The following is a 57,671-nucleotide window of genomic DNA, read 5'->3' as shown; positions in this document are numbered from 1 at the left end:
TCGGTCTGGCAGACAATGTTCAGATTTTGCTTCTCGGTTTGTTTATCACTGGCTTCAATGTCGCATTTATGGACATTGCAATTAACGGTCAAGCAGTTGAAATTGAGAAACACACTAAGGGCCGCTGGATGTCTAGCTTTCATGGGTTGTGGAGTATCGGCGCATTTGCAGCAACCTTAGTTGGGGGATTGGTAGCAAACTTTGTTTCCCCTCGCGATAACTTAATTGCCATCGCAATCTTTGGATTATTTGTCTATCAATTTATTGCGCATTACCTCTTGCCAGCCGAACATGATGGGCATCTGGGTGAACCCGGTGAAGATGATGCGGGCAAAGTTTCACTCTTCGGAAAAGAGTCTTTGATTCTGTGGGCACTTGGCATTGGCTTGATGTGTTCATTAATTCCAGAAGGCGGGGCATATGAATGGTCCGGAATCCTTTTGCAGGACCATATGGGCATTGGCAAAGGTTTAAATGCAGCGGCTGCGACAACTTTTTCCCTAGCAATGATCGCAAGTCGCTTATTGGGTGATCGTGCTTTTGAAAAGTGGGGCCATGTGAACACTGTGAAATATGGTGGATATTTCGGTGGTGGACTCTGGGGAATTGGTTTATTCGTTGGAATGTCAATCTCTGACTCTCATCCAACAGCAGGGTTAATTATTGTCTGCCTAGGTTTTGCCGCAGCTGGCTTTGGAATGGGGCCTTTTTTCCCGGCATTTAACCTAGCAGCGGCATCTATTCCAGGCATTGCGCCATCTGTTGGCTTAGCTCGTGTTGGGCTAATTGCTATTGCTGCCTACTTCGGTGGACCAACAATAATTGGATTAATTGCCGAAGTTACATCGCTACCGGTGGCATTTGCCTTCCCGGTACTTCTCTATATGGTGGTTGGTCTTCAATCAAAATACATCAAGGTGAGAGCGCTTAAGCAATAAACCAAGTTTCTACAAGCGTGAAGATTGAAATTGCAAAGAGCAAGAATGCAAATGATTTACGTAGTATCACTGGATTCATCTGACCACTCTTGATTGACGCTATACGAGCAACCACAACCGCTGAGATCGCCATAGCAATTGGCACAGTCCATGTGACCTCTGACCAACTTTGGTAATGTCCAAAAAATGCTGTGATTGAGTTGATGGCAATGATTGCAAGTGATGTTCCAGCAGCTTTTCCTTGCGGCACTTTAAAGAAGAGAACAAGAATGGGAATTGCAAGAAAGCCGCCACCGATTCCAAATAACCCAGTCATCGTTCCGATAACCAGTGAGATTAGGATCAGCCATAAGAAAGGAACCTTCTTTTCAGTGCCAGCTATTGGCTTAATCAACATAGATGTTCCTGCAATTAGTAACACCATGGAAAAACCTGTTGTTATAACTGAATCACTTAAACGATGGGCAATGATTGAAAAACCAATATTGGTGACAAGACCCAAAGCCCAGATAATGCCAGCTTCTCTAAACAAAACTTCCTTGCTTTTTATCTTTGGAAGCAATCCCGAGATAGCAGCGCTTAAGACAACAGCAATGGCAGCAGTTGTTGCAGCCTGCGGCGAGAAGTTGAAGATGTAGAGAAGGATCGGGACTGAGAGCATGGCCCCGCCCGCCCCGATAAATCCAAGGACCGCGCCGATGACGGCTCCGGCTAGCAACCCGCCAATGATCTCCATGGGGTAAGTGTGGGGCACGGAGCCGCCTAGGCTGCCTAGGCTCAACACGCTCACGGGCTTGCTATTTGTCGGTGGCAAGGGCTATTTTTCGAACATCTGTTCGAATACCCACAGCCTTGAAAGGTAGCCTCACACATGTCAGCCAGCCAGGTTAACTCCGCCCTCGATGTCACTATCGATGGGGCAACAACTCCTATTGAGTTCACCTACAAAGGAAAACGTTTTCGCATTCACGCGGTCTTATCTAGATGGTGTGAAGCAGGTGGCTGGTGGAATCGCATTAGCGATGGCAAGTATCGCCCTGATGATCAGGCACGTGCGCTGTGGCGGGTAGAGGCGGCTCCCATTGGTGCGCTCACAACCTTTGAACTAGAACGTGATGAAGTAACAGGTCAGTGGATTATTCGTAACGTATGAGTTTTATTCACCTCAATGTTGCCAGTGGCTATTCATTGAAATACGGCACAACCCAACCTAGCGATTTAGTACAGCGCGCAGCAGAGTTTGAAATGCCCGCGCTAGCGCTAACAGATCGCGATGGGTTAGCTGGCGCTATCCGTTTTACGCAAAGCTGTGTTGATTACGGCATCGCACCAATCATCGGAGTCAATTGTGCAATCGACCTGGGCGATAGTAAGGGTCGCATCACGTTGCTGGCACATAGTGATGGGGGATGGCGCTCGCTATGTAGGTTGATGACATCGCTGACAATGACAAGTGATACCCGTGTTCCAGTTTTAACTTTAGATTTTTTGCAACAGTTCAGTCAGTACAGCACCAATGTCTATGCGATGCATGGGCCTGAAGCGCCCATGAGTAGCGCTATTCAAAACCATCGCTTTGATCAAGCGCTAGCTATCTTTAATCAAACCCGTGATCTATTTGCAGGCAATGCCATTGAATGTGTTTCACACTTGGTAGCAGGGCGTGGTCCGCGATCTACCGAACACGCAGCTCGCTCTTTAATCTTTGCTAGGGACAATGATTTAGAGGCGGTTATTACTAACGCTGTGCGCATGAAAGATCGCACCGATGGGCCAGTTGCAGATGTTTTAGATTGTGTGCGACAGCTAGTTCCGCTGCATGATCGCCATATAGAACGCCGCAACGCTGAAGGCTTTTTAAAATCTAGTGATGAGATGATTTCATTGGCAGCCGAGATTGCACGAGCTGCAGGGGAGCGCACACCACGCGCATTGCTAAAGACAACTCGGGAATGGGCAGAGCGCTGCTTGTTATCACCCCAGCGAGACATCGGATTAGGAGCAGCCCACCTGCCAGAACCCCATGTTGTAGGGGTAAATACCGCGCAAGAAATGCGCACTTTGCTGCGCAGCCGTAGCGAAGCTGGCATTAACTGGCGATATACCAGCAGTGATCAAATCAACAAAGCACGCGCACGTTTAGATGATGAACTTGCAACAGTTGCAACACTTGGATTTGAATCATATTTTTTAACAGTTGCAGATATTGCAGACATGGCAAGAAATGCGGGTATTCGAGTTGCAGCCCGTGGCAGCGGTGCGGGTTCGTTGATCTGTCATCTGCTGGGTATTTCAGGGGTTGAACCCATGCAACATGGTTTGTTAATGGAGCGTTTCTGCTCTCCTTTGCGCAGAGCGCTACCTGATATTGATATAGATGTGGAATCTGCAAGACGTTTAGAAATCTATGACATGGTCTTTAAGCGATACGGCGATAGCAATTGGGCTGCACCCGGTAATCAATCACGATGCGCAGTTGTTTCAATGGTTGATACCTACCGTGCACGCCATGCAATCCGTGATGCTGGCGCAGCACTTGGCCTGCCTGGCATGGAGATAGATATGTTGGCAAAATCAATGCCACATGTTCGTGCTCGCAATATTGCAAAGACTCTTGAATCATTACCAGAGCTTCGCCGACTTAATACCTCCGCTCCATTAATGGCGGCAACTATTGAGATGGCACAACGCCTAGATGGTTTGCCTAGACACCTTGCTATGCATCCATGTGCCATCGTTTTATCTGATGGAGGTTTTCTAGATCGCGCGCCATTAATGACAAGTGCCGGGGGATATCCCATGGTTGCCTTTGATAAGGATGATGTTGAAGCAGTCGGGCTGTTAAAGCTAGATGTGTTGGGTGTGCGCATGCAGTCAACGATTGCGTACTCGCTCAAAGAGATTGAACGAGTCCACAAAGATGTTGTGGATATAGATACGGTGCCATTAGATGACACAGCCACATACGAGCTCATTCAATCAACACGCACCCTTGGAATCTTTCAGGTCGAAAGTCCAGGACAGCGCGAACTAGTAGGAAAGCTTGCACCTAACAACTTCACCGATTTAATTATTGATATTTCCTTGTTTAGGCCAGGGCCAGTTAAAAGCGACATGATCACGCCATTTTTAAAGGCACGTCATGGGTGGAGTGCGGCACAGATAATGCACCCTGATTTGTACGAAACCTTGGCCCATACCGAAGGCGTTGTTGTCTTCCACGAACAAGTTATTCAGATCATCGCCACGATGACTGGGGTTTCTTTGGCAACGGCTGATGAAAAGCGCAGATCGTTGGGGGACCGGGCAGGCCAACAAGAGGTGTGCGATTGGTTCTTTCCGGCAGCAACTGCCAAGGGGTATGAACTGCCGATCATCAATGAGATCTGGGATGTGCTGCGCGCTTTTGCATCCTTTGGTTTTTGCAAAGCACATGCTGCCGCCTTTGCTATGCCTACATATCAATCTGCTTGGCTCAAAACGCATTACCCCGCAGCATTTCTTGCCGGGGTACTTACCCATGATCCTGGCATGTATCCCAAGCGTTTAATTGTTGATGAGGCTAGACAAATGGGGATTGCAATTGCACCCCTTGATGTCAACGCATCTGACTCTGTCTATCGAGTAGAAGATCATGGAAATGCTATTCGTATTGCGTTATCTACTGTTGCTGGCATGAGCGATGGGGAGGTGCAATCAATTATTGCTGGCCGTCCCTATATTGATTTAAACGATTTTGTGCGCAGGTCAGGAGCTAGCGCCCCAGTTACAGAGAGCATGATCTTGACCGGTGCCTTTGATGCGTTGCACGCCGATGTTAATCGCAGAGATCTACTGCTCCACTTTTCTGATCTACAAAAATCACCAAGTGCGCCCGTATCTGGCGCACAGATGAACTTAGGCTTTGATCCACCAGCATTAATTAGCAGCGGCCTACCTGCAATGACAGCTGCTGAAAGTGTTAAGTACGAAGTCGATCGTTTAGGTATTGATATGTCCCGTCACATGATTGAGTTCTATGGCGACTTTCTCAATGCAATTGGGGCGGTTAGATCTAGTGATTTACTAAAGCAGCGATCTCAATCATCAGTGCTAGTTGCTGGCATCAAGGTTGCGATGCAGACACCACCGGTGCGCTCTGGTAAACGTGTCATCTTTGTAACCTTAGATGATGGATATGGGCTGAGTGATTCCACATTTTTCACTGATGTTCAAAGCGAATACGCCAATGTTTTGTACTCCACATCGCTGCTACTTGTGCGGGGCGTAACCCGCAGAACTGGGGCCAGGGGAATCTCCATAAGAGCCACTGGGGCGTGGGATTTACGTGCTGCCTACGAAAGTTGGAGCACCAAACAAAGTACGCTCGCAATATGACAATGGATGAGAAGCCAACACAGGCAACGATTCTCCATGTCGATATGGATGCATTCTTTGCATCAGTTGCTGAGAAAGATAACCCAGAGTTAAAAGGCAAGGCTGTTGTCATCGGAATGGGTGCCCGCGGAGTTGTCTCTGCGGCCAACTATGAAGCACGCAAATTTGGAATTCACTCTGCAATGCCGGTGGGACAAGCCAGGCGGTTAGCACCCCATGCAATCTTTTTACCTGTTGATATGGCGCGCTACCAAGAGGTCTCGGGTCACATCATGCATATCTTTGAAAGCTTCACACCCTATGTTGAGCCAGTCTCTGTTGATGAAGCATTTCTAGATGTGACAGGTGCCAAGAAGTTACTGGGCACAGGTCGTGAGATCGCAGCAGCAATACGGGCAAAGGTTGAAGCACAAGAGGGCATTACTTGCTCTGTTGGCATCGCACCATCAAAGTTCATTGCAAAGCTTGCATCAACTCATTGCAAACCCAATGGAATGCTAGAGATTACTAGTGATCGAATTTTGGAGTTTTTACATCCACTGCCAATTTCTGCGATGTGGGGAGTAGGGCCAAAGACTGCCGAAGTGCTGGAACGCTTAGGACTTCGCACAATTGAAGATATTGCGCATTTGCCTCGGACAACTTTAATTCGCGCAGTTGGCGAAGCAGCTGGTATGACATTGCACGAACTCTCCTGGGGTCGTGATTACCGTGATGTGGCACCACAAGATGCGGAAAAAAGCATTAGTGCGGCAGAGACATTTCCAACTGATCTAGATAATCCAGAAGAAATTCTGCGCGAGTATTTGCGGTTGTGTGAGCGCGCCACATCACGACTACGCGATAAAAAACTGTTTGCAAAGACAATTAGCATCAAGGTGAGATTTGGAGATTTCTCAACGATTAATCGTTCCAAGACTTTGCCTTTGCCAATCGACAGCACCCATGATGTGTATGAAGTTGTTAAGGGTCTCTACGAAGCTCTACGCATCGAAAGGGCCCGCCTGCGATTAGTGGGAGTTTCCTTAGAGAACTTAAGCCAGGCAGCACCAGTGCAATTGCTGCTGGGGGAGCGCGAAAAAGGCTGGCGCGAGGCAGAAGGGGCAATGGACAGAGCCCGTGAGCGGTTTGGAGATGGTTCTGTTAGACCTGCTCGATTGATTAGACCGGCTATAGAAGAAAACGAGTAGCGGGTATAGAGAATTTGTTCTATTGTGGGCCTGTGCCACTATCAGATCGCGAAAAGCGCCTACTAGATGAGATGGAGGCTGCCCTCTTAACTGAGGATCCACGCCTAGTTTCTGCGCTCTCTGCTAATCCTGGTCTGCCTTCACGCAAGCGCATCATGATGGGTGCCGGTCTTGTTCTTCTAGGCCTTGTCACCTTGTTTGGTGGCCTAATTTCAAAGGTAACCCCCATTGGAATTCTCGGATTTCTGATTGCACTTAGCGGCGTAATCAGTGCGATCTCTAGCTTTACCCCTGGTATCGGCAAAAAGGCAGCCAAAAAGCCACGCACACGCTCTTCAATGAGTGAGCGGATGGAAAAGCGCTGGGACAACAGAGGTCAAGAGCAGTAATCCGTACCTAAGTAACGCTCAAGCCCCTCCATGTGAGGGGCTTTTTCATGCCCCCAGGGTGGGGAGAGGTGGGGCGCGAATGGGTAAATAGTGGCAAAAAGTGGTGTAAAAAGGAGAGAAATGGAGTAAAGTGGTGAATTAAGCGGGCACGAAGGTCCGCGGCGAACCTGGGGAAGGGGGCGCTGAAAATGTTTCTAGGCACCCACGAGCCACGTCTTGATGACAAAGGTCGCTTAATACTTCCCGCAAAATTCCGCGATGAGTTAGCTGCAGGTTTAGTAATTACTAAAGGACAAGAACGTTGTCTTTATGTTTTTCCATCGAATGAATTTTTAGTTATCACAGAGACGCTAAAACAAGCGCCAGTCACTGCAAAATCAGCACGTGATTACAGCCGTGTGATGTTTGCTGGCGCGCACGATGAAATTCCTGATCGTCAAGGTCGCGTAACAATTCCACAATCACTTCGCACATATGCAGGATTAGAAAAAGAGTGCGTTGTTATTGGTGCAAACACTCGCGTTGAAATTTGGGACGCAACTGCATGGAATGAATATTTAACAGATCGTGAAAAGAGCTTCGCAGATGTTTCAGAGGAGGTCTTTCCAGGTTTGTTCTAACTCTCATTTGTGGCCACTGCCGACCCTTCGAACGCAGCGACACCCCTTCCCCGGTGCCGTTGCTACACAAAGATCCGTCGGCCGGCAGTGACCAGAGGTGAGAGCCGCACAGCAAGAAAGATGTAGTACAAGAAATAAGCAAGAGCAACAATGAAAAGTAAGGGGGAAAGATGACAAGTGCAACTGAGCACATATCTGTAATGCGCGATCGCTGCGTTGATCTCTTGACCCCTGCAATCATGGCTTCAACTAATCCTGTTGTCGTTGATGCCACCTTAGGCCTTGGCGGTCACACAGAAGCCTTGCTTCAGAAGTTCCCTCATTTAACTGTCATCGGCATAGATCGCGATCTTGATGCAATTGCAAAGGCAACCGATCGCCTTGCACCATATGCCGATCGCCTAAAAACTGCGCATTCAACATTTGATGGAATCGCCGAAATTGTTGCTGGATTTGGCTATTCACACATTGACGGCGCTCTCTTTGATTTAGGTGTCTCTTCAATGCAACTTGATCAAGTTGAACGTGGTTTTTCTTATTCTCAAGACGCACCTCTTGATATGCGTATGGATCGCACACAATCACTCACGGCGGGGGAGATTGTTAATACCTATGAGCCAGGTCAACTAGTTCGGATCTTGCGCACATATGGCGAAGAAAAGTTTGCAACTCGTATCGTGGAATCAATTGTTAAGCAGCGCGCAATCGCTCCCTTGAATTCAACTGCCCAGCTGGCCGAAATGGTCAAGGAGGCTATTCCAGCTGCCACCCGCCGCACTGGCGGAAACCCAGCAAAGAGAACCTTCCAAGCACTACGCATCGAAACAAATGATGAGCTGGGCACGATTACACGCGCATTGCCTGCAGCTCTTGAACTTCTTAACGTTGGGGCTCGTCTAGTAGTTATGTCCTTCCAGTCTCTGGAAGACCGCATCGTCAAGCAATTGTTTGTCGCATCAACAACATCTGGAACTCCACGCGATCTTCCATTTGAACTACCTGAATTTGCTGCCAAGTTTTCAATGATCACTCGCGGAAGCGAAACTCCAACCGATGCCGAACTAGAAGAGAACTCACGTTCTCAATCAGTGCGTCTTCGCGCAATCGAAAGGGTGGCCGCGTAATGGCTATGACTGCACTAGCTCCGGCAATCACTCGCTCAAAAGAAATTCTTGCTGAGAAGTCTTCACAAGTTGTTCTTAAACTTGTGCCTGATCTTTCCAGTGGGCAGCAAGCTGATCGAAAGTACTTTGCAAAATTTGTAACGATAGTGGGAGTTATTGGTCTCTTATTTCTTCTCCTGATCAATACCTTGCTCAATCAAGATGCAATCGCACTTGCTGAATTAAAGTATGAGGCAAAGTTAGTCAGCGATGAGCGCGAAGCAATAGCACGTCAGATAGATGCGTTGTCCTCTCCAGAAGCGCTTGCAAAAGCAGCTACCGATCTTGGTATGAAGCCTTCAGAGTCTCCAACATTTCTAATTCTAGATAAGCCTGGAGCAGGGACAGAGGCAAACAATGGGTAACTTTTCCTTAGCGCACAACAGAATTCGGGCCCTCATAGTAATGACGGCCGTAGTTATGTTTTTGTTTGGTTTGCGCCTCGTGCAAGTGCAGGCTGTGCAGGCAAATGATTATCGCTCGCTGGCGATCAATGAAATGGAAAGGGTAAAGACCCTTCAAGCACCTCGCGGTGAGATTACAGACATTAATGGCGTGGCCTTTGCTCGCAGTGTTGCTGCGACAAGCATTGTGGTGGACCAAACACAGATCCTGAACCCAGCCAAAGTCGCAGCTTTTGTGGCCCCAATACTTAACATGAGTGTTTCTGATGTGGAAACAGCCCTGACTGGTAAGCGTAAATGGAACATGGTTGCAGAAAATGCCAAGCCTGCAACATGGTTGAAGCTGACAAAGGCTATTGATCTCTATAACTCAAAGTTGCCCGGAATGAGCCCAGAGCGAATTATTGGTTTCTTCCCAGAGCGCAGTTATGTTCGGGAGTATCCATCAGGTTCTTTAATTGCTTCCCTGATTGGTTTTGTTAATAAAGAGGGTGTTGGTGCAACAGGACTTGAATCCAGCATGAATTCGATTATCGCTGGAACCGATGGCAAGTACTCCTATGCAAATGGTTATAAGGCTGAGATCCCAGGTTCACAGTCTGAAATAGTTTCAACAGAAGCAGGCACTTCAATTCGCTTGACTATAGATCGCGATATCCAGTGGGTTGCAGCCAAGGCGATTGCAGATGCTGTTAAGTCATCAAATGCAATTAGTGGCACTGTAATTGTCATGGACCCAAGGACAGGTCATATTTTGGCGCATGCAACTGCTCCTACATTTGATCCAAACAACACATCAAAAGTTTCATTGGTGGCAATGCGCAATCCCTCAGTGCAGGATGTTTATGAACCTGGCTCTACTGGCAAGGTAATGACTCTTGCAGCTGCGCTAGAAGAGGGAGCAATTCTTCCTGAAACAGTATTTACAGTCCCATATGCACTCAAGCGCTCAGATAAGACCTTCCGTGATCACGAGCCACACCCAACTCAACGATTAACTTCATCTGGAATTCTCGCAGTATCAAGTAACACCGGTTCAATTTTGATTGGCGAATTAATGCCAAATGATGTTTTACACAAATATCTATCTAAGTTCGGCATTGGAGAGAAAACTGGCTCCGGATTGCCTGGAGAATCAAGAGGCATTTTGCCTAAAGTTGCTGATTGGTCTGGAACAACAGCGCCAACAGTAGCTTTTGGGCAGGGTTACTCACTCACCGCAATGCAGGCGACAAGCGTGTTTGCAACTATCGCAAATGATGGAGTTCGAGTTTCACCAACAGTAATCGCGGGAACAAGTGATGCAAATGGCAACTACACACCTTCACCAACTCGTGAAAGTGTGCGTGTAATTAGTGCCAATACGGCGCGACAAATGCGCATCATGATGGAGAGCGTTGTATCTGGGAACGGAACTGCACCAAGTGCTGCCATCGAAGGTTACCGAGTGGCAGGTAAGACTGGTACAGCACAACGTATTGATGACACCTGTGGTTGCTACCGCGGCTATACCGCCTCCTTTATTGGTTTTGCACCTGCGGATAATCCGGCGTATGTCATCTCAGTTACTATTCAAGATCCAAAGGGAATCCACTGGGGCGGCGCACTAGGTGGCCCAGTATTTAAAGATGTTATGTCCTTCGTTCTCAAGTCAAAGGGAATCGCACCGACAGGCACCAAAGTTATTCCAGTTTCTTTGACAGAAAAGCAGTTGATCGAAGAAAAGAAATTAGCGGCAAAGAAGGCTGCAAGTGCCAAGACCGATTGAAGAGTTCAAGAGAACCGTTGAGGCGGTTGCCTTAATTGCTAATGCAACTTTATCGGGGAATGCAACAACGGTAATTACTGGTTTGACGCAATCAAGCAATAGCGTTGAAGCAGGAGATTTGTTTATAGCACTTCCTGGCGAAAAAGTTCATGGAGCAGAGTTTGCTCATGATGCTATAGCTCGTGGGGCAGTGGCTGTCTTGACCGACCAAGAGGGCGCTTCAAAAGTTCAAGGCGTCCCAGTAATCATCAGCGCTAATCCACGACGTGCTGCAGGAGTTATCAGTGCTTGGTTTTATAGCGAGCCCATGCGTGATTTGTATAGCGTCGGCGTAACTGGCACAAATGGTAAAACAACGGTTACAACGCTACTTCACCAGATCATGTCTGCTGCCGGTCGGGACAGTGGGTTGATTGGCACTGTTGAGACACGTATTGGCAGTGAAATCCTTACCAGCAAGCGGACAACCCCTGAAAGCAGCGATTTACAGGCTCTTTCAGCGGTCATGCGTGAGCGTCATATGCGCAATTTAGTTATGGAAGTTTCAAGCCATGCGATAACACTGGAGCGGATCCGTGGCAGTCACTTTGCGGTGGTTGCTTTTACAAATCTCTCGCAAGATCACTTAGATTTTCACAAGACGATGGAGGAGTACTTCGCTGCAAAGGCCAAGCTATTTAGCTTTGAGTTTGCTGATTTAGCGGTGATCAACATTGATGATGCATATGGAATTAAGTTAGCTGCTCAAACCGAACTTCCCGTAATGAGCGTGTCTCGACATGATCCAAGTGCTACATGGCACTTTGTCTCCATCACACAGGATTACATGGGAGCACATGTTGCTATTCGGGGTAGCGGTGGGATTTTGATTGAAGGAAAAGTTCAGCTGCACGGTGGCTATAACTACGACAACCTTTTGATGGCTGTTGCTATTGCAAATGAAAGCGGCATTGATCCAATTGATATTGCAGCTATATTGCCTCACTTGTCTGGCGCAGCTGGGCGCTTAGAGTCTGTGCGCCTTGGTCAAAACTTCACAGCTTTAGTTGATTACGCCCACTCACCAGATGCGGTGACAAGAGTATTAGAAACTGCACATGAGATCACTGATGGGCGAGTAATTGCCGTTCTTGGCTGCGGCGGCGATAGAGATAGTTCAAAGCGTCCATTAATGGGTAAGGCGCTTCTAGATGGGGCCGATATTGCAATTTTTACAAGCGATAACCCACGCTCTGAAAAGCCAGAACAAATACTGGTGCAAATGACTTTGGGTCTAGATATTCAAGAACCAAGTGCAGTTATTGAAGATCGCGCACTTGCCATCAAAACAGCTGTCAACCATGCACAAGAAGGCGACCTTGTTGTGATTTTGGGTAAAGGACATGAAAAAGGACAAGAGGTCGATGGTGTGGTTCATCCCTTTGATGATCGCGTGGAGCTTGCGCGAGCAATCGAGGACAAAAAATGATTACTTTAACGGCAGGTGAGATCGCCCTATTAGTTGGCGGGCAATTACATTGCGATAAAGATTTATTGGTGTCAAAAGCACCTGTTTTTGATTCACGCTTAGCTACTCCTGGCTGTATTTTCTTGGCCCTTAAGGGTGAAAAAGTTGATGGACATGAATTTGCAGCTGATGCTTACCGAGCAGGTGCCATGTTTTCCCTTACGACCCATCGCATTGATGGTCCATGCATAGTTGTAGATGATGTCATTGAAGCGTTATCAGCACTTGCCTCATTTGTGCGAAAGAAGTTAACTGGATTAACTGTTATTGGTATTACTGGTTCACAAGGAAAGACAAGTACGAAAGATTTATTAGCTCATATGCTCAGCGTTGCCGGACCTACGGTTGCACCTGCCGGATCCTTTAACAACGATTTAGGTTTACCAATTACTTTGCTTCAGTGCGATGAGCGCACAAAGTTTTGCATTCTAGAAATGGGTGCTCGCCATAAGGGAGATATTGCACGCCTGTGTGAAATCGCACAACCAAATATAGGAGTCGTGCTAGTTGTTGGCACCGCCCATCTTGGTGAATTCGGATCCGTCGAGGCAATTGCAGAAACTAAATCAGAGCTAATCCAGTCCTTAGGACCAGATGCTGTTGCCGTACTTGGCAGTTATGACAAGTACACACCCACCATGGCTTCATTGCATAAAGGTCGCACAATACTTTTTGGCAATTCCCAAGAAGTTCGGGCCGCAGATGTTGAAATTAGAGAAGGTTGTCCGCACTTTGATCTTGTGACACCTGCAGGTCGTGACGCAGTTGGTATGAGAATTGTGGGAGAGCATCAGATTTCAAATGCTTTGGCTGTGGCAGCTGTTGGAACGGCGCTGGAACTTCCTATCGAGTTAATTGCAAGTTCTTTATCGACAGCAGAAAATGCGAGCAAGTGGCGCATGGAGCTACATGATGTGTTCGGCCTTTTGATTATCAATGATTCTTACAACGCCAACCCCGATTCAATGGCTGCTGCGATGCGATCCTTGGTGCTCTTTGCCCAAGAACGCGGGGGAGAATCGTGGGCATTTGTGGGAAAAATGCATGAACTCGGCGAGTCAAGCCCTGCTCAGCATGAGGCAATTGGCACGCTTGCCCAAGAGATAGGCATCGATCATTTGGTGGCTATTGGGGCACCTGAATACGGCAACCATAAAGGTCAGATGCTTATTCATCACTACGCAAGTATTGATGAGTGCCTAGCAATGACAGATTATTTCTCAGCAGGGGATGTGGTTTTAGTCAAAGCATCCCGTTCTGAAAGATTTGAAGTACTAGCCCAAAAATTAGAAGAGTTATGGCTAAACAAGAGCGGAGTTGAAAATTGAGACAAATTCTCATCGCTGGTGCATTTGCTCTGGTATTTGCACTCTTTGGAACCCGGGTCTTAATTCGCATTCTTGCACGCAAAGGATATGGACAGATTATTCGTGATGACGGTCCAAGTAGTCACCACACAAAGCGTGGCACACCAACCATGGGTGGCATCATCTTTATTCTTGCAGCGGTCTTTGGATATTTAATTGCCCACTTGATTACAGGTAACTCTGTAACCGCATCTGCCTTATTAGTTATGGGCTTAGTTGTTTCTTTAGGCTTTATTGGTTTCCTAGATGACTGGCTGAAAGTTTCACGACAAAACTCTCGCGGATTACCAGGTCGTTATAAATTGCTGGGCCAAGCAATTGTTGCTGCAGTTTTTGGTTATATGGGGTTGCAGTTTGTTGATTCTGACTCCCTAGCGCCGATCTCTCAGTATTTGTCTGGTGTGCGAGAAACTTCAATTTATTTGGGATCCGGGCTTGCCATTGTGTGGATTGTGATCATGGTGATGTCTGCAAGTAACGGAGTTAACTTGGCCGATGGTCTTGATGGATTAGCAACTGGTGCATCCATTATGACCTTCTTAGCTTTTGTATTAATTGGCGTGTGGGAGTTTGGACAAAGCTGTGCGATTAATGCTGCCGCGGGATGTTACGCGGTCCGAGATCCTTTGGACTTAGCTGTTCTTGCAGCAGCATTTGCTGGCGGTTGCACGGGATTTCTTTGGTGGAATACAGCTCCCGCGAAGATTTTTATGGGTGACACCGGATCCTTGGCGTTAGGTGGGGCTATTGCAGGTTTAGCAGCAACTTTACGTGTGGAATTGCTGTTAATCCCACTAGGCGGCCTCTTTGTCATCATCACTTTGTCTGTGCTGATTCAGACTATTTACTTCAAAATTAGTGGCGGCAAGCGAGTCTTTAAAATGGCACCTTTGCACCATCACTTCGAGTTAGTGGGCTGGGAACAGATAACAATCGTAATTAGATTTTGGATTATTGCTGGACTCTCCGTAGCTATTGGCCTTGGTTTGTTCTATGCGCAGTGGGTAGCTAAGTAAGAAATGCCAAGTAACTTTGATAAGCAACGGTTCCTGATTTTAGGAGCTGGCGTTACGGGATCTGCAGTAGCACGATCACTGCAAAGTCGTGGCGGCTTAGTAACGATTGCAGATGACAACGCACCTGATGCCATCAAATCTGACCAGGTCAATTTTTCTGATTTCGATGCTGTGGTTATTTCTCCAGGGTGGCGACAGGATCATCCGCTGGTTGTTAAAGCACTTGCAAGTGATCTGCCTATCCTTAATGAGATAGATCTTGCCTGGCAGTTGCACAGCGATTTAGCACCACATCAAAAATGGTTGGCCCTCACAGGAACAAATGGAAAGACAACAACTGTTGAGATGACAGCAAAAATTTTGCAAACAGCAGGATTAAATGCGGTCGCCTGTGGCAACGTGGGGGACACAGTAATTGAGGCAGTTGACCGCAAAGACCCATATGATTTTTTGATTCTAGAGCTTTCAAGTTTTCAGCTTCATTGGGCTAAAGATGCCCAATTTGTTGCTGCAGCAATTCTTAATATTGCAGATGATCATCTTGACTGGCACGGCACCTTTGATGCCTACTCAGATGCTAAATTTTCGATTTTAGACAGAGCAGATGTTGCGATACTAAACGCCGATGATGGAGAGGTCGTTCAGCGGGCAAATCGCTTCACTGGGCGCAAGGTATTTTTCTCACTTGATACCCCAGCACCCGGTGAAATAGGTGTGGTTGAAGAGTTATTAGTCGATCGCGCATTCGTTGCCGATCCACAAGAGGCTGCGATGATCTGCGAACTCAAAGACATCACGCCAACTGTGCCCCACAACGTTTCTAATGCTCTGGCAGCTGCTGCACTTGCTCGCACAATTGGCGTTTCACATGAGCACATCCAAGAGGCGTTGCAGGTTTTTAAGCCTGGACGACACCGTATTGAGACAGTTTTTGAAAGTGATTCGATTTCTTGGGTTGATGATTCCAAGGCGACAAACCCACATGCTGCATCAGCTTCATTGATGTCTCACCTATCTGTTGTGTGGATTGCTGGGGGATTAGCTAAGGGTGCAGATATGAGCTCACTTGTTCAGCGCTGTAAGGGGCGAATTAAAGCGGCAATACTTATTGGCGCAGATCGTCAGTTGATTGCAGAAGCGTTAAAGGAACACGCACCCAATATCCCTTTCGTGCTAGTTGATGCACCAGCTGATTACACGCGTGGTGGGGATTCAAACTCTTTGATGGAGGCTGTCGTTGTAGCAGCTGGCAAGTTGGCAGCTCCAGGCGATGCGGTGTTGATGGCACCGGCCTGTGCCTCTATGGATCAATTCATTTCCTATGCAGATCGCGGCGATCGCTTTGCTGCTGCTGTTCGAAAGGTCGTTGCTCATGAGTAATCAACAAAAGGAAACCTTCTTTACAAAGCCAGTCAATCTTTACTACATGCTCCTGGGTAGCACCTTGGCTCTTAGCCTGCTTGGCCTAATTATGGTTTTTTCTGCTTCTTCAATTTACTCCCTGGATTCAAAGGGCTCCTCCTATGCAATTGTCTTACGCCAGTTCATCTTTCTATTCTTAGCAATACCAATGGCTTGGGTTTTATCACGCTTGACACTAAATCAATGGAAGTTAATTGCTCGTTTTGGATTTGTTGTTTCTATTGGGCTTTTGGTGCTTGTTCAACTCATTGGAAAAAGTGTGGCAGGAAATAACAACTGGATTAGTTTGGGATTTGTCGATGTTCAGCCCAGCGAAGTAGTTAAGTTCTTAATGATTTTGTGGGCTGGGCTTATGCTTGCAAAGCAAGAACGCGCTGGAGTTGAGCACGCGGTCGTGCTCAAACATATTGCGCCTGCATTCATTATTTGCATTGCCTTGGTAATGGTCGGCAAGGATCTCGGAACCGCCTCTATTTTTGCCTGTATTTTGGCTGGATTACTCTGGGTTTCAGGGTTGCGTCTAGGAATATTTGGAATGGGTTTGAGTGCCGGGCTAGTTGCATTAACTGCAGCTATTTTAATGTCCCCTTATCGCGTTGAAAGATTTATGGCATTTCTTAATCCCTTTGCTGAAGATCAATACAAGTTTTATGGATGGCAGCCAGCCCATAGTTTGCTGGGTCTAGCAAGTGGCGGCTTCTTTGGCGTGGGGCTTGGTGCTAGTCGTCAAAAGTGGGGAAATCTTGCAGCAGCTCACACCGACTTTATTTTCTCTGTAATTGGCGAAGAGCTTGGCTTGTTTGGAACACTTGCTACCTTGTTATTACTGAGCATTTTAATCTTTTCTATTTTTAAACTTGCTCTACGTGCCCACGATCCAATGGTCCGCTACGTTGCCTCAGGATTTGGATGTTGGATTGCGATTCAAACCATCTTAAATGTCGGTTCAACAATTAGCGTGCTTCCAGTGGTTGGTGTGACCTTGCCACTTGTTTCCTATGGAGGTTCGGCACTTATTGCGACCTATATGGGAATTGGTTTTGTGTTGGGTGCTGCCCGAAGAGATCCAGTAATCTATAAAGAGTTACAGGAGACAGGTATTAAATGGCTACGGTAGTTCTGGCAGGTGGTGGCACAGCAGGCCATGTTGAACCTGCATTAGCTGTGGCCCGTCAGTGGAAGCTCTCTCATCCAAATGATCGAGTGATATTTCTTGGTACGACATCTGGACTTGAAAACACTTTAGTTCCGGCAGCACAGTTCGAATTACATTTGATTCCACGTGTGCGAGTTTCACGTAAGCCATCACCATCATGGTTAAAGATTCCATTTGATTTGATGTCAGCTGTGCGAGAGTCCAAGCGAGTGATCAAGAGCGCAGATGTTGTTATTGGTTTCGGGGGATATGTAAGTGCGCCGGCATATATTGCTGCGCGCCTATCTGCCGTTCCAACTGTCATCCACGAGGCAAATGCCAAACCTGGCTGGGCAAACCGTTTAGGTGCTGCTTTTTCAAAGCATTTGGCAGTTGCACATCCTGTTGATTCAGGAAAGTTCGAAGCTGCTCTCCTTGCTGGTCTTCCATTACGCTCAGATGTTGCTCAAGGATTTACGCAATCTCAGTCTGACTGGAGCGGGGCACGTCAGGCTGCAAAGCTCAGACTTGGCTTTCCATCGGATGAACCCCTCATATTTGTAATGGGTGGATCCCAAGGTTCAGTTGCTATTAATAAGGTAATAGAAACTTCGGTTGATATGTTTAACTCTCAAGGTTTCTCTGTGTTGCACTCAGTAGGAAAACTCAATTCTTTGCCAGTGGCTAGCGGCAACTATCGCCCTGTGGCCTATGTGGAGGCTATGGCAGATGCTTACTTGGCTGCTGACTTGATAATTGCGCGCAGCGGAGCGGTCACTTGCAGCGAGTTTAGGGCCCTTGGCCGATACGCTCTTTTCGTGCCTCTACCAATTGGAAATGGCGAACAGTTTGTTAATGCCGCATCACTGGTTGCAAGTAACAGGGCAGAGGTAGTTCATCAAAATGATTTCACTGCAGAATTCTTGAAAACCAACATTTCAGCCCTTCTGAAAAAATCAGCACTGGCACCAATTCAAGGAGATGGGGCAGATCTTCAAGCGGCTGAAAAGATTGTGGCACTGGCAGAGTTTGCGATGAAAGCATGACGCAATCACTGTCCTCATTAATTGGTAAGCGCATTCACTTTATTGGCATTGGTGGGGCCGGCATGAGTGGATTAGCCAGGATTGCCCTGTCTCACGGCATCACCGTCAGTGGCTCTGATGCAAAAGATTCCTCAGTTGTTGTTGCACTGAGTGCATTAGGAGCAACTGTTGCAACTTCTCACGAGGCCTCTCACGTGGATGGGGCAGATGTTGTTGTTTATTCCACAGCCATTTCTGCGAACAATCCTGAGCGAGTTAGAGCAAGCGAACTTAATATTCCCATCCTGACGCGCGCTGCTGCACTAGCAGTTCTTATGTCGGATTCAAAAAGTGTTGCAGTCGCTGGCACACATGGAAAGACAACTACTTCTTCAATGTTGGCAGTTGCGTTGCAAGCATGTGGCGCGGATCCTTCTTTTGCTATCGGTGGAACAATTACCGCATCTGGTTCTAATGCCCACCGCGGTACTGGAGAAATCTTTGTGGCAGAGGCTGATGAATCAGATGGTTCATTTATTGAGTACAACCCTTTTGCTGCGATCGTAACCAATGTTGAACATGATCATGTGGATTTTTTCGCAACTCCAGAGTCTGTGGCTCAAGCATTTAGAGGTTTTGCAGCAACCATTAAGCATGAGGGATTCCTTACTTATTGCGCAGATGATGCGGGCGCGGTCGCACTTGCCGGCACCACAAAGAATGTGCAGCTGATTTCATACGGTGTTTCTGAGGGTGCTGATTTGCACATAGATAACATTGAATTAATGACAATGGGCTCAACTGCTCGGGCAGTATGGAGAGGCAAAACTGTTGGTCACATCGAACTTCAAGTACCTGGCCATCACAACCTATTAAATGCAGCAGGAGTGCTTGCAACGGGGTTAAATCTTGGCTTTGGCGCAGCTGAATTACTGACCGGGCTAGGAACATTTCGTGGCACAGGACGTCGCTTTGAGGTCAAGGGGACTGTTCACGGAGTTCGAGTCATTGATGATTATGGACATCACCCAACTGAAATTAAAGTAACGCTAGAGGCAGCACGTCGATATGCAGCAGATGGTCGCTTGATTGTGATCTTTCAACCTCACCGCTATTCACGCACTCAAGCATTTGCCTCAGAGTTTGCCAAAACTCTTGATACCGCCGATCGCGCAATAGTTTTAGAAGTCTATGCAGCTAGTGAAAAGCCAATAGATGGAGTTACCTCAAAATTAATTACCAATCAAATGAAAAACGGAGAATACATTCCGAATTTCGTGGAGGTCACAGACTCAGTCATCGCCATGGCAGAGCCAGGAGATGTCATCATGACATTAGGAGCAGGGGACGTTAGTTCACTGGCACCAATCATTGTCGATGGCTTGAATCGTCGTTTCGCATAATTATGAGAAGCCGCCTTATCCTCTTTGTTTCCGGAGTGCTTCTCATCTCTGCGACCTATGTTTTGGGTTGGTCATCACTTTTCACAGTAAGTTCGGTTGAGATTATTGGTACTAAATCCCAACTGAGTTCAGATATTTCAGTAGGGGACAGGCTGGCCCGAATCGAACCCCGGGCGGTAGCTGCCAAGTTTGAGGACCTTAACTGGGTGGCTGATGCACAAGTATCCAGGAACTGGGTAAGCGGCAAAGTAACAATTGAAATCACCGAAAGAACACCGGTAGCAATTTTTAACAAAACAGTAATTGATTCGACTGGAAAAAGCTTTGCACTTCGTGGCACACCGTCATCGACTTTGGTTCAGATCCAGGCTGTTGATTTAACGGCGGCAACTAAGGCGGTTACTTTCTTCTCTTCATTGCCGGCAGATCTCAAGTCAGCATTGAAGGTTGTAAAGGTCCGTGGCACAGGTGCTTTAGTCCTTGAAGTTGATAATGCTGGCAAGAACCTTGAAATTCGTTGGGGCAATGATGGCGATAATGAATTGAAATTAAAGGTATATAGAGCACTTATTGCGTTGCCAGAGAATGCAGAAATAAAAAGAGTTGATGTGTCAGCACCACATGCACCAATCGTTAAATAAATTACAAATTGCGACACGGTAATCACTTCATGTCGGTGTTTGATAATCACCCGTATGCACTTTAGGTTCGCCTTATCGAAAAGCATTGAATAGTAAGTCTCAAGTTGAGGTTTATGGTTCATAAGGAGGAATTACAGTGGCTTCACCACAAAATTATTTAGCGGTCATCAAAGTTGTTGGCATTGGTGGCGGTGGAGTTAACGCAATCAATCGCATGATCGATGTCGGATTAAAAGGCGTTGAGTTCATTGCGATAAACACTGATGCACAACATTTGTTAATGAGTGATGCAGATGTGAAATTAGATATTGGTCGCAAAACAACTCGTGGACTTGGCGCAGGAATGGATCCTGACAAAGGTCGCGAAGCAGCACTTGATCATGCAGATGACATTGAAGAAATTCTTCGCGGCGCAGACATGGTGTTTGTTACAGCAGGTGAAGGTGGCGGCACTGGAACAGGTGCAGCACCAGTAGTTGCAAAGATTGCAAAAGAAATCGGTGCGTTAACAATTGGTGTTGTAACGCGGCCATTCTCATTTGAAGCAAAGTTGCGTTCAACCCAAGCTGATGCTGGTATCGAAGCACTACGTGCTGAAGTAGACACATTGATCGTTATTCCTAATGATCGCTTGCTTGCAATTTCAGATCGCACAATTACTTTGGCAGATGCTTTCAAGAGTGCAGATCAGGTTTTACTTTCTGGTGTTCAAGGAATTACAGAAATCATTACTCAACCAGGTTTAATCAATCTAGATTTTGCAGATGTTAAAGCTGTTATGTCAGGAGCTGGTTCTGCTTTGATGGGAATTGGTTCAGCACGTGGAGAAAATCGTGCGCTTCGTGCAGCTGAGTTGGCAATTTCGAGTCCACTACTTGAGGCATCAATTGATGGCGCAATGGGCGTTCTACTGTCAATCTCAGGTGGATCTGATCTAGGTTTATTTGAAGTTAACGAAGCATGTGAGCTTGTTCAAACTGCGGTACATCCCAACGCTAAGTTCATCTTCGGAACAACAATTGATGATGCGCTGGGTGATGAAGTGCGCATTACTGTTGTTGCAGCTGGATTTGAAGGTGGGGAACCAAAGCGGGTTTCAACACCTGTAATTGATGCCTCAACTCTGAGCGGAGTAGCAGACCCAATCGCATCTAATGATCCACTGGCAGTAGCCCTTGACCTTGGAAATGAACCCCCACGGCGCCGGATTACCTTTGAGAAAAATGTTCCAGAGGATGAAATCGACGTCCCTGACTTCATGAAGTAAGGCTTTGCCTCACTTTTTTACTGATCGACGCAAAGGCTCCAGCCTTGGCGTCTATGACTCTTTGAATTTCGGATTTCATGTTGGTGATGACCCTGGTGCAGTTGCTGCCAATAGGGCCTTGCTGGGAAATACACAATTTATGAATCAAGTACATGGCAATGATGTTGTTGTCATAGATCAACTCTTAGATCATGAACCAACCTGTGATGCTTTGATCACCACAACTGCAGGAGTTTCTCTGGCAGTTATGGTGGCAGATTGCATTCCTTTGTTGTTGATTTCAGAGAAAGTAGTTGCAGCAGTCCATGTGGGACGCGCCGGACTTGTCAACAAGGTTGCAATTAAAACTCTTGAACAAATGAGAGCGTTAGGTGCAATTGATATTCATGCAATTCTTGGACCTTCCATTTGTGGCAGGTGCTACGAGGTTCCGTTGCAGATGCAGCAAGAGGTTGTAGCAATTCATCCAGCATCACTGTCGACTACTTCAAAGGGAACTCCAGCGCTAGATCTTCCAGCTGGGTTGATTGCAGAGTTGATTGCTCAAGGTCTGACATTTGAGGCATCGCCGATCTGCACACAAGAAGACCCTCTCTATTATTCACATCGAAGAGATAATCCCACTGGGCGATTTGCAGGGGTTGTGAGTTTATGAATCGCATAGAAGAGATCTCGCACAATCTAGAACAAGTGCGCACAAAGATCGCCAAGGTTGCAGAACATCCTGTGTGCTTGATTGCAGTGACAAAGACCTTTCCAGCCAGCGATGTCCAAATACTCCATGATCTAGGTGTTACTGATTTTGGCGAGAACCGTGATGCTGAGGGTGCTGAAAAGTCTGCAAGTGTCGCTGGAACTTGGCATTTTCAAGGTCAGATACAAAGCAACAAGTTGAAATCAATTACCTCCTGGGCCAACGTCATTCACTCATTAGATGACCCACGTCATTTTGAAGTTATTGAAAAAGTAGCACCCCATCCACTGCAGATTTTCCTGCAAGTTTCATTAGATGGCGCAGATCATCGTGGGGGAGCAGGTCTTGAAGATTTATACGCCCTTGCCACATTGGTTGATAATTCCCCAACCCACACCCTGGCTGGCCTGATGTCGGTGCCTCCTTTGGGGGTAGAACCCAATGAAGCATTTGCCCAATTAGCAGCGATTCACAATGACTTCATGCAGCAATTTCCAAAAGCCAAATCCCTATCGGCTGGCATGAGTGGGGACTATGAAATAGCTATTTCTCATGGCGCGACACATGTGCGGGTAGGTTCTTCAATCCTCGGTTCACGCTGAGTGCAAAGGTAAACTTTACCTATGACTAATGCATTGCGTCGTATGGCAGGTTATTTAGGCTTGATGGATGAGCCTGAGTTTGATGCCCCAGAAGCCCAACCAACTCCAACTACTAAGCCAATAGGTGGTGTTCGCATCACCAGTCATCCGACAGTAACAGCGGTGACACCTAAGCCAGTTGTTGAGTTAGCACCACAACTTGAACTTCCAGTACTAGATCGCATCGTTACTTTGAATCCTCGTTTCTACAACGAAGCCCGCGTCATTGGTGAGCATTTCCGTCAAGGAAACCCAGTGATCATTAATCTGACTGAAATGGATGAGTCAGAGCTAAAGCGCCTTGTTGACTTTGCAAGTGGCTTAGCATTTGGTTTGCACGGAACTATTGAGCGCGTGACAAAGAAGGTTTTCCTGATCTCACCTTCAAATGTGAATGTGAGCAATGAAGATAAATCTGCTGCTGCGCAAGCAAGTGTTTTTAACCAGAGCTGATTTATGTTGAGCGTTGGCTCATTACTTGAGACCTTACTTCGCGTTTTTCTCTACGCGCTATTAGGTCGCTTGATCTTTGATTACATTCAAATGTTTTCCCGTACATGGCGTCCACGCGGAATCCTCGTTTATTTCGTGGAAGCTATCTACACAGTCACTGACAAGCCGATGAAGTTTGTTGGCCAATTCGTCCCACCACTGCGCCTGGGTGCAGTCAGCCTAGACATGAGTTTTATCGTCTTATTTTTTGGAACTCAGTTGTTGATGGGCTTTGTCAGTCGCATTTAATGTTTTTCTAATACGACAACAACACCAACCTCTTCATCGGTCACCGTCAATGATTCGTCACGAAGCATAGACAAAGCCAAGACTTCATCAGCAATGTGTTGCTTGTCTGATTCAATTGCCGCAGCGATTTCATCAGTGGCATTCCATCTGACATTGATTCGATCAGAGATATCTAGACCGTCACTTTTTCGACGCTCTTGAATATATCTAATGACTTCACGCACGTTACCGGCTGCTAGTAGGGCAGGGGTGAGCTCAAGGTCTAAGGCGACGCTTTCTCCATCGTGGGAGGACACACTCCAGCCACTCTTTGGTACCTCTGTGATAACAAGATCTTCCAGGGCTATTTCCCAGGTGCCAACAGAGGTTGAGCCGGTTGAACGCAAAGTCTTAACCAGCGCAGTTGCATCAGTTGCGGCAATAGCCTTTGAGATCTCTTGAACAGCACCACCAAACTTTGCTCCCAGTGATTTGAAGTTAGCTTTAACGCTGATATCGACCAAGTCGCCATCTGCTGAAGCAATATCTTCAAGAGTTTGCACGTTTAACTCATCAGCAATTTGTTCGCGCATTTGCTCTGGCAAAGTGGCCCAGCCACTTGCTGCAATTAAAGCTCTTCCTAAAGGTTGGCGAATCTTGATGCCAGACTCGGCTCGAGTTGCTCGGCCAAGTTCAACAATGCGTCTAGTCAAAGCAACTTGTGATCCAAGTTCTGTGTCAATGGCAGCGATGTTGGCTACAGGCCAGTCTGCAAGGTGAACAGAGGAGTGCGCAGCTGAATCAGTTGGACGAACTAGTTCTTGCCACACCTGCTCAGTGATGAATGGAACAAGAGGCGCTAACAATTTTGTCAACGTCACTAAGCATTCATGCAAAGTTCCAAGGGCTGCAGTATCTCCATCCCAGAAACGTCGGCGTGAACGTCTTACATACCAATTAGATAGATCATCAATAAAGCGGGCAAGTGCTCGACCTGCTATTTGTGAATCAAAATCTTCTAAGGCTGCATCGACTTCTTGGACCAAAATATTGAGTTCTGAAATGATCCAGCGATCCATTAATGGGCGATCTTGAAGTTTTGGAGTCTGTGAGATTTCAAAGTTTGAGGCAGTTGCATATAGGGCGTGGAAGGAAACGGTGTTCCAGTACGTTAGTAGTGTTTTTCTAACAACTTCATTAATGCTTTCATGTCCAACGCGACGGGCTGCCCACGGTGAACCAGCTGCCAACATATACCAGCGCACAGCATCTGCTCCATGCTGATCCATCAGCGCCATTGGTTCCAACACATTGCCAAGATGCTTACTCATCTTTCGCCCATCCTTATCAAGGATGTGCCCAAGACAAAGAACTGTCTTATATGAGGATTGATCAAAGACCAATGTTCCGATCGTCATTAATGTGTAGAACCAGCCTCTAGTTTGATCAATTGCTTCACAGATGAAATCTGCTGGATAAGAGGCTTTAAACTTCTCAACTGAACCTTCCTTATGCGGATAGCCCCATTGTGCAAATGGCATTGCACCGGAGTCATACCAGCAGTCAATAACTTCAGGTACACGAGTCATTGTTTGTGAACACTCACCACAGGCAAATGTGATGTCATCAACAAATGGACGATGCGGATCAAGATTTGAAAGCTCTTGACCAGCTAAATCACCTAGCTCCTTGAGCGAGTCAACACAGATTTCATGCTTGTTTTCACAACGCCAAATAGGAAGCGGAGTTCCCCAAAAACGATTACGTGAAAGCGCCCAGTCAATATTGTTATTGAGCCAATCACCATAACGTCCCTCTTTAATAGTCTCTGGATGCCAATCAGTTTTTGCATTTTCACGCAGCAGGGCATCCTTGATTGAGGTAGTTCGGATATACCAGGAAGGCTGTGCGTAATACATCAAGGCTGTGTGGCAGCGCCAGCAGTGAGGATAGGTGTGCTCATATTGCTGATGCTTGTAGAGAGCACCGCTTGCCTTTAACTCCTTTACTAATGGTTTATCTGCATCCTTAAAGAACATTCCTGCAACGACAGGAACATCTGCCAAAAAGTGCCCATCAGGTGCGATTGGATTTACAACGGGTAGTCCATAATTGCGACACACGGCTAAGTCATCTGCGCCAAAAGCAGGCGCTTGATGGACAAGGCCAGTGCCATCTTCAGTAGTCACATAGGTTGCAAGCACCACAAAGTGGGCATCAGGAATTTCGATGTAGTCAAATGGTCGTTTGTATGTAACGCGCTCTAGCTCTTTACCCAGCATGCTCTTCAGGATCTTCTTCTCACCTTTAACAGCATCCATCAAATTCTTGGCAACAACTAAGACTTCAGTTGCATCTTCATCTGTGACTTCGATTGCAACATATTCAACCTCTGGGTGAACTGCGATCGCCGTGTTAGAAACTAATGTCCATGGGGTAGTGGTCCAGACCAAAAGCGATGCTTTAAGGGGTGCGAGCTCACCGGAGGTAATTGGAAAACGAACAAAAACAGATGGGTCTGTGACAGTTTCATACCCTTGGGCTAACTCGTGATCTGATAAACCAGTTCCACAACGAGGGCAGTACGGTGCAACGCGATGGTCTTGGACAAGAAGACCTTTCTTCCAGATCTCTTTTAGGGACCACCAGACTGATTCAATATATTCAGGTGACATGGTCCAGTAAGCCTCATCAAAATCTACCCAGAAGCCCATTCGATCTGTCATATCTGTAAAGGCACTTACGTGGCGCTGAACAGATTCACGGCACTTGTCATTGAAGGGTGCAATTCCATATTTTTCGATATCGCCCTTGCCTGAAAAGCCCAACTCTTTTTCTACCGCAATCTCAACCGGCAACCCATGGCAATCCCATCCAGCCTTGCGCGTTACTTGCTTGCCTTTCATTGTGTGAAAACGTGGGAACAAATCTTTAAACACACGAGCTTCAATGTGGTGAGTTCCTGGCATGCCATTAGCTGTTGGTGGACCTTCGTAAAATGTCCAGGCAGGTGCACCTTCACGGGCGGCAACGGTTTTTTCAAAGATTGAGTTATCGCGCCAGAACTTTAAAATTGAATGTTCGACGGCAGGTAGATCTACCGCTGCTGGGATGGCGCGAAATGACATAAAAAATCCTCCAGAAAACAATCTCTGGAGGGACGAGCACTGCATCTGCAGCTCTCGCGGTACCACCCGCCTTGCACACCTTGGTGTGCCACTTCATCTCTTGCGTGCTGGTTCTAGATGAGCGCTAACCCATTTCTTCCTGCTGGCTCGTGAGGTGATAGCCCCGTCTACGCCATATACGCGAGGGCTTAAGTGTAGGACATGGAGATAGGAAAAATTGCCCGTGGCGTAATTGGTATAGGTGGCTGCTTAGGCATAAGGTTCGCGACATGCCTAAGAAGCCTGTTAAAAAAGCGGCAGCCAAGAAGGTTGCGGCTAAAAAAGCTGCACCTGCCAAAAAGGCGGCTGCGAAAAAGGCTCCTGCCAAAAAAGCGGTTGCAAAAAAGGCGCCAGCTAAGAAAGTTGCAAAGAAAGCCCCTGCTAAAAAAGCCGCTCCAGTTAAAAAAGCAGCGGTAAAAAGTATTCCCGTAAAAAAGGCAGCAGGTAAGCCATTTCCATCAAAGACCACTCTTACAGTTGATGAGAAGTCTCAAACCGTTTCAGTCTCAACCGTTGCAGCACCTGTTGTTGCCCCAGTAATTGAGGAACGTCGTTTGGTGATGCCACCACCACCGCGCCCTGTTAAAACCGGGAAGAAGATCGCGCCTCTTAAGCCAATTAAAGTAGCGCCGACTCCAGTAGTAGTAAGTGAATCTGAAGCTCCTTGGACTAATGCAGAGATAAAAGCGGTTCGCGCCGAGATATCCAAAGAGCTAGAGCGACTGCGTAAAGAGCTTGCTCTTGTTGAAATTGAAATGGATGAATTGATTCAAGAGTCTGGCGAAGGTGCTGGCGATGATCAAGCAGATGCTGGTACGAAAACTTTTGAACGCGAGCATGAGATGTCACTAGTGATCAATGCCCGTGACATGGTCTTGCAAACAGAGCGAGCTTTAGAGCGAATTGATAACAAGACATATGGAAATTGTGAAGAATGTGGTGCACCTATCGGTAAGGCGCGTCTGCAGGTATTTCCACGCGCGACTCTCTGCATGCTGTGCAAGCAGAAGGAAGAACGGCGCTAACGGTGCGAACATGGCGCACACTTTTTAGTGTTGCCTGGTTTGTCTGGATCCTTGACCTCGCTACAAAGATTTGGGCTGTCAACACTCTTTCAGATAGATCAAACATCAAAGTCTTGGGTTCATTTTTTCAATTAACCCTAGTTCGAAATCCAGGGGCAGCTTTTTCTTTTGCGACTAGTGCAACAATCTTTTTGACTATATTTTCAATTATCGCGTTATTGACAGTTTTGTACTTTTCTCCTCGCATTACTTCACAGGGATGGGCTGTTGTTTTAGGCCTTGTCATGGGGGGAATTATTGGAAATCTGATTGATCGGATCTTTCGCGAACCGGGTGTTTTACGGGGACATGTGATTGATTGGATGCAGTTGCCAAATTGGCCAATATTTAACGTTGCAGACTCAGCCATTGTGATTGCTGCTCTCTTGGCGATGGTACTTACCGCGCGAGATATCCCGCCCATAACAAAGGTAGGCTCCTAGGCATGAGCAATCGCGAAGCACGCACTTTAATAGTCCCTGAAGGCGTTGCTGGCGAACGTATAGATAGTGCACTGACCAGAGTCCTAGGTTTGTCTCGCACCTCAGTTGTGAAGTTGCTTGAAGATGGAGACATCACAACTGGTGGCAAGGCGATGCCAAAGTCAGATCGTGTTGCAGCTGGGCAAATTATTGAAGTTCTGATGCCAGAGCCAATTAACTCTGATCCGATTCCTTTAACGCCATTAGAAGGCTTAAGTATTGTTTATGACGATAGCGACATTGTTGTTATTGATAAACCAGTTGGATGTGCCGCCCACCCAAGTCCAGGTTGGACTGGCCCAACAGTTATTGGTGCCTTGCTTGCCGCTGGTTACACCATTTCAACTTCTGGACCAGCCGAACGCCAGGGAATTGTTCACAGATTAGATGTTGGCACAAGTGGCTTAATGATTGTTGCAAAGAGCGATAAAGCATTTCATGTTTTGAAAGATGCTTTTCGCAATCGGACGATAGACAAGATTTACCACGCAATGGTGCAAGGTCACATGGATCCAACTACTGGAACAATTGATGCACCTATTGATCGTCATCCAAAAGAGGATCACCGATTTGCAGTGATGGCCACAGGAAAAGAATCGATTACTCACTATGAAGTAATTGAGTTTTACCGTGGCGTCTCCATGGTTAAGATTGAATTAGAAACTGGCCGCACACATCAGATCCGCGTTCACTTCTCAGCCCTGCACCATCCGCTTGTGGGGGATACGACATATGGGGCAGACCCGGTGCTTGGTAAGAGTTTAGGAATGTCTAGACCTTGGCTTCATGCTGCCGAACTCAACTTCGCCCATCCCATAACCGATGCGGCCCTTCATTTCCAGGCCCCATACCCAGCCGATCTCACAGGCTCGCTGGCGTTGCTATCCGACGCCGTTCTGCCATAGGTACTAATCTCGCCAATCATGTCCAAGGATAATTTCGTACATCTGCACGTCCATACTGAGTATTCAATGCTCGATGGCGCGGCTCGCGTTGGCGAATTGATGACAGAAGTTGCAGCGCAAAATATGCCGGCGATTGCAATGACAGATCATGGCAATGTTTTTGGAGCATTTGAATTTTATAAGGCAGCGAAAAAAGTTGATGTTAAGCCAATCATTGGCATCGAAGCTTACGTAGCACCAGAATCTCGTTTTGATAAAAAACGCGTGCAGTGGGCGGCTGGCGGAGAAGATGATGTGTCAAGCGGTGGTGCTTATACGCACATGACAATTTTGGCAGAAAACAATGAAGGACTTGGAAATCTGTTCCGCTTGTCATCACTTGCCTCCTTAGAAGGTTTTTATTACAAGCCTCGTATGGACAAAGAGTTATTGTCTAAACACTCAAAGGGATTAATTGCCACGACAGGATGTCCAGGTGGCGAGATTCAAGTTCGCCTACGTATGGGTGCATATAAGGAAGCAATAAAGGCAGCTAGCGCCTACCAAGATATCTTTGGCAAAGAAAACTTTTTCCTTGAAATCATGGATCATGGTATCGATATTGAATCTCGAGTTAAGCAAGACCTTCTAAAACTTGGTAAAGAGTTGGGGTTGCCGCTTCTTGCAACGAATGATCTTCACTATACAAAGCAATCAGATGCGCCAGCCCATGAAGCGCTGCTCTGCGTGCAATCAGGTTCAACGCTGGCAGATCCCAAGAGATTCAAGTTTGATAACGATACTTTTTATGTGAAGACGGCAGCAGAGATGCGCGAGCTCTTTAAGGAAAATCCTGAAAGTTGCGACAACACATTACTTATTGCTGAGCGTTGCAATATCACCTTGCGCGAAGGCGAGAATCTACTTCCACAGTTTGAAGTTCCAGCTGGCGAAAGTGAAGATTCGTGGCTAAAAAAAGAGGCTGAACGAGGCATGCGCGAGCGTTTAGGCGACCGTTTAACGCCAGAGCATGAAGCTCGCTTGCAGTATGAACTCGGAGTCATGGAAAAGATGGGCTTTCCGGGGTACTTCCTTGTAGTTGCAGACCTAGTTGGGCACGCCAAAAAGGTTGGCATCCGCGTTGGCCCAGGTCGTGGATCAGCTGCTGGTTCTCTTGTTGCCTATTCCCTAGGAATTACTGGACTAGACCCACTTGAGCATGGCCTTTTGTTTGAACGTTTCTTAAACCCAGAACGTATTTCAATGCCAGATATCGACCTGGACTTTGATGAGCGTCGGCGCAGCGAAATGATTCGTTATGCCACGAATAAGTATGGTGAAGATCGTGTTGCTCAGATCATCACCTACGGCACCATTAAATCTAAGCAAGCGATTAAAGATTCAACACGTGTGCTTGGCTACCCGTATGTAGTGGGGGAGAAGTTAACAAAAGCATTGCCTCCAAGTGTGATGGGTAAAGACATCACTCTTAGCGGAGTATTTGATACCAAGGATGATCGATACGGAGAAGCCGGCGAGTTCCGCGCTCTCTATAACTCAGATCCAGATTCCAAACGAGTTGTTGATACCGCTCGAGGTCTTGAAGGCTTAAAGCGTCAATGGGGCGTGCATGCTGCGGGTGTTATTTTGTCTCGCGAACCATTGCTTGATGTGATTCCTATTCATCGCCGCGAAGCAGATGGTGCGATTATTACTCAGTTTGATATGGGTGCGTGTGAAGCAACTGGATTACTTAAGATGGATTTCTTGGGACTTCGAAATCTTTCTGTTTTAGATGATTGCTTGCTTAACATTAAAGCAAACCAAGGCATTGATGTAGTCCTTGAAGACCTGACGTTGGATGATCCAAAGACCTATGAGTTACTGAGTCGAGGTGACACATTAGGAGTGTTCCAGCTCGATGGTGGACCAATGCGCGCGCTGCTAAAAAGTATGTCACCAGATTCATTTGAAGATATTTCTGCAGTTATTGCTTTGTATCGTCCTGGTCCAATGGGAGAAAACGCACATAACAACTACGCAGATCGCAAAAATAAGCGCAAGCCTGTGGAATCGATCCACCCAGAATTATCTGAACCACTCCAAGAGATTCTTGGCGATACCTACGGTCTGATTGTGTATCAAGAGCAGGTAATGGCTATTGCGCAAAAGGTTGCAGGATTCTCACTTGGTCGTGCAGACCTCTTGCGTAAGGCAATGGGTAAGAAAAACAAAGAGATTTTGGATAAAGAGTACGTTCCCTTTGAAGCAGGCATGAAGGCAAACGGCTTCTCCACTGCGGCTATTAAGCGCTTATGGGAAGTTTTGATTCCCTTTTCTGATTACGCATTTAACCGTGCACACTCTGCTGGATATGGTGTTGTTTCTTACTGGACCGCTTACCTAAAGGCTAATTATCCAACTGAGTACATGGCGGCTTTGCTGACATCTGTGCGAGATGACAAAGATAAGTCTGCGCTATATCTATCGGAATGCCGACGAATGGGCATCAAGGTCTTATCTCCGGATGTTAATGAATCTGATGCTGAATACACACCACGCGGAGTGGACATTCGCTTTGGTTTAGCTGCGATTAGAAATGTGGGCGAGGGTGTCGTTGCTTCCATTAAGAACGCACGCACCAGCAAAGGTCGCTACACATCCTTTGGTGATTTCCTTGCAAAAGTTGATGCCCAAGTGTGTAACAAGAAAACTATTGAATCTCTGATCAAAGCAGGAGCATTTGGATCTTTAGGATCATCTCGCAAGGGTTTGATTGCAGTGCACTTAGAGGCAATTGACTCGGTGATTGAATCAAAACGCGCCGAAGCTATTGGGCAGTTTGATTTGTTTGGTGGGGAGGCAGTAACAGCGGTTTCTGGATTAGATATTGAAGTTCCAGCTGGTGAGTGGGATAAATCTATGTTGCTCACCTATGAACGTGAAATGCTAGGTCTATACGTTTCAGATCATCCACTTCTTGGAGTGGAACATGTTTTACGTGCCAATACAGATATGTCAATCAGCGAAATTGTCGATGATGGCGCACAACATGAATCTATTGTGACTATTGGCGGCTTGATTACAAGCGTTACTCGTAAAGTTTCTCGTCAAGGTGCTTCATGGGCTGTTGTTACAGTTGAAGACCTAGAGGGCGCACTTGACGTTCTCTTCTTTGCAAATACCTACAACCAATACTCATTGTCATTGACCGAAGACAGAATTGTGACAATCAGAGGCCGCGTTGACCGCCGAGAAGACAAGTTGCGATTTACAGCCATTGAAATGTCCATGCCAGATATCAATATGGCTCCGACTGGCCCATTAGTGATTTCCTTACCAATACAGCAGTGCACCCCTCCGGTTGTTGAGCGCATAAAGGAAATCTTGAGATCTCATCCAGGAAAGCGCGAAGTTCATTTGCAATTAAATGACAACGGAAGCAGCACTGTGATGAAGGTGGATGCGTTAATCACCTCATCGCCAAGTTTGAGTGCTGATCTAAAATCGATTCTTGGGCCTAACTGCCTCGTTTAAATTCAGACTCACGTGTGAGGGTCAAGCCGTTACAATTGCCTAATGATTCGCACCGTTGACCTGCGTGGGCGAGCCCTATCCAAAGCCCAATACAACCTCGAACTGCCTCGCGCCACGCTTAATGTCGCAGAGGCGATGGTGTTGATCCAGCCAATCTTGGATCGAGTAAAAAATGGAACTGAGGCGGACTTAATTGCCTTGGCTCAAGAGTTCGATGGCATTACCCCTGCGAGTATTCGAGTTCCACAGCTCGCACTGAATGAGGCGTTGTCACAGTTAGATCCAGCAATTAGAGCCGCTTTAGAGTTGTCGATTGAAAGAGTAAAGAAAGTTCATAACGATCAAGTGCGTTCTGAAAAGACAACGACTGTTGTAGATGGCGGCACTGTTACTGAAAAGTGGGTTCCAGTTGATCGAGTAGGACTCTACGTTCCTGGTGGGCGCGCTGTTTATCCCAGCAGTGTGATGATGAATGTTATTCCCGCACAGATTGCACATGTTCAATCAATTGCTGTGGCATCTCCTCCACAAAAGGAGTTTGGTGGATTGCCACACCCAACAATTCTGGCAACTTGCGCGCTCCTTGGAATCACAGAGGTATATGCAGTCGGGGGAGCCCAAGCGATTGCACTGTTTGCATATGGCATGGATGGCGTGAGCAAAAAGTGTGACCTTGTCACAGGACCTGGAAATATTTATGTGGCAGCAGCCAAACGTGCATTGCGTGGAATCGTTGGTATTGATTCTGAAGCAGGACCAACCGAGATTGCAATCCTGGCTGATTCATCGGCATTAGCAGCAGATGTTGCCGCTGATTTAATTAGCCAAGCAGAACATGATGTGATTGCCGCTGCAGTATTGGTTACCGATTCTCCTGAATTGGCAAAAGATGTTGAAGCAGAATTAAAGGTGAGAGTCGAGGAAACAAAGCACTCAGATCGAATTAAGACAGCACTAGCTGGAGTCCAATCAGCGATAGTTCTAGTTGATGACATCAATCAAGGTCTTGATGTGGTCAATGCATATGCTGCTGAGCACCTTGAAATACAAACACGCAACGCACGCAGTGATGCTGCAAAGATTCGTAACGCTGGGGCTGTCTTTATTGGTCGCTTTTCGCCGGTCTCACTTGGTGATTATTCGGCTGGCTCGAATCACGTGCTACCAACTGGAGGATGTGCCTGCCACTCAAGTGGCTTATCTGTGCAGACTTTTCTACGAGGGTTGCACTTCATCGAGTATGGCCAAGAGGCATTTACGCAAGTAATCGATACCGTTGTCACACTTGCCAACGCGGAAGATCTACCTGCACATGGTCAAGCAATGACGGCCAGGTTGGAGAACTTGTAATGAGCTGGCCTAACTGGTTGCCGTTACGTGAAACGTTGCGCCCAATGTCACCATATGGTGCGCCGCAAGTTCCTGCACAAGCATCACTCAATACAAACGAGAATCCATATCCACCTACACCTGCTTTGCAAAAAGCGATAGCTGAGGCTGTCGCACAGGTTGCCGCTAACTTAAATCGTTACCCAGATCGTGATGCAACGGTGTTGCGCACAAAACTAGCAAACTACATCAATGAGTTAAGTGGGACTGATTTTGCCGCAGAAAATGTTTGGGCGGCAAATGGCAGTAATGAAATCATTCAATCGATTTTCTTAGCATTTGCTGGGGGATCAGTTCTTGGATTTACACCTTCTTATTCAATGCACCCACTGATTGCCAAAGTAACTGGCGCTGCGTGGATCGATGGCAAGCGAAATGCTGACTTTTCCTTAAATACTTCAGATGCTGTGTCAGAGATTCTGAGGAACCAACCGACCTTAACTTTTATTACTACGCCTAATAATCCAACGGGTGGTGCGGTAACAATTGATGAGATTCAGGAGTTGGCAGATGCTTGTAAGACAGTTGGGGGATTGCTTGTAGTTGATGAGGCCTATGCAGAATTTTCACAAGAAAAATCAGCAGTTACCTTAATTGCCGATAATCCTCATGTGCTTGTGATTCGTACGATGAGTAAAGCATTTGCATTTGCTGGAGCTCGTGTTGGCTACTTAGTTAGTGATGCGGCAGTTAAAGATGCGATGATGATTGTGCGCCTGCCGTATCACCTTAGCTCCCTGACGCAGGCTGCTGCAGAAGTTGCGATCGATCACCATGCAGAGTTATTGGCTGGAGTGTCTGTTCTCATCGAATCTCGAGCCACAGTTGTGCAGGCACTTCACGAAATGGGTCTGACAACTATTCCAAGCAGTGCTAACTTCGTTTTATTCACGGGTTTCAAGCAGGATGCGCCACAACTATGGGCGGCCTTGCTAGAAAAGGGTGTTCTGATTAGAGATGTGGGATTATCAGGGTACTTAAGAGTCACAATTGGCAATGAAGCCGAGAACACATTGTTTGTATCAGCCCTCAAAGAACTCATTTAAAGGAGAAAGCCATGAGAACAGCGCGCGTTGAAAGAAAGACCAAGGAGTCACACGTACTCGTTGAACTCAATCTCGATGGCCAAGGCGTAATCAATGTAGATACAGGCGTTCCCTTCTTTGACCACATGATGTCTCAACTGGGCAAGCACTCTGGATTTGATTTAACTGTAAAGACAACTGGTGATGTTGATGTTGATTCTCACCACACAGTAGAAGACACGTCTCTTGCTTTTGGCCAGGCTCTTCGTGAAGCACTCGGTGATAAGGCTGGCATTCGACGCTTTGGTGATTCAATGGTTCCTTTAGATGAGGTTCTAGTACAAGCCGCGGTAGATCTATCTGGTCGTCCATATTTAGTGCACCGTCAACCAGAAATCGTTGAGCTCATCGGAACTTTTGATACAACACTGGGCAAGCACATCTGGGAATCAATTGTTGCCGAGGCGCGTATTGCGCTCCACATTCGTGTTCTAGAGGGACGCAATGCTCACCACGTATTTGAAGCACAGTTTAAAGCTGTTGCTCGCGCTCTGCGCGATGCAGTGTCATTAGATGGCAGAGTCGCAGGAATTCCATCAACTAAAGGATCTCTTTGATAGCAATTCTTGACTACGGATCTGGAAATCTACGATCTGCAGAACGCGCCTTTGCAACGGCCGGGAAAGATGTCGTTGTTACATCTGATCCCACTGTCGCACTTGAAGCAGAAGGATTAGTAGTTCCGGGTGTCGGTGCGTTTGCAGCATGTATGAATGGTTTAAATGCTGTGGATGGTGGTGCAATTGTGCGTGAGCGTTTAGCAAAAGAGCGCCCAACTCTGGGTATCTGTATTGGCATGCAAATCATGTTTTCTCAGGGCACAGAACATTCCCATGGGACCCCACATGCAGGAATCGGAATTTGGCAAGGAACTGTTTCACAATTGGAAGCACCTATATTGCCTCACATGGGCTGGAACACAGTTGAAGCTGCAACAACATCAACATTGTTTGCTGGTGTTGAAGGTGAATCCTTTTACTTTGTTCATTCTTATGCTGCAAAGAAAGCTGTTGGAACTAATCAGGCATGGAGCACGCATGGGGAGAAATTCTTAGCAGCAGTCGAGGATGGCTACATCAGTGCAACGCAGTTTCATCCAGAAAAGTCTGGTGCAGCGGGGTTAGCTCTGATTAAGAATTGGGTGGATTCACTATGAGTTACTTGAAGTTATTGCCTGCTGTAGATGTGAAAGATGGCAGGGCAGTTCGTTTAGTCCAAGGTGAACTTGATAAAGAGAGTATTTATGGAGCCCCTTTAGATGTTGCACTTGAATTTCAAGCAGCAGGTGCTGAATGGCTACACCTTGTTGATTTAGATGCTGCATTTGGTCGTGGTGAGAACTCAGCATTACTTGCAGAGGTAGTTGGAAAACTTGATATCAAGGTGGAGCTGTCTGGCGGAATTCGTGATGATGAATCCTTGAAGCGCGCACTTGCTACTGGATGCAGAAGAGTCAATCTAGGAACGGCTGCACTTGAAGATCCAGAGTGGACCGCTCGAGTAATTGCGGAGTATGGAGATCGAATTGCTGTTGGATTAGATGTTCGGGGCCACACACTTGCAGCCCGTGGATGGACAAAAGAGGGCGGGGATCTTTTCGAAACTTTGGCACGTCTAGATCGCGATGGATGTGCACGTTATGTTGTTACAGATGTTGCTAAAGATGGAACATTGGCTGGACCAAATATTGAATTATTGAAATCAGTCTGTGCTGCAACTTCAAGGCCTGTAATTGCAAGCGGAGGAATTTCCTCCCTCGATGACATTGCTGTTCTTGCTGCACTAGTTAGCACGGGCGTTGAAGGAGCTATCGTGGGCAAAGCCTTATATGCAGGCAAGTTCACTTTGGAAGAAGCGCTCAGGGTTAGCGGCAAATGACACTTTCTGTGCGAATCATTCCTTGTCTTGATGTTACTGACGGGCGGGTTGTAAAAGGTGTCAACTTCACAGACTTGGTTGATGCTGGCGATCCAGTTGAAATGGCATCGCTGTATAACTCTGAAGGCGCAGATGAACTAACATTTTTAGATATCTCTGCAAGTGTTGCCGGACGTGAGACAACTCTTGATGTTGTTCGGCGCACCGCAGAGCAGGTTTTCATTCCCTTAACTGTTGGTGGAGGTATTCGAAGTGTCGAAGATGTTGATCGATTACTTCGTGCAGGTGCCGATAAGGTTTCGATTAATACCTCAGCAATTGCTCGTCCAGAATTGATAGCTGAGATTGCAGATCGTTTCGGCTCGCAAGTTTTGGTGATTTCAGTTGATGCACGTCGGGCCAATACTGAATCAGGATTTGAAGTAACAACTCATGGTGGCCGGGAAAGTACTGGCCTGGACGCTCTTGCATGGGTGGAAAAAGCCTGTGCTTTAGGAGTTGGTGAAATCCTGCTCAACTCGATGGATGCAGATGGAACGCGGGCTGGTTATGACATCGGGATGATTACAGCAGTTCGCGCCGTCTCAAAGGTTCCTTTGATTGCTAGTGGGGGTGCTGGGAGTCTTGAAGATTTCTCGGCTGCCTTGGATGCTGGGGCAGATGCCTTGCTGGCAGCAAGTGTGTTCCATTTTGGTATTCATCGCATTGGTGCCGTGAAGTCATACCTCGGTAAGCACAATTATCCAGTGCGCGCCGTCGCTGCTCGTTAAGGCAGAATAAGCACATGATGACAATTGATCCTCAGGTAGCGGCGATGCTTCAGGATCCCGCGGCATTGATTCCGGCAATTGTTCAAGATGCTTCAAGCAATGAAGTGCTCATGCTTGCCTATATGAATGCTGAGTCCTTGTCGCTGACCCTTTCAACTGGCAAAGCTACATATTGGAGCCGAAGTCGCAATGAACTGTGGGTAAAGGGTGCAACCTCTGGACATTTTCAGGAAGTTCACTCTGTAACTTTAGATTGTGACGCAGATGCACTACTTATTAAGGTTACGCAGACAGGCGTTGCATGCCATACGGGGGAGCGCACCTGCTTTCATAATCCACTCGAGTTTGGCAACTAAATGAATCTTGATGAGTTTCGTTCTTACGCAAAGGTCTCAAATGTCATCCCTGTTTCGAGGAGACTGCTGGCAGATGGCGAGACCCCACTTGGTCTTTACAGAAAATTAGCCAAGAGTGCTGACAATACTTTTCTACTTGAATCAGCTGAGCATGGTGGTACTTGGTCACGCTATTCATTTATTGGCGTGAGAAGTGAAGCGACACTGAGTGAAAAAGATGGAGTTGCCTATTGGCAGGGAACTGCCCCAGCAGGTGCACCAACTGGAATTGATCCGCTGGAAGCATTGCGCTTATCTGCTTCACATTTGAAGTCGCCCAAGATTGCGGGTTTGCCGCCATTAACTGGTGGCTTAGTTGGATTTATGGGTTATGACGTTGTTCGTCGTCTGGAACGATTACCAGAGTTAACAACAAAAGACATCCCATTGCCAGAACTCTCATTTTTGCTTACAAGTGACTTGGCTGTGTTAGATCACAGCGATGGAACCATCACGTTGATTGCAAATGCGATTAATTGGGATGGTAGCGATGATCGCATCGATGAGGCATATCAGTCGTGTCTGCAACGCTTAGATCGCATGCAAGCCGATCTTGCTACTCCATTATCAGGTGAGGCTACCGAGATTCCAGATTTCTCTTTACCTGATTACGTAGGCAATATTTCCGGTGAGCAATTCAAGGAGAACATTTTAAAAGTTAAGGAAGAAATCCTTGCAGGTGAAGCATTTCAAGTGGTTCTCTCTCAACGTTTTGCGATGCCTTGTCAGGCAGATGCAATAGATGTTTATCGGATGTTGCGACTTAATAATCCTTCGCCATATATGTATTTATTCCGGTTCACAGATGGAATCGAAATCGTAGGTTCAAGTCCTGAAGCTTTGGTTAAGGTCAATCAAGAAGATGTCATGATCCACCCAATCGCAGGGACACGGAAGCGATCTTCTAATCCAGAAGAGGATCATCGATTGGGCGAAGAGTTGTTGGCTGATCCAAAGGAGCGAGCAGAGCATTTAATGCTGGTTGATTTAGGTCGAAATGATTTAGGTCGAGTGTGTGCGCCAGGAACGGTAGAAGTAGTCGACTTCATGCACATAGAGAGATATTCACATGTAATGCATATCGTTTCGACGGTTGTTGGAAAACTTGCCAAGAAGGCCACACCAGTTGACGCACTCTTCTCAGTTTTCCCAGCCGGAACATTGTCGGGTGCTCCAAAACCTCGAGCCATGGAAATCATTGAAGAGTTAGAAACCACTCGCCGTGGCCTGTACGGAGGCATTGTGGGTTACATTGATTTCGCAGGAAACATCGACACCTGTATTGCAATTCGCACAGCGTTATTGTTTCAGGGGACTGCCTATGTGCAGGCTGGTGCCGGAGTTGTTGCAGATTCAGATCCCGAATCTGAAAATCAAGAATGTCGGAATAAAGCTGCCGCTGTTCTAACCGCGGTGCATGCGGCAAATCGCTTGGGTCAAAACCATGAGTGATTTATTACCCGTAGGCATTTCAGCATTTTTTGTAATTGTGATTGTTTTGCTGATTACAAGAAAGTTTAAGATTTCATCTCGTTATGAACGTGCACCGCGCGAACTAAATTCGTGGTCAGCACTAGATAAGGGGATAGACCCAACAGAGGATCAAAAACTGTGAGCGTATTAGATTCAATTATTGAAGGCGTGCGTGAGGATCTAGCAGCAAGACGCTTGCCGATGTCCCAGCTACTTGAGGCCCTTGAGGTTGTTCCTCCAGTGAGGGATTGCTTAGCAACATTGATGACAGAGGAGATTTCCGTCATCGCAGAAGTAAAGAGATCTTCACCAAGCAAGGGTGCTCTTGCACCAATTGTGGACCCTGCAGGACTTGCAGCAAGTTATGCCGAAGCAGGCGCAGCAGTAATAAGTGTTTTGACTGAGCAACGTAGATTTGGTGGAACTTTGGCAGATCTTGACTTAGTTCGAAGTTCAGTTGAGCTACCGATATTGCGAAAAGATTTCATGATTGATGAGTACCAATTTTATGAAGCTAGAGCACATGGGGCTGATGTAATTTTGTTGATTGTTGCAGCACTCAGTAAAAATCAACTAGATGACTATTTTCAGCTCTCGAAAGAACTAGGAATGAGAGCTCTCATTGAAGTTCACACTCCAAGTGAATTAGAAAGCGCGCTCTCAATTTCCCCTGAGATTGTTGGTGTTAACTCTCGCAATTTGAAAACACTGGAAGTAGATACTCGAGCATTTGCACAGCTAATTCCACAGATTCCTTCTTCAATTGCTCGGGTTGCAGAATCAGGAATCTCATCGCGCGCAGATGTTGAGTTTGCCCATGAGCATGGAGCAACAGCGATACTGGTGGGAGAGGCTTTAGTCCGCTCAGGAAATCCAAATGTTGCGATGGGACAGTTGCTCGGTAGGCTTGCCCAATGATTATTGATGGACATTTCGGTGAGTATGGCGGGCGTTTTGTCCCTGAAGCTCTCATCGGTGCCCTGGAAGAGTTAGAAACAGCTCACGCAGCCTCCCAAGAAGATCCATCATTCATCGCAGAACTTTCAGAACTTCACCGAACCTATACGGGTCGCCCAAGCATCATCACAGAGGCCAAGAGATTTGGGGAGCATGCAGGCGGTGCACGAATATTTCTTAAGCGTGAAGATTTAAATCACACTGGAAGCCACAAAATCAACAATGTTTTAGGTCAAGCACTCTTAACAAAACGCATGGGTAAAAAGCGAATCATCGCTGAAACTGGAGCAGGTCAGCACGGAGTTGCATCTGCAACGGCGGCTGCATTGATGGGCCTTGAGTGTGTTGTGTATATGGGCGAAGAAGACACGCGCCGCCAAGCACTCAATGTTGCACGCATGAAGTTACTTGGCGCAGAAGTTGTGCCTGTTACATCTGGTTCAAAAACATTAAAGGATGCAATTAACGAAGCAATGCGTGATTGGGTTACTAACGTTGCCGATACTCATTACATGCTCGGTACAGTGGCTGGTCCGCATCCATTCCCCAGTATGGTTCGCGATTTTCATAAAATCATTGGTATCGAGGCACGGGAACAGATGTTGGCACTTACTGGCAAACTTCCTGATGCAGTGCTTGCTTGTGTTGGCGGCGGATCAAATGCAATTGGAATCTTCAACGCATTTATTCCGGATGCAAATGTTCGATTGATCGGATTAGAAGCCGGGGGAGATGGTGTTGAAACTGGACGCCATGCAGCAACAATTACTGGCGGCACTCCAGGCGTGTTACACGGAACTCGTTCCTATGTCTTGCAAGATGAGAACGGGCAGACAGTAGAGTCACATTCAATTTCAGCAGGTCTTGATTATCCTGGCGTTGGTCCTGAGCATGCCTATCTCCATGACATTGGTCGTGCTGAGTACCGCGCAATTAACGATGATGCGGCTATGGCTGCTTTTGAGTTGCTGTGTAAGACAGAAGGAATCATTCCTGCAATTGAAACTGCTCACGCATTGGCAGGGGCACTTGTTATTGGGAAAGAAATTGGGCCAGATGCACATCTCTTGATTAATTTGTCTGGTCGTGGAGACAAAGATGTTCAAACCGCGGCAGAGTATTTTGGAATACCGCTCTAATGACTCAACTAGATCAAGTAATGGCAAAGGTTCGCCAAGAAAATCGCGCAGCTTTGATTGCCTATATTCCTGCAGGCTTTCCCTCACAGACAGGATGCGCCAAAGCAATACAAGTCTTGGCAGATGCTGGAGTTGATGCCATTGAAATTGGTTTTCCATACAGCGATCCAGTGATGGATGGCCCTGTGATTCAAGAGGCAGCTGATGTTTCCATAAAGGCAGGCACGAAAGCAGCAGATGTTTTTGCAGCTCTAAAGGTGGCAGCTGATACTGGAGTTGCTGCAGTAGTTATGACTTACTGGAATCCGATAGCAAAGTATGGTGTTGAGAAGTTTGCACAGTCCATTGCTGACAATGGAGGATCAGGTGTTATCACCCCTGATCTAACAATTGAAGAGTCTGATGAATGGATTGCAGCCACTGAAAAGAGCGGAATAAATCCCATTTATGTCGTTGCTCCCAGTACTAGTAATGAGCGTTTGAAGAATGTGACAGCCAAAACAGGTGGATTTGTTTATGCAGCGAGCATGATGGGCGTGACCGGGAGTAGGGATGCGGTTTCCTCAACTGCCAATGAATTGGTGTCACGGGTTCGCACAGTCACCGAACTTCCAATATCTGTAGGCCTTGGAGTTTCAACTCGTGAGCAGGCCAAGTCGCTAGCAGCTTATGCAGATGGTGTAATTGTTGGTTCAGCATTTATTAAGTTATTACTAGATGCGCCATCTGAACAAGCAGGACTTGATGCAATTTCTCACTTGGCTAAAGAGTTAGCGTTAGGAGTTCGGGAGGGACGATGAGAAAACTAAATGATCGGTTTCAGCCAGTTGTGACGTTATTGGCCCGACTTATCCTAGGTGGGGTGTTACTTGCTGCTGGCGGGTTAAAGGTATTCAAGCCAACTGATTCAGCAAATGCAGTTGCTGCTTATAAATTGATGCCAACAGAACTTGCGCATTTAATTGGTTATGCCTTGCCCTGGCTCGAGGTCGCTATTGGTCTACTTTTGATTGTTGGATTTATGGTTCGCCCAGCAGCTGTTCTTAGTGGCTTGATCATGATCGTCTTTATCGGCGCTATCGCTTCAGTCTGGGCCCGCGGAATGCTGATTGATTGTGGCTGCTTTGGTGGCGGTGGGGAGATCGACCCATCTTTGGCCTCTGAGGTCCGTATGAACTATTTCATTGAAATCATGCGCGATTTAGGTTTGGCCCTAGCCGCCCTTTATCTATACTTTTTCCCGTATGGAAAGTTATCCATTGAAAAAGCAGCACCTTCGACAAAGGAGTAAGAATGGCTAAGCAGCAAGTCAAGAGCGGTGACAACGTAACTCGCTGGATCGTGATTGCGATGGTTTTGTTGGTTGTTGCATCAGGTGTCTTTTTTTCAATGATTAGTCAAAATAACAAGGAAAATGAATCTCTTGCTGCCCTTGATGGTTTCGAGTCAAAGGGTGCAATTACCTCCACAATTGATGTGGAAAGTGGATCTGCAATTACCTTTAATCCAGGTTTAGCTAAAATTGTTGATGTTTGGGAAGATCCTCAATGCCCTGCCTGTAAATCTTTTGAAGAGGTAAGTGGCGAGTATATTGATGTTTTAGTTCGTGAGAAGAAAGCTACAGTTCGATTCCACGTTCTTTCATTCTTGGGTGATGAGTCAGTGCGCGCGGCTAATGCGTCATTTTGTGCTGCAGATGAAGGCCAATATTTAGATTTCCACAAGGCTTTGTATCGGGTTCAATCACCATTGGAAAACTCTGGTTTTTGGAGCAATGAAACTTTGATAGCCATTGGAAAAAAAGTTGGAATAACTTCAGAAAAATTCGCTACGTGCGTGACTGATGGCCAGAAGGTCAACCTTGTGCAAGCAAATTCCGAATCAATGTCTAAATATGGAGTTCAGGGAACTCCAACAGTTTTCATTGACGGAATCAAGGTCTCAGACCCTAGTCCAGATGGATTACGCGCTCTTATTGAAGGCAACTAGAAGTTGTTGATCGCATTTCCAACGCCAACGCAATCGGCATTGGAAATCGGTCCTGTAACAATTCACTACTACGCACTCTGCATCATCACTGGAATCACAATAGCCATATGGTTGGGCGATAGAAGGTTTCGCGCGGCAACTCCACTTGGCAAAGGCGTTGTCTCTGAAGTTGCCATCACTGCTGTTCCAGCTGGTGTGATTGGTGGTCGTATTTACCATGTTATTTCCTCACCGGCTGAATACTTTGGTTCAAACGGAAATCCATTAGATGCGTTAAAAATTTGGCAAGGTGGATTAGGGATATGGGGTGCTATATCTCTAGGGCTATTGGGTGCGTATATTCGATATCGGATGCTGGCAAAACAAGTAGAGCTCCCATCTTTTGCGGTATTTATTGATGCCTTAGCCCCTGGAATCTTATTTGCTCAAGCTATTGGCAGATTTGGTAATTGGTTTAATGGGGAGTTGTTTGGACGTCCTTTGGATACTTGGTGGGCGCTAGAAGTTCCCGCTAGATATCGCCCCGCTGGCTACAGCCAATTTGAATCATTTCATCCGACATTTTTGTATGAAGCGATCTGGTGTGTTGTTGTTGCAGTTATCTTGATCAAATTTGGCAAGGGACTAAAGTCTGGACAGGTTTTTGCCGCATACGTATTTGCATATTGCGTGGGCAGATTCTTCATAGAACTCATCCGCATAGATTCTGCAAATACGATCGCTGGCTTGCGTGTGAATGTGTGGGTGAGCGTGATTGTCGGTATTGGCGCTGCGCTCATTTTCGCTCGTGGCTCAAGAAAGAATGCATAGCCTTCAGGTAGGCTAATTAAATGGCACTTGAAGAGGTTCACAAGCGAAACCTAGAACACCGCACTCATCGTGCTGGTTGGCTGCGCGCTGCTGTCCTTGGTGCAAATGATGGTTTGGTCTCAACCGCATCGCTAATGGTGGGTGTGGCAGCAGCAGGAAAAAATGATTTTCTTGTAACGGCCGGAATCGCTGGAATTACCGCAGGTGCTATGTCAATGGCAGTGGGTGAATATGTTTCTGTGCGCTCACAAAATGATGTGGAAGCATCTGATCGCCTCTTGGAGATTGAACATCTTGCAGCAGATCCAGATGGTGAACTGCAGGAGCTACAACATATTTATATCAATCGTGGACTAACTCCTGCACTTGCACTACAGGTTGCTTTAGAGATGCACCGCAAAGATCCACTAGAGGCACACCTAAGAGATGAGCTTGGCCAACATCCACACACTAAGGCCAGACCAGTTCAGGCCGCGATCGCATCCGCAATTGCTTTCACTAGTGGTGGGTTGATCCCATTTGCAGGCGCTTTTGCTCCAACCCTAGACACCAAAGTGTGGAGCATTGTTGCCTTCACCTTGGGAGGCTTAGTTCTGACCGGCGTTGTCAGTGCCAAGATTTCGGGGTCAAAAGTTTTGGCACCGACCGTGCGGGTCTTGATCGGTGGATGCTTGGGTATGGCGATTACCGCTGGAATTGGTCAACTAGCCAATATTTCAGGCATCTAATTAGCCCATTCTGAGCCTTCTCTTTTACCTACTTGTTGCTACGCTTTCGCACTAAGCACGCTCGGGCCAAGGATGTCCCTCCACACTCAGGATCATCCCGTAGGAGCATCGCGCATGGCACTTGCATCCAACTATCCACAAGCACAAGGGCTCTATAACCCTGCCCAAGAACATGATGCTTGTGGTGTTGCGATGGTTGCCACCCTTAACAAAATTCCAACTCATGAGATTGTTGCCAAAGCATTAACAGCACTACGCAACATGGAACACCGTGGGGCGTCAGGGGCTGAACCAGACAGTGGTGATGGTGCAGGAATCTTAATTCGCATCCCAGATGCCTATTTTCAGGCTGTAGTTGATTTCAAACTTCCTGCAGCTAATGCATATGCAACAGGTATTGCATTTGTGGCTCAAGGGGCAGATGTAAAGAGTGACATCGCAAAAATAGCCGAACAAGAGGGATTAGTTGTTCTTGGCTGGCGCGAAGTTCCGATTAATTCCAGTTCACTAGGTAAGACCGCTCTTTCAGTGATGCCTGATTTTCAGCAGTTGTTTATTGCAGGCAAGAATGGCGAGACTGGAATTGCATTAGATCGCCTTGCCTTTTGTTTGCGAAAGCGGGCTGAGCACGCACTTGATCTGTATTTCCCTTCGCTGTCCTCCCAAACAATTGTCTATAAAGGAATGCTTACAACGGGGCAGTTAGAAGAGTTTTTCCCTGAACTATCTGATGAGCGAGTAGTTTCGCCTCTTGCATTAGTTCACTCTCGTTTTTCAACCAACACTTTTCCTTCCTGGCCCCTTGCTCACCCTTATCGTTTTATTGCCCACAATGGTGAAATCAATACAGTCAAAGGAAATCGCAATTGGATGCGCGCTCGCGAATCTTTACTTGCTAGTGATGTTATTCCTGGTGACTTGAAACGTTTATTCCCAATTGTGGAGATGTCAGGCTCAGACTCTGCATCTTTTGATGAAGTTCTAGAACTTTTGTATTTAGGTGGACGATCACTGCCGCATGCAGTGTTGATGATGATTCCTGAAGCTTGGGAAAACCACGCATCGATGCCGCAGAACCGAAGAGACTTCTATGCATTCCACGCTTCGATGATGGAGCCATGGGATGGCCCAGCCTGCGTGACCTTTACCGATGGCCATCAAGTAGGTGCGGTTTTAGACCGAAATGGTTTGCGCCCTTCACGATACTGGGTAACAAAAGATGGACTAGTAGTCCTTGCATCTGAAGTTGGCGTGCTTGATATTCCAGCTGAAAACATTGAACGTAAAGGTCGCTTGCAGCCTGGAAAAATGTTCTTAGTAGACATTGAAGCAGGTCGAATTATTGAAGATGGCGAAATTAAAGATGGATTGGCAAATGCGGCCCCCTATAAAGAGTGGCTGCATGCCGGAATGGTCAAGCTCAGTGATCTTCCATCTCGTGAGCACATCGTCTATCCACACTCATCTGTTGTTAGACGCCAGCGCGCCTTTGGATATACCGAAGAAGAACTTCGCATTCTTGTTACACCAATGGCAAAGAGTGGCATGGAAGCACTTGGATCAATGGGAACCGATACTCCTATTGCGGCATTGTCAGAAAAGCCACGTTTAATCTTTGATTATTTCTCACAATTATTTGCACAGGTAACAAATCCTCCTTTGGATGCAATTCGCGAAGAACTAGTGACAAGTCTTGGCACCTCTATGGGGCCAGAACATAACTTGCTTGATCCAGGCCCTAGTAGTTGTCGTCAGATCTCATTGGCATTTCCTGTCATTGACAATGATGAGCTCGCTAAAATTATTCACGTTAATGCAGATGGAGATTATCCAGGTCTTAGCGCACATGTGATTCGCGGCCTGTTCAGTATTGCCGATGGGGGAGACTCATTGCGAGATCGCCTCAATGAGATTAAGGCAGAAGTATCGCAAGCGATCAATGATGGTGCTCGTATTATTGTTCTATCTGATCGTGACGGCGATGCCGAGAATGCTCCCATTCCATCTCTGCTTCTTACATCTGCCGTGCACCATCACTTGATTCGCGAAAAAACTCGCACCAAGGTTGGACTTGTCGTTGAAGCAGGTGATGTGCGAGAGGTTCACCATGTTGCACTTCTGATTGGTTACGGCGCTGCATGTGTTAATCCATACCTTGCAATGGAATCTGCAGAAGATTTAGTGCTACAAGGCGTCATCTCTGGGATCACCCCAGAAAAGGCTGTTAAGAACCTCATCAAGAGTCTTGGTAAAGGCGTGCTTAAGGTGATGTCCAAGATGGGTATTAGCACAATTGCTTCCTACACCGGAGCGCAAGTTTTTGAAGCTATTGGTCTTTCACAAGAAGTTGTCGATGAATATTTCGTGGGAACAACTTCACGACTTGGTGGTGTTTCACTCGACATCATTGCTCAAGAGACTATCGCTCGACACCATGTTGCATATCCGCCTGGGGGAGAAGTTCCTGGGACAAAGCGCCTTCCAATAGGCGGGGAGTATCAGTGGCGTCGCGAGGGTGAACCACACTTGTTTGATCCCCAGACTGTCTTTACCTTGCAGCACTCAACTCGCAATAAGCGTTATGACATCTTTAAGCGTTATACCGATCGCGTGAATGAGCAAAGCACCCGTTTGATGACCCTTCGCGGTTTATTCCAATTCAAAGATGGCGTGAACCCACCTATTCCAATTGAAGAAGTTGAATCAATAAGTGAGATCATCAAGCGCTTTTCTACAGGCGCTATGTCATATGGATCTGTTTCAGCGGAAGTTCACGAAACTTTAGCGATAGCGATGAACCGCCTTGGTGGAAAATCAAACACTGGTGAAGGTGGCGAAGAGCCAGAGCGTTATCTGCCGATGGCTAATGGAGATTCAAAGCGATCTGCAATTAAGCAGGTTGCATCTGGACGTTTTGGTGTTAACAGTAACTACCTGGTTAACAGTGATGATATTCAAATCAAAATTGCGCAGGGTGCAAAACCTGGTGAAGGCGGGCAACTTCCCGGCAACAAGGTTTATCCATGGATTGCAAAGGCCCGTTACTCAACGCCAGGAGTTGGGTTGATCTCACCTCCACCGCATCACGATATTTATTCCATTGAAGATTTAGCTCAATTGATTCATGATCTAAAAAATGCAAACAAGAATGCACGAGTTCATGTGAAGCTTGTGGCAGAAGTGGGTGTTGGAACAGTTGCAGCCGGAGTTTCTAAGGCGCATGCCGATGTTGTCCTTATTTCAGGCCATGACGGCGGAACTGGCGCATCTCCGCTCACATCTCTTAAGCATGCAGGCGCACCATGGGAGTTGGGCCTTGCTGAAACACAGCAAACATTGCTCCTTAACGGACTTCGGGATCGTATTGTTGTTCAGACAGATGGTCAGTTAAAGACAGGCCGCGATGTTGTTATTGCTGCACTCTTAGGTGCTGAAGAGTTTGGTTTTGCAACTGCTCCACTAGTTGTTTCTGGTTGCATCATGATGCGCGTGTGCCATTTAGACACCTGCCCAGTGGGCGTTGCAACGCAAAACCCAGAACTTCGAAAGAACTTCACTGGCAAACCTGAATTTGTGGAGACCTTCTTTGAATACATTGCAGAAGAAGTTCGAGAGATCTTGGCTCAACTTGGTTTCCGCACCCTTCTTGAGGCGGTCGGTCATGTTGAATTCTTAGACACACGAAAGGCTGTTGACCACTGGAAGGCGGCAGGCTTAAACCTAGAGCCACTCTTGGTGCGTCCAGATGTGGATAGTCCTTTGCACAGCACCATCAAGCAAGATCATGGCTTAGATGCTGCTCTTGATAACACATTGATTGAGCTTTCAAAGGCAGCGCTACAAAAGAGTGAAGCGGTAAAAATCGACCTGCCTGTCCGAAATGTTAATCGCACGGTGGGAACAATGCTGGGTGCTGAAATCACTCGCAAGTTTGGTGCAGAGGGACTTCCAGAAGGAACAATCGATGTGACGCTACATGGTTCTGCTGGACAATCATTGGGTGCATTCATTCCTAAAGGCCTAACGCTTCGCTTATATGGTGATTCCAATGATTATGTTGGCAAGGGAATATCTGGAGGTCGCATTGTCGTGCGTCCCGATGAAAAAGCATCATTTACTTCACATGAGAATGTAATTGCTGGAAACGTTATTGGCTATGGAGCAACAGCCGGAGAGATCTTTATTCGTGGTGTTGTTGGAGAGCGCTTCTGTGTTCGAAACTCTGGGGCGTTAGCAATTGTTGAAGGAATCGGTGATCACGGCTGCGAGTACATGACCGGAGGAACGGTCGTAGTGCTAGGTCGTACTGGTCGAAACTTTGCAGCTGGCATGTCAGGTGGCCGCGCATTTGTTTTGGATCTGGATTCGGCCAACGTCAATACCGACATGGTCGATGTCTTAGCTGTTCCAGAAGATCAGAAAGAGATTCTTAAGGCTCATATTTCTTCATACTATGCAGAGACCGGATCTGAGATAGCTTCTATGTTGTTGAAGGATTGGCAGAAGAGTATTGGCAAGATTTCATTAATCATGCCTCGTGATTATGCGCGTGTGCTTGCTGCAATGGAAAGAGCTGTGCGTGAAGGATTACCAGCAGATGCACTAGTGATGGAGGTTGCCGCTAATGGCTGATCCAAAGGGATTTATGACAACTCCACGCGAAGTTCCAACTCGCAGACCAGTGGATGTTCGCATTCAAGACTGGCGCGAAGTATATGAGCCACAAAGTTTTGAACACTTACAAAAGCAGGCTGGACGCTGCATGGATTGCGGAATTCCTTTCTGCCATAACGGCTGCCCACTTGGCAACTTGATTCCAGAGTGGAATGACTTGATTTGGCGGGGCGATAAAGAGGAAGCGATTGCGCGCTTACATGCAACCAATAACTTCCCAGAGTTCACTGGCCGTCTGTGTCCAGCACCATGTGAAACAGCATGTGTTGTTGCAATTAATCGCGATGCGGTAACAATCAAGCAGGTTGAGCTGCGCACCATTGAAGAGGCGTTTGATGCGGGCAATGTGAAGCCTATGGCACCTGATCGCCTAACTGGCAAGACTGTGGCTGTCATAGGTTCTGGGCCAGCAGGACTTGCTGCAGCGCAGCAGTTAACCCGAGCCGGACACACAGTTGCCGTTTATGATCGAGCAGACAAAATAGGCGGGCTGCTTCGTTATGGAATTCCTGAATTCAAAATGGAAAAGCACATTCTTGATCGTCGCTTAGAGCAAATGGAAAAAGAGGGCACTCGTTTTCGCCCAGGTGTTGATGTTGGAATGGAGTTGACGGGCTCTGATTTGCGAAAGAAATATGATGCAATTGTGTTGGCAGTTGGTGCGACGCAGTGGCGCGATCTTCCAATTAAAGGTCGTGAGTACAAAGGTATTTACCAAGCAATGGAGTTCTTGCCGTGGGGAAACAAACAAGCACTTGGCGAAATAGAAACTTCTCCAATTAACGTTAACGGCAAGCATGTTGTCATCTTGGGTGGGGGAGACACGGGCGCAGATTGCCTGGGAACTTCAACTCGTCAAGGCGCTGCAAGTGTTACTCAACTTGAAATCATGCCACGTCCAACAGAAGAGCGTCCCTCTGGACAACCTTGGCCTACTTACCCAATGATTTATAGAGTCTCTAGTGCGCACGAAGAGAGTGATAATCGCATGTTTGCGGTGAGCACCGAAGAGTTCTTAGGTGATGAGAATGGAAATCTTCGCGCAATTAAAATAGTCGAGACAGAGTTTAAAGATGGAAAATTCTCTCCGGTGCCCGGAACAGAGAAAGAGATTAAGTGCGATTTTGTCTTCTTGGCTATGGGCTTTACTGGGCCAGAAAAATCGCCTTTACTCACTCAGCTTGAAGTTGAATTAGATGAACGTGGCAATATTAAGCGCGATAAGAGTTTCCAATCATCCGAGGAAGGCATTTTTGTGGCAGGTGATGCTGGGCGTGGTCAATCACTGATTGTGTGGGCAATAGCTGAAGGACGAAGCACAGCGGCTGAAGTTGATAGATATCTCACTGGACGCACGCAACTTCCAGTGCCGATTGCGCCAACTGACCGCCCACTGATGGTTTAAGGTAACGTCATGCGTAGAGCGAAAATAGTGTGCACGATGGGCCCAGCAGTTGAATCTCCTGAGAAAGTTAAGGAGCTCATTGAAGCGGGCATGAATATGGCTCGCCTGAACCTTTCACATGGTGGCTATGAGGAGCATCAAACTCGTTTAGATCGAGTGCGGGCTGCGGCAAAAGAGGCTGGTAAGCCGGTTGCAATCCTTGTTGACTTACAAGGACCAAAGATTCGTCTTGCACGTTTTGCTAATGGTCCACATGATTTAGAGCGTGGCGATATTTTCACAATCACAACAGATGAAGTAGAAGGCACCAAAGAGCGTGTTGGAACTACCTACAAGGGTTTACCTGGAGACTGCAAGCCAGGAGATCGCATTCTCATTGATGATGGAAAGGTAACCGTCGAAGTTGTTGAAGTTAAAGGCAACGATGTAGTTACAAAAGTTATTCAGCCAGGTGCAGTGAGTAATAGCAAGGGTATTAATCTTCCAGGAGTTGCAGTCTCTGTTCCGGCTCTTTCTGAAAAAGATAAAGAAGATCTACGTTGGGGTATGAAAGCTGGTGCAGATTTTATTGCGCTTTCCTTTGTCAGAAACGCTGCTGACATTAAAGATGTCCACGCAATCATGGATGAAATTGGTTTCCGGATTCCGGTAATTGCAAAAATTGAAAAGCCGCAAGCGGTCGTTAACCTAGAAGAAATTGTCGCAGCTTTTGATGGCATCATGGTGGCCCGTGGCGATCTCGGAGTAGAAATGCCAATTGAGGAAGTTCCACTAGTCCAAAAGCGCTGTATTGAATTAGCCCGTGAAGCGGCAAAGCCTGTCATCGTTGCTACCCAGATGCTTGATTCGATGATTACAAACTCGTCACCGACCAGAGCCGAAGCAACAGATTGTGCCAACGCTGTACTAGATGGCGCAGATGCTTTGATGCTTTCGGGTGAGACATCTGTAGGTGCTTTTGCAATCGAAGCGGTTGCAACAATGGCTCGCATTATTGCTCGCACAGAAGAAGGTGGATTTGAGATGATCCGCGCGTTGCGAACAACCCCAAAGACAAAAGGTGGCGCTATTACTCGCGCAGCGGCTGAAGTAGGCGCAATTGTTGGTGCTAAGTACTTGGTGACCTTTACGCAATCAGGAGACTCTGCGCGCAGAATGGCGCGTCTTCGTTCACCAATTCCAATTGTTGCTTTCACTCCAGAAGTTGGTACTTATAACCGCCTTGCCTTGTCGTGGGGTGTTGAACCAGAGGTAACCCCAATGGTTAAGCACACCGATGAGATGGTCAAGCAAGCCGATACCTTGTTAATTGAATCTGGCCGTGCTCACATCGGCGAAAATGTAGTCATTGTTGCAGGATCTCCTCCGGGAATTCCTGGCTCAACGAACGCGATGCGTGTTCACGTTGTAGGAGATGCAGTTGGTGGAGTAGTAGCGGCATACCGCTAAGATTGCTCCATCAAATGCCTCGGTACTCCAACGGTAGAGAGGGCAGTCTCAAACACTGCATAGTGTCGGTTCGAATCCGACTCGGGGCACACTAGAAACATCCTCTATGGATGTACTTCGACTTACGAAGGGATCACCTGAAAATGAGCGTGAGAATTCTCGTTGCCGAAGATGAAGCGTTAATTCGCATGGACCTTGTCGAAATGTTGCAAGGTGCCGGCTATGAGGTTGTCGCTCAAGCCACCAATGGGCAAGAGGCAATTGATCTTGCAACTGAACACAGACCTGACCTTGCAATTCTTGATGTGAAGATGCCAATTCTTGATGGAATTTCTGCTGCTGAAAAAATCATTGAGATTGCACCCGTTTTGATGTTGACTGCTTTTTCTCAAAAGGAGCTAGTTGATCGGGCACGTGATGCAGGTGTCATGGCATATGTGGTTAAGCCATTTACTATTGGAGATCTCATGCCGGCTATTGAGATTGCAATTAGTCGACACCTTCAGATGAAATCTTTAGCTGCTGAGGTAGCAGATCTGCATGATCGACTTGAAACACGAAAATTGATTGATCGAGCCAAGGGCATCTTGATGAAAGCTCTTAATCTCTCTGAGCCAGAGGCGTTCTCTTGGATTCAAAGAGCGGCTATGGATCGTCGGCTTTCAATGAAGGATGTGGCAGAGGCGGTCATCAACCCCAACGCAGTGCCCGATAAGTAGCCTTTAGATAAATCCCAATACTTGAGATAGGTCGCCGCGTTCGATTCAAGGTAAATGACGATATTGCCCCCAAACTCCCTTGCAAAAAAGTATTTACCTTTCCAAGAAGGCTAGTTATGCTTCGAGGAACCTTTTTGAAGATCATCTAGATATCTTTGAAATAGGAACTACTAAAGGAGAAAACATGCAGAAATTCAACAAGGCAACCCTTTTGGTTGCTACTGCTGTTGCCAGCTTAGTTCTTGCTGGTTGCAGTGGAGGAGGAACAGCTTCTGGTCCTCTGAAGATTGGTTCGTTATTGCCGGAGACAGGCAGCCTTGCATTCCTTGGGCCACCAGAGTTTGCAGGAGTTGATCTAGCTGTTGCTGATATCAACGCTGCAGGTGGAGTTCTTGGACAAGATATTGAGCACATTCGCGGCGACTCAGGAGATACAAGTACTGATATCGCACAGCAGACTGCTGACTCACATATCGCAGCAGGCGTAAGTGCAATTGTTGGTGCAGCATCATCTGGCGTTTCATTCACAGTAATCGACAAGATTGCTGGAGCTGGAATTGTCCACTTCTCACCAGCTAACACATCACCAGATTTCACAAACTATGCAGATGACGGTTACTACTTCCGTTCAGCACCTTCAGATACTTTCCAGGGAGCAGTTCTTGGACAGTTGATGGCTAAGGAAGGCGCTAAGAACGTTGTAATCCTTAACCTTGATGATGCATACGGAAACGGTCTTGCTAAGTACGCAATGGCTGCATTCACCGGAACATCAACAAACATTGTTTACAACCCACAGGCTTCAGACTTCTCAGCTGATGTTGCAAAGGCAAAGGCTGCAAAGCCAGATGCAATTGCGATTATCGGTTTTGATGAGACAGCAAAGATTTTCACTGAGCTTATCAAGCAGGGAATCGGACCTAACAAGGTTAAGACATACCTAGTAGATGGAAACCTTTCAAGCGGTGCTTACAAGGATCTACCTGCAGGAATCATGAAGGGCGTTAAGGGAACTCTTCCTGGCGTATTAGCTGGCGGAGACCTTCAGGCGCGTCTACTTGGAGTAGATCCAAACCTAACTGATTACTCATACGCTGCTGAGTCATACGACGCAGTTATCTTGATTGCACTTGCTGCAGAGCAGGGTAAAGCAACGGATGGAAAGACAATCCGCGACAACCTCGTCTCTGTTTCAAAGGGTGGCACAAAGTGCACAACCTTTGCTGATTGCAAGGCGTTGATCGCAAAGGGCGAGGACATCGACTATGACGGTGTATCTGGTCCAATCGAGTTCGCTGATAATGGCGATCCTTCATACGCAACAATGGGTGTGTATGTTTACGAAGCTAACGACAAGTACGTAGCACTTCCAGCAGAGTTCATCTCTGGTGATGTGCCAGCGGGCGAGTAACTAGCACAATAAGTAGTAAGAATGGCCCGTCGGTTATCCGGCGGGCCATTCTTATGTCTAAATATTTTTAAGTGAATTTATTTCTTTGCTAGCGTGCCGAGGTAGAGTTCAATGACCTTAGGATCAGTAGATAGAGACTTACCTGTTCCTTCGTAAGCATTCTTTCCTTGATCCAAGACATAACCACGATCAACAATTTGTAAACATCTACGGGCATTTTGCTCCACCATAATCACAGTCACGCCGATTTTGTTAATTTCACGAACGCGAACAAAAACTTCATCTTGTAATGCAGGGGAGAGGCCGGCACTTGGTTCATCTAAAAGCAAAACAGATGGTTCCATCATTAATGCTCGTCCCATAGCAACCATTTGACGTTCGCCACCTGAGAGAGAACCTGCTCGTTGCTTGCGACGAGTTCCAAGGGTTGGAAAAAGGTCGGTTACAAAATCAAAGCGTTCGGAGAATTGACGGGGTGACTGGAATGCACCCATCTGAAGATTTTCTTCAATAGTCAATGATGGGAAAACGTTGTTGCTTTGGGGAACAAAGCCAATGCCTCTTGCTACTAATTGATCTGCTCTTAAGTTAGTGATCTCTTCACCAGATAAGGTGACTTTACCTTCACGAACTTTAACCAGTCCAAACAGGGCCTTAAGCAGGGTTGATTTTCCTGCTCCATTAGGACCAATGATGCCTACGAGTTCGCCCTTATTGGCATAGAGATTGCAACCATTGAGAATATTGATGCCTGGTAGGTAACCTGCGACTAGATCATTTGCAGAAACTAATGGTGAATTTGTAGTTGAGTCCATGAGCTATGCCTCCTCACTTGATAGATCGGCATTATGATGGGCGCCTAGGTAGGCCTCAATCACTTGAGCATTTCCCATGACAGTTGATGGTGTTCCTTCAGCGATGATCTCTCCTTGGGCCATAACAATTACCCAATCACTTATCTCATGAACCATGTCCATGTCATGTTCAACGAAAAGCACGGTCTTGCCCTCATTGCGCAACTCTTTAATGTGCTCTAGGAGTGATTGCTTGAGCGCAGGGTTCACGCCAGCCATCGGTTCATCAAGCATCACCATTTCAGGTTCGACCATCAGAGCTCTCGCCATCTCAAGAAGTTTTCTTTGGCCACCTGAAAGGGCAGCGGCAAAATCATCTTGCTTGTCAATGAGTTTAAAGTTCTTAAGAATTGATACCGCTTTTACTCGGATAGCTTCCTCTTGTGCGCGCCAAATCCAAGGGAATACAGACAAGAGAACTGATTCGCCCTTTTGTTGCTTTGCGCCAAGTAACATGTTTTCAAGAACTGTTAGACGGTAGAGAGCTTTAGTTAATTGGAAAGTTCTTACCATTCCAAGGCGAGCTACTTTATGTGGCGGAATTCCATTGAGAGCCTTGCCGTTAAAACTCCAGGTTCCAGAGTTGGGTGAGTCATACCCGGTGAGGAGATTGAAAAAAGTAGTCTTGCCCGCGCCATTAGGACCGATAAGGGCGGTGATAGAGCCGCGCTGGATTTCAAGATGGTTAACGTTTACCGCTGTTAAACCACCAAACTGACGAACAATGTTGTCAGCAACCAAAATTGGGTCCGGTTTAGAAGATCCTGGTGTTTGGGCAGAGGTTAAGGCAAAGCCTGCGCCGGAGTTATGCTCTTGCATCAAGTGCCAACTCCTTCTTGTCGCCGAAAATACCTTGTGGTCTAAAGATCATCAGCAGCATAAGCCCTAGGCCCATGAGCATGAATCGAATTTGTCCAACCTGATTGACTCCAATGAGCCAGTCTGGAATTAAGTTTGAGGTAACGCCTGCTCGAAGGATTTGTTCAATGAACACAATCAAGAACCAGAAAATCATGGCACCGACTATTGGTGCAAAGACACGGGCTGCGCCACCCAAAATCAGGACTGTGTAGGCAAAGAAAGTTAGCGCTGTTCCATAGTTATCAGGTTGAACTGACTGTCGTGAAAGGGCGTATACAAAGCCTGCAATAGATCCAATAGCTCCACCGATGATCAATGATTGCATTTTGTATAGATAGACATTCTTACCGAGAGAGCGAACAGCATCTTCATCCTCGCGAATGGCGCGCATAACGCGACCCCACGGGGAGTTGACCATAATCCACATGATGAAGGTAATGATTGCTACAAGAATCCAGCCAGTAATTACCACCCATAGGTCATTGCCATTAAAGCGAAGAATTGGTGTTGTCAGGCCACCCTTAAATGGATTCAGGTCAAAAAATTCTTTTCCGAATTTTCCGGTAATTCCATCAGAACCACCTAGAGAGCTATTGAAGGTTGCTGAGCGAGCAACTTGTCGAACAATCTCTGCAAATGCGATTGTTACGATCGCCAAATAGTCTGCCCGTAATCTCAAGGTCGGCACACCAAGCAGCAGAGCGAACACTATTGAATTGAAAATGCCGATTAAGAAAGCAACCCATAGAGATAACCCAAAGGAGATAACAGGAACGGCAACACTGTAAGCACCGATAGCCAGGAAGCCGGCCTGACCAAAGTTAAGTAGTCCGGTATAGCCAAAGTGCATATTCAAGCCGATTG

Annotated in this window: 52 protein-coding genes and 1 tRNA gene (1 of these 53 running past the window's edge); 48 read left to right on the top strand and 5 right to left on the bottom strand. The window is 46.8% G+C overall.

All coding sequences use genetic code 11. The features are described 5' to 3' along the window. A protein-coding gene (locus tag AC9UH7_RS00265) for an MFS transporter (protein ID WP_509593504.1) crosses the window boundary here: on the top strand, positions 1 to 938 show its 3' portion. The gene continues 277 nt to the left of window position 1, outside the view; 938 of the gene's 1,215 nt are visible here — the last part of the coding sequence; the start codon falls outside the window, past its left edge; it ends in the stop codon at positions 936 to 938. On the opposite strand, the gene AC9UH7_RS00260 is transcribed toward AC9UH7_RS00265, so the two are convergent. Next, positions 928 to 1,674 (bottom strand): sulfite exporter TauE/SafE family protein, encoded by a 747-nt coding sequence (locus AC9UH7_RS00260; RefSeq protein ID WP_509593502.1) that lies wholly within the window; start codon positions 1,672 to 1,674, stop codon positions 928 to 930. The genes AC9UH7_RS00265 and AC9UH7_RS00260 overlap by 11 nt on opposite strands. A 135-nt stretch (positions 1,675 to 1,809) precedes the next feature. On the opposite strand from AC9UH7_RS00260, the gene AC9UH7_RS00255 reads away from it, so the two are divergent. The 21 genes from AC9UH7_RS00255 (at position 1,810) to AC9UH7_RS00155 (ending at position 23,708) form a co-directional block, all read left to right on the top strand. Further along, on the top strand, positions 1,810 to 2,091 hold the full coding sequence (locus AC9UH7_RS00255; protein ID WP_509593499.1) for a DUF6504 family protein: 282 nt from the start codon (positions 1,810 to 1,812) through the stop codon (positions 2,089 to 2,091). Then, positions 2,088 to 5,315: a DNA polymerase III subunit alpha gene (locus AC9UH7_RS00250; RefSeq protein WP_509593496.1), complete on the top strand. Its 3,228-nt coding sequence runs from the start codon at positions 2,088 to 2,090 to the stop codon at positions 5,313 to 5,315. Before AC9UH7_RS00255 ends, AC9UH7_RS00250 begins: the two co-directional genes overlap by 4 nt. A gap of 2 nt (positions 5,316 to 5,317) precedes the next feature. Next, complete coding sequence (gene dinB, locus AC9UH7_RS00245; protein ID WP_509593621.1) at positions 5,318 to 6,505, top strand: DNA polymerase IV; 1,188 nt, start codon at positions 5,318 to 5,320, stop codon at positions 6,503 to 6,505. Positions 6,506 to 6,537: 32 nt separating this feature from the next. Further along, positions 6,538 to 6,894 carry a DUF3040 domain-containing protein gene (locus AC9UH7_RS00240; protein WP_509593493.1) on the top strand — a complete coding sequence of 119 codons (357 nt, stop codon included), beginning with the start codon at positions 6,538 to 6,540 and terminating at the stop codon, positions 6,892 to 6,894. Between the two features lie 188 nt (positions 6,895 to 7,082). Further along, the gene (gene mraZ, locus AC9UH7_RS00235; protein ID WP_509593491.1) at positions 7,083 to 7,514 is read left to right on the top strand and encodes a division/cell wall cluster transcriptional repressor MraZ; all 432 of its coding nucleotides are present in this window, start codon (positions 7,083 to 7,085) and stop codon (positions 7,512 to 7,514) included. A 170-nt stretch (positions 7,515 to 7,684) separates the two neighbouring features. Further along, positions 7,685 to 8,638, top strand: a complete 954-nt coding sequence (gene rsmH / locus AC9UH7_RS00230; protein ID WP_509593489.1) for a 16S rRNA (cytosine(1402)-N(4))-methyltransferase RsmH — start codon at positions 7,685 to 7,687, stop codon at positions 8,636 to 8,638. Next, the gene (gene ftsL, locus AC9UH7_RS00225) at positions 8,638 to 9,042 is read left to right on the top strand and encodes a cell division protein FtsL (protein WP_509593486.1); all 405 of its coding nucleotides are present in this window, start codon (positions 8,638 to 8,640) and stop codon (positions 9,040 to 9,042) included. The genes rsmH and ftsL overlap by 1 nt, the downstream gene beginning before the upstream one ends. A gap of 40 nt (positions 9,043 to 9,082) precedes the next feature. Further along, on the top strand, positions 9,083 to 10,849 hold the full coding sequence (locus tag AC9UH7_RS00220; RefSeq protein ID WP_509593484.1) for a peptidoglycan D,D-transpeptidase FtsI family protein: 1,767 nt from the start codon (positions 9,083 to 9,085) through the stop codon (positions 10,847 to 10,849). Then, entirely contained in the window at positions 10,833 to 12,317 is a 1,485-nt protein-coding gene (locus tag AC9UH7_RS00215; RefSeq protein WP_509593481.1) for a UDP-N-acetylmuramoyl-L-alanyl-D-glutamate--2,6-diaminopimelate ligase, read from the top strand. The genes AC9UH7_RS00220 and AC9UH7_RS00215 overlap by 17 nt, the downstream gene beginning before the upstream one ends. Further along, entirely contained in the window at positions 12,314 to 13,684 is a 1,371-nt protein-coding gene (locus AC9UH7_RS00210) for a UDP-N-acetylmuramoyl-tripeptide--D-alanyl-D-alanine ligase (RefSeq protein ID WP_509593478.1), read from the top strand. The genes AC9UH7_RS00215 and AC9UH7_RS00210 overlap by 4 nt, the downstream gene beginning before the upstream one ends. After that, a complete protein-coding gene (mraY, locus tag AC9UH7_RS00205; RefSeq protein ID WP_509593475.1) occupies positions 13,681 to 14,739 on the top strand; it encodes a phospho-N-acetylmuramoyl-pentapeptide-transferase in 1,059 nt (352 codons plus the stop codon). Before AC9UH7_RS00210 ends, mraY begins: the two co-directional genes overlap by 4 nt. 3 nt (positions 14,740 to 14,742) lie before the next feature. After that, positions 14,743 to 16,119, top strand: coding sequence for a UDP-N-acetylmuramoyl-L-alanine--D-glutamate ligase (gene murD / locus AC9UH7_RS00200; RefSeq protein WP_509593472.1), 1,377 nt, complete (start codon positions 14,743 to 14,745; stop codon positions 16,117 to 16,119). Next, positions 16,112 to 17,278: an FtsW/RodA/SpoVE family cell cycle protein gene (locus AC9UH7_RS00195; protein ID WP_509593469.1), complete on the top strand. Its 1,167-nt coding sequence runs from the start codon at positions 16,112 to 16,114 to the stop codon at positions 17,276 to 17,278. Before murD ends, AC9UH7_RS00195 begins: the two co-directional genes overlap by 8 nt. Next, a complete protein-coding gene (locus AC9UH7_RS00190; RefSeq protein WP_509593466.1) occupies positions 17,266 to 18,342 on the top strand; it encodes a UDP-N-acetylglucosamine--N-acetylmuramyl-(pentapeptide) pyrophosphoryl-undecaprenol N-acetylglucosamine transferase in 1,077 nt (358 codons plus the stop codon). Before AC9UH7_RS00195 ends, AC9UH7_RS00190 begins: the two co-directional genes overlap by 13 nt. Continuing rightward, a complete protein-coding gene (gene murC, locus AC9UH7_RS00185) occupies positions 18,339 to 19,724 on the top strand; it encodes a UDP-N-acetylmuramate--L-alanine ligase (RefSeq protein ID WP_509593463.1) in 1,386 nt (461 codons plus the stop codon). The genes AC9UH7_RS00190 and murC overlap by 4 nt, the downstream gene beginning before the upstream one ends. Before the next feature lie 2 nt (positions 19,725 to 19,726). Next, positions 19,727 to 20,365 (top strand): cell division protein FtsQ/DivIB, encoded by a 639-nt coding sequence (locus tag AC9UH7_RS00180; RefSeq protein ID WP_509593460.1) that lies wholly within the window; start codon positions 19,727 to 19,729, stop codon positions 20,363 to 20,365. 136 nt (positions 20,366 to 20,501) lie between these two features. After that, entirely contained in the window at positions 20,502 to 21,632 is a 1,131-nt protein-coding gene (ftsZ, locus tag AC9UH7_RS00175; RefSeq protein WP_509593458.1) for a cell division protein FtsZ, read from the top strand. 4 nt (positions 21,633 to 21,636) lie between these two features. Then, positions 21,637 to 22,287, top strand: coding sequence for a purine nucleoside phosphorylase YfiH/LACC1 family protein (locus AC9UH7_RS00170; protein ID WP_509593455.1), 651 nt, complete (start codon positions 21,637 to 21,639; stop codon positions 22,285 to 22,287). After that, positions 22,284 to 22,928: a YggS family pyridoxal phosphate-dependent enzyme gene (locus AC9UH7_RS00165; RefSeq protein ID WP_509593452.1), complete on the top strand. Its 645-nt coding sequence runs from the start codon at positions 22,284 to 22,286 to the stop codon at positions 22,926 to 22,928. Before AC9UH7_RS00170 ends, AC9UH7_RS00165 begins: the two co-directional genes overlap by 4 nt. A 21-nt stretch (positions 22,929 to 22,949) precedes the next feature. Continuing rightward, entirely contained in the window at positions 22,950 to 23,420 is a 471-nt protein-coding gene (locus AC9UH7_RS00160; RefSeq protein WP_509593450.1) for a cell division protein SepF, read from the top strand. 3 nt (positions 23,421 to 23,423) lie between these two features. After that, positions 23,424 to 23,708, top strand: a complete 285-nt coding sequence (locus AC9UH7_RS00155) for a YggT family protein (protein ID WP_509593447.1) — start codon at positions 23,424 to 23,426, stop codon at positions 23,706 to 23,708. Here AC9UH7_RS00155 and ileS read toward each other — a convergent pair. After that, positions 23,705 to 26,815 carry an isoleucine--tRNA ligase gene (gene ileS, locus AC9UH7_RS00150; RefSeq protein ID WP_509593444.1) on the bottom strand — a complete coding sequence of 1,037 codons (3,111 nt, stop codon included), beginning with the start codon at positions 26,813 to 26,815 and terminating at the stop codon, positions 23,705 to 23,707. The two genes, AC9UH7_RS00155 and ileS, sit on opposite strands and share 4 nt — an antisense overlap. 269 nt (positions 26,816 to 27,084) lie before the next feature. Here ileS and AC9UH7_RS00145 point away from each other — a divergent pair, with 269 nt between their 5' ends. The 26 genes from AC9UH7_RS00145 (at position 27,085) to AC9UH7_RS00020 (ending at position 55,092) form a co-directional block, all read left to right on the top strand. Then, positions 27,085 to 27,879, top strand: a complete 795-nt coding sequence (locus tag AC9UH7_RS00145; RefSeq protein WP_509593441.1) for a TraR/DksA family transcriptional regulator — start codon at positions 27,085 to 27,087, stop codon at positions 27,877 to 27,879. Positions 27,880 to 27,881: 2 nt separating this feature from the next. After that, positions 27,882 to 28,361, top strand: a complete 480-nt coding sequence (lspA, locus tag AC9UH7_RS00140; protein WP_509593438.1) for a signal peptidase II — start codon at positions 27,882 to 27,884, stop codon at positions 28,359 to 28,361. Positions 28,362 to 28,363: 2 nt separating this feature from the next. Further along, positions 28,364 to 29,305, top strand: coding sequence for an RluA family pseudouridine synthase (locus AC9UH7_RS00135; protein WP_509593435.1), 942 nt, complete (start codon positions 28,364 to 28,366; stop codon positions 29,303 to 29,305). An 18-nt stretch (positions 29,306 to 29,323) separates the two neighbouring features. Continuing rightward, positions 29,324 to 32,821 carry a DNA polymerase III subunit alpha gene (dnaE, locus tag AC9UH7_RS00130; RefSeq protein WP_509593433.1) on the top strand — a complete coding sequence of 1,166 codons (3,498 nt, stop codon included), beginning with the start codon at positions 29,324 to 29,326 and terminating at the stop codon, positions 32,819 to 32,821. 42 nt (positions 32,822 to 32,863) lie between these two features. Next, entirely contained in the window at positions 32,864 to 34,171 is a 1,308-nt protein-coding gene (gene hisD / locus AC9UH7_RS00125) for a histidinol dehydrogenase (RefSeq protein WP_509593430.1), read from the top strand. After that, a complete protein-coding gene (locus tag AC9UH7_RS00120; RefSeq protein ID WP_509593427.1) occupies positions 34,171 to 35,256 on the top strand; it encodes a histidinol-phosphate transaminase in 1,086 nt (361 codons plus the stop codon). The genes hisD and AC9UH7_RS00120 overlap by 1 nt, the downstream gene beginning before the upstream one ends. An 11-nt stretch (positions 35,257 to 35,267) precedes the next feature. Further along, a complete protein-coding gene (gene hisB, locus AC9UH7_RS00115; protein ID WP_509593424.1) occupies positions 35,268 to 35,852 on the top strand; it encodes an imidazoleglycerol-phosphate dehydratase HisB in 585 nt (194 codons plus the stop codon). Further along, positions 35,849 to 36,451, top strand: coding sequence for an imidazole glycerol phosphate synthase subunit HisH (hisH, locus tag AC9UH7_RS00110; protein ID WP_509593421.1), 603 nt, complete (start codon positions 35,849 to 35,851; stop codon positions 36,449 to 36,451). The genes hisB and hisH overlap by 4 nt, the downstream gene beginning before the upstream one ends. Next, on the top strand, positions 36,448 to 37,173 hold the full coding sequence (gene priA, locus AC9UH7_RS00105) for a bifunctional 1-(5-phosphoribosyl)-5-((5-phosphoribosylamino)methylideneamino)imidazole-4-carboxamide isomerase/phosphoribosylanthranilate isomerase PriA (RefSeq protein ID WP_509593419.1): 726 nt from the start codon (positions 36,448 to 36,450) through the stop codon (positions 37,171 to 37,173). Before hisH ends, priA begins: the two co-directional genes overlap by 4 nt. After that, positions 37,170 to 37,943, top strand: coding sequence for an imidazole glycerol phosphate synthase subunit HisF (gene hisF, locus AC9UH7_RS00100; protein ID WP_509593416.1), 774 nt, complete (start codon positions 37,170 to 37,172; stop codon positions 37,941 to 37,943). The genes priA and hisF overlap by 4 nt, the downstream gene beginning before the upstream one ends. Before the next feature lie 17 nt (positions 37,944 to 37,960). Next, the gene (hisI, locus tag AC9UH7_RS00095) at positions 37,961 to 38,299 is read left to right on the top strand and encodes a phosphoribosyl-AMP cyclohydrolase (protein WP_509593619.1); all 339 of its coding nucleotides are present in this window, start codon (positions 37,961 to 37,963) and stop codon (positions 38,297 to 38,299) included. Beyond that, positions 38,300 to 39,790, top strand: coding sequence for an anthranilate synthase component I (locus AC9UH7_RS00090; RefSeq protein ID WP_509593414.1), 1,491 nt, complete (start codon positions 38,300 to 38,302; stop codon positions 39,788 to 39,790). Further along, positions 39,783 to 39,953, top strand: coding sequence for a hypothetical protein (locus tag AC9UH7_RS00085; protein WP_509593411.1), 171 nt, complete (start codon positions 39,783 to 39,785; stop codon positions 39,951 to 39,953). Before AC9UH7_RS00090 ends, AC9UH7_RS00085 begins: the two co-directional genes overlap by 8 nt. After that, on the top strand, positions 39,950 to 40,729 hold the full coding sequence (trpC, locus tag AC9UH7_RS00080) for an indole-3-glycerol phosphate synthase TrpC (protein WP_509593409.1): 780 nt from the start codon (positions 39,950 to 39,952) through the stop codon (positions 40,727 to 40,729). Before AC9UH7_RS00085 ends, trpC begins: the two co-directional genes overlap by 4 nt. Next, a complete protein-coding gene (trpB, locus tag AC9UH7_RS00075) occupies positions 40,726 to 41,907 on the top strand; it encodes a tryptophan synthase subunit beta (RefSeq protein WP_509593407.1) in 1,182 nt (393 codons plus the stop codon). The genes trpC and trpB overlap by 4 nt, the downstream gene beginning before the upstream one ends. Next, complete coding sequence (trpA, locus tag AC9UH7_RS00070; RefSeq protein ID WP_509593404.1) at positions 41,907 to 42,707, top strand: tryptophan synthase subunit alpha; 801 nt, start codon at positions 41,907 to 41,909, stop codon at positions 42,705 to 42,707. The genes trpB and trpA overlap by 1 nt, the downstream gene beginning before the upstream one ends. After that, complete coding sequence (locus AC9UH7_RS00065; protein WP_509593401.1) at positions 42,704 to 43,198, top strand: DoxX family protein; 495 nt, start codon at positions 42,704 to 42,706, stop codon at positions 43,196 to 43,198. Before trpA ends, AC9UH7_RS00065 begins: the two co-directional genes overlap by 4 nt. A gap of 2 nt (positions 43,199 to 43,200) precedes the next feature. Beyond that, positions 43,201 to 43,896: a DsbA family protein gene (locus tag AC9UH7_RS00060; RefSeq protein WP_509593398.1), complete on the top strand. Its 696-nt coding sequence runs from the start codon at positions 43,201 to 43,203 to the stop codon at positions 43,894 to 43,896. Between the two features lie 6 nt (positions 43,897 to 43,902). Beyond that, positions 43,903 to 44,706, top strand: coding sequence for a prolipoprotein diacylglyceryl transferase (lgt, locus tag AC9UH7_RS00055; protein ID WP_509593395.1), 804 nt, complete (start codon positions 43,903 to 43,905; stop codon positions 44,704 to 44,706). Between the two features lie 20 nt (positions 44,707 to 44,726). Further along, positions 44,727 to 45,434 carry a VIT1/CCC1 transporter family protein gene (locus AC9UH7_RS00050; protein ID WP_509593392.1) on the top strand — a complete coding sequence of 236 codons (708 nt, stop codon included), beginning with the start codon at positions 44,727 to 44,729 and terminating at the stop codon, positions 45,432 to 45,434. 114 nt (positions 45,435 to 45,548) lie between these two features. Next, positions 45,549 to 50,066 (top strand): glutamate synthase large subunit, encoded by a 4,518-nt coding sequence (gltB, locus tag AC9UH7_RS00045; RefSeq protein ID WP_509593389.1) that lies wholly within the window; start codon positions 45,549 to 45,551, stop codon positions 50,064 to 50,066. Further along, positions 50,059 to 51,513, top strand: a complete 1,455-nt coding sequence (locus tag AC9UH7_RS00040) for a glutamate synthase subunit beta (RefSeq protein ID WP_509593386.1) — start codon at positions 50,059 to 50,061, stop codon at positions 51,511 to 51,513. Before gltB ends, AC9UH7_RS00040 begins: the two co-directional genes overlap by 8 nt. Positions 51,514 to 51,522: 9 nt before the next feature. After that, entirely contained in the window at positions 51,523 to 52,962 is a 1,440-nt protein-coding gene (pyk, locus tag AC9UH7_RS00035; protein ID WP_509593383.1) for a pyruvate kinase, read from the top strand. Between the two features lie 16 nt (positions 52,963 to 52,978). Then, a tRNA-Leu gene (locus AC9UH7_RS00030) sits at positions 52,979 to 53,051 on the top strand. 54 nt (positions 53,052 to 53,105) lie between these two features. Beyond that, a complete protein-coding gene (locus tag AC9UH7_RS00025) occupies positions 53,106 to 53,681 on the top strand; it encodes an ANTAR domain-containing response regulator (protein ID WP_509593380.1) in 576 nt (191 codons plus the stop codon). A gap of 184 nt (positions 53,682 to 53,865) precedes the next feature. Next, positions 53,866 to 55,092, top strand: coding sequence for an ABC transporter substrate-binding protein (locus tag AC9UH7_RS00020; RefSeq protein ID WP_509593378.1), 1,227 nt, complete (start codon positions 53,866 to 53,868; stop codon positions 55,090 to 55,092). 77 nt (positions 55,093 to 55,169) lie between these two features. Here AC9UH7_RS00020 and AC9UH7_RS00015 read toward each other — a convergent pair whose 3' ends face one another. From AC9UH7_RS00015 to AC9UH7_RS00005, 3 genes are all read right to left on the bottom strand, one after another. Further along, positions 55,170 to 55,907 (bottom strand): ABC transporter ATP-binding protein, encoded by a 738-nt coding sequence (locus AC9UH7_RS00015; protein WP_509593375.1) that lies wholly within the window; start codon positions 55,905 to 55,907, stop codon positions 55,170 to 55,172. 3 nt (positions 55,908 to 55,910) lie between these two features. After that, positions 55,911 to 56,765 carry an ABC transporter ATP-binding protein gene (locus tag AC9UH7_RS00010; protein ID WP_509593372.1) on the bottom strand — a complete coding sequence of 285 codons (855 nt, stop codon included), beginning with the start codon at positions 56,763 to 56,765 and terminating at the stop codon, positions 55,911 to 55,913. Next, a partial coding sequence (locus AC9UH7_RS00005) for a branched-chain amino acid ABC transporter permease (RefSeq protein WP_509593369.1) occupies positions 56,752 to 57,671 on the bottom strand: 920 nt, incomplete at its 5' end. The genes AC9UH7_RS00010 and AC9UH7_RS00005, both read right to left, overlap by 14 nt.

The sequence above is a fragment of the Candidatus Planktophila sp. genome, from assembly GCF_044348745.1.
Classification (GTDB): domain Bacteria; phylum Actinomycetota; class Actinomycetes; order Nanopelagicales; family Nanopelagicaceae; genus Planktophila.
Note: the sequence above shows the minus strand (reverse complement) of the source record. Positions and strands in the feature narration are given on the sequence as shown.

Bases quoted from the DNA above. Each gene is read 5' to 3' on its own strand.
- AC9UH7_RS00260 (WP_509593502.1), bottom strand. From the start codon at position 1,674: ATGGAGATCATTGGCGGGTTGCTAGCCGGAGCCGTCATCGGCGCGGTC.
- AC9UH7_RS00255 (WP_509593499.1), top strand. From the start codon at position 1,810: ATGTCAGCCAGCCAGGTTAACTCCGCCCTCGATGTCACTATCGATGGG.
- AC9UH7_RS00250 (WP_509593496.1), top strand. From the start codon at position 2,088: ATGAGTTTTATTCACCTCAATGTTGCCAGTGGCTATTCATTGAAATAC.
- dinB (WP_509593621.1), top strand. From the start codon at position 5,318: ATGGATGAGAAGCCAACACAGGCAACGATTCTCCATGTCGATATGGAT.
- mraZ (WP_509593491.1), top strand. From the start codon at position 7,083: ATGTTTCTAGGCACCCACGAGCCACGTCTTGATGACAAAGGTCGCTTA.
- rsmH (WP_509593489.1), top strand. From the start codon at position 7,685: ATGACAAGTGCAACTGAGCACATATCTGTAATGCGCGATCGCTGCGTT.
- ftsL (WP_509593486.1), top strand. From the start codon at position 8,638: ATGGCTATGACTGCACTAGCTCCGGCAATCACTCGCTCAAAAGAAATT.
- AC9UH7_RS00220 (WP_509593484.1), top strand. From the start codon at position 9,083: ATGACGGCCGTAGTTATGTTTTTGTTTGGTTTGCGCCTCGTGCAAGTG.
- AC9UH7_RS00210 (WP_509593478.1), top strand. From the start codon at position 12,314: ATGATTACTTTAACGGCAGGTGAGATCGCCCTATTAGTTGGCGGGCAA.
- murD (WP_509593472.1), top strand. From the start codon at position 14,743: ATGCCAAGTAACTTTGATAAGCAACGGTTCCTGATTTTAGGAGCTGGC.
- AC9UH7_RS00195 (WP_509593469.1), top strand. From the start codon at position 16,112: ATGAGTAATCAACAAAAGGAAACCTTCTTTACAAAGCCAGTCAATCTT.
- AC9UH7_RS00190 (WP_509593466.1), top strand. From the start codon at position 17,266: ATGGCTACGGTAGTTCTGGCAGGTGGTGGCACAGCAGGCCATGTTGAA.
- murC (WP_509593463.1), top strand. From the start codon at position 18,339: ATGACGCAATCACTGTCCTCATTAATTGGTAAGCGCATTCACTTTATT.
- AC9UH7_RS00180 (WP_509593460.1), top strand. From the start codon at position 19,727: ATGAGAAGCCGCCTTATCCTCTTTGTTTCCGGAGTGCTTCTCATCTCT.
- AC9UH7_RS00165 (WP_509593452.1), top strand. From the start codon at position 22,284: ATGAATCGCATAGAAGAGATCTCGCACAATCTAGAACAAGTGCGCACA.
- AC9UH7_RS00160 (WP_509593450.1), top strand. From the start codon at position 22,950: ATGACTAATGCATTGCGTCGTATGGCAGGTTATTTAGGCTTGATGGAT.
- AC9UH7_RS00155 (WP_509593447.1), top strand. From the start codon at position 23,424: ATGTTGAGCGTTGGCTCATTACTTGAGACCTTACTTCGCGTTTTTCTC.
- ileS (WP_509593444.1), bottom strand. From the start codon at position 26,815: ATGTCATTTCGCGCCATCCCAGCAGCGGTAGATCTACCTGCCGTCGAA.
- AC9UH7_RS00145 (WP_509593441.1), top strand. From the start codon at position 27,085: ATGCCTAAGAAGCCTGTTAAAAAAGCGGCAGCCAAGAAGGTTGCGGCT.
- AC9UH7_RS00135 (WP_509593435.1), top strand. From the start codon at position 28,364: ATGAGCAATCGCGAAGCACGCACTTTAATAGTCCCTGAAGGCGTTGCT.
- dnaE (WP_509593433.1), top strand. From the start codon at position 29,324: ATGTCCAAGGATAATTTCGTACATCTGCACGTCCATACTGAGTATTCA.
- hisD (WP_509593430.1), top strand. From the start codon at position 32,864: ATGATTCGCACCGTTGACCTGCGTGGGCGAGCCCTATCCAAAGCCCAA.
- AC9UH7_RS00120 (WP_509593427.1), top strand. From the start codon at position 34,171: ATGAGCTGGCCTAACTGGTTGCCGTTACGTGAAACGTTGCGCCCAATG.
- hisB (WP_509593424.1), top strand. From the start codon at position 35,268: ATGAGAACAGCGCGCGTTGAAAGAAAGACCAAGGAGTCACACGTACTC.
- priA (WP_509593419.1), top strand. From the start codon at position 36,448: ATGAGTTACTTGAAGTTATTGCCTGCTGTAGATGTGAAAGATGGCAGG.
- hisF (WP_509593416.1), top strand. From the start codon at position 37,170: ATGACACTTTCTGTGCGAATCATTCCTTGTCTTGATGTTACTGACGGG.
- hisI (WP_509593619.1), top strand. From the start codon at position 37,961: ATGACAATTGATCCTCAGGTAGCGGCGATGCTTCAGGATCCCGCGGCA.
- AC9UH7_RS00090 (WP_509593414.1), top strand. From the start codon at position 38,300: ATGAATCTTGATGAGTTTCGTTCTTACGCAAAGGTCTCAAATGTCATC.
- AC9UH7_RS00085 (WP_509593411.1), top strand. From the start codon at position 39,783: ATGAGTGATTTATTACCCGTAGGCATTTCAGCATTTTTTGTAATTGTG.
- trpB (WP_509593407.1), top strand. From the start codon at position 40,726: ATGATTATTGATGGACATTTCGGTGAGTATGGCGGGCGTTTTGTCCCT.
- trpA (WP_509593404.1), top strand. From the start codon at position 41,907: ATGACTCAACTAGATCAAGTAATGGCAAAGGTTCGCCAAGAAAATCGC.
- AC9UH7_RS00065 (WP_509593401.1), top strand. From the start codon at position 42,704: ATGAGAAAACTAAATGATCGGTTTCAGCCAGTTGTGACGTTATTGGCC.
- AC9UH7_RS00060 (WP_509593398.1), top strand. From the start codon at position 43,201: ATGGCTAAGCAGCAAGTCAAGAGCGGTGACAACGTAACTCGCTGGATC.
- AC9UH7_RS00050 (WP_509593392.1), top strand. From the start codon at position 44,727: ATGGCACTTGAAGAGGTTCACAAGCGAAACCTAGAACACCGCACTCAT.
- gltB (WP_509593389.1), top strand. From the start codon at position 45,549: ATGGCACTTGCATCCAACTATCCACAAGCACAAGGGCTCTATAACCCT.
- AC9UH7_RS00040 (WP_509593386.1), top strand. From the start codon at position 50,059: ATGGCTGATCCAAAGGGATTTATGACAACTCCACGCGAAGTTCCAACT.
- pyk (WP_509593383.1), top strand. From the start codon at position 51,523: ATGCGTAGAGCGAAAATAGTGTGCACGATGGGCCCAGCAGTTGAATCT.
- AC9UH7_RS00025 (WP_509593380.1), top strand. From the start codon at position 53,106: ATGAGCGTGAGAATTCTCGTTGCCGAAGATGAAGCGTTAATTCGCATG.
- AC9UH7_RS00020 (WP_509593378.1), top strand. From the start codon at position 53,866: ATGCAGAAATTCAACAAGGCAACCCTTTTGGTTGCTACTGCTGTTGCC.
- AC9UH7_RS00015 (WP_509593375.1), bottom strand. From the start codon at position 55,907: ATGGACTCAACTACAAATTCACCATTAGTTTCTGCAAATGATCTAGTC.
- AC9UH7_RS00010 (WP_509593372.1), bottom strand. From the start codon at position 56,765: ATGCAAGAGCATAACTCCGGCGCAGGCTTTGCCTTAACCTCTGCCCAA.